The 57,671-nt window shown below is 63.4% G+C and carries 43 protein-coding genes and 1 tRNA gene (2 of these 44 cut by a window edge); 26 read left to right on the top strand and 18 right to left on the bottom strand.

Going from position 1 to position 57,671, the window contains the following annotated elements; genetic code table 11:
• Positions 1-985, bottom strand: the 5' portion of a protein-coding gene (locus JS541_RS09235; protein ID WP_214374163.1) for an ATP-binding protein. It extends 380 nt beyond the left edge of the window; only the first 985 of its 1,365 coding nucleotides appear in the window; its start codon is at positions 983-985; its stop codon lies off the left edge, out of view.
• A gap of 143 nt (positions 986-1,128) precedes the next feature.
• On the opposite strand from JS541_RS09235, the gene JS541_RS09230 reads away from it, so the two are divergent.
• Positions 1,129-1,728, top strand: coding sequence for a DUF4143 domain-containing protein (locus JS541_RS09230; RefSeq protein WP_214374162.1), 600 nt, complete (start codon positions 1,129-1,131; stop codon positions 1,726-1,728).
• A 137-nt stretch (positions 1,729-1,865) separates the two neighbouring features.
• Positions 1,866-2,207, top strand: a complete 342-nt coding sequence (locus tag JS541_RS14835) for a hypothetical protein (protein WP_236036902.1) — start codon at positions 1,866-1,868, stop codon at positions 2,205-2,207.
• Between the two features lie 435 nt (positions 2,208-2,642).
• On the opposite strand, the gene JS541_RS09220 is transcribed toward JS541_RS14835, so the two are convergent.
• Positions 2,643-3,845 carry an ATP-binding protein gene (locus JS541_RS09220; RefSeq protein WP_214374161.1) on the bottom strand — a complete coding sequence of 401 codons (1,203 nt, stop codon included), beginning with the start codon at positions 3,843-3,845 and terminating at the stop codon, positions 2,643-2,645.
• Between the two features lie 480 nt (positions 3,846-4,325).
• Positions 4,326-4,838 carry an Hsp20/alpha crystallin family protein gene (locus tag JS541_RS09215; RefSeq protein WP_214374160.1) on the bottom strand — a complete coding sequence of 171 codons (513 nt, stop codon included), beginning with the start codon at positions 4,836-4,838 and terminating at the stop codon, positions 4,326-4,328.
• Positions 4,839-5,146: 308 nt separating this feature from the next.
• On the opposite strand from JS541_RS09215, the gene JS541_RS09210 reads away from it, so the two are divergent.
• Positions 5,147-5,575, top strand: a complete 429-nt coding sequence (locus JS541_RS09210; RefSeq protein WP_214374159.1) for a hypothetical protein — start codon at positions 5,147-5,149, stop codon at positions 5,573-5,575.
• A 149-nt stretch (positions 5,576-5,724) separates the two neighbouring features.
• On the opposite strand, the gene JS541_RS09205 is transcribed toward JS541_RS09210, so the two are convergent.
• The 4 genes from JS541_RS09205 to JS541_RS09190 all read right to left on the bottom strand — a co-directional run bounded on the left by JS541_RS09205 (position 5,725) and on the right by JS541_RS09190 (position 11,413).
• Positions 5,725-6,702 carry an aldo/keto reductase gene (locus JS541_RS09205; RefSeq protein ID WP_214374158.1) on the bottom strand — a complete coding sequence of 326 codons (978 nt, stop codon included), beginning with the start codon at positions 6,700-6,702 and terminating at the stop codon, positions 5,725-5,727.
• 252 nt (positions 6,703-6,954) lie between these two features.
• Positions 6,955-7,737 carry a hypothetical protein gene (locus JS541_RS09200; protein WP_214374173.1) on the bottom strand — a complete coding sequence of 261 codons (783 nt, stop codon included), beginning with the start codon at positions 7,735-7,737 and terminating at the stop codon, positions 6,955-6,957.
• Position 7,738: 1 nt separating this feature from the next.
• A complete protein-coding gene (locus tag JS541_RS09195) occupies positions 7,739-8,965 on the bottom strand; it encodes an NUDIX hydrolase (protein WP_338023620.1) in 1,227 nt (408 codons plus the stop codon).
• 210 nt (positions 8,966-9,175) lie between these two features.
• A complete protein-coding gene (locus JS541_RS09190; protein WP_214374156.1) occupies positions 9,176-11,413 on the bottom strand; it encodes an RNA degradosome polyphosphate kinase in 2,238 nt (745 codons plus the stop codon).
• A gap of 1,289 nt (positions 11,414-12,702) precedes the next feature.
• On the opposite strand from JS541_RS09190, the gene JS541_RS09185 reads away from it, so the two are divergent.
• From JS541_RS09185 to JS541_RS09150, 8 genes are all read left to right on the top strand, one after another.
• Positions 12,703-13,647 (top strand): hypothetical protein, encoded by a 945-nt coding sequence (locus tag JS541_RS09185; RefSeq protein ID WP_214374155.1) that lies wholly within the window; start codon positions 12,703-12,705, stop codon positions 13,645-13,647.
• Complete coding sequence (locus JS541_RS09180; RefSeq protein ID WP_214374154.1) at positions 13,644-14,669, top strand: ATPase, T2SS/T4P/T4SS family; 1,026 nt, start codon at positions 13,644-13,646, stop codon at positions 14,667-14,669. The genes JS541_RS09185 and JS541_RS09180 overlap by 4 nt, the downstream gene beginning before the upstream one ends.
• A gap of 310 nt (positions 14,670-14,979) precedes the next feature.
• Positions 14,980-15,438 carry a hypothetical protein gene (locus JS541_RS09175; RefSeq protein ID WP_240539310.1) on the top strand — a complete coding sequence of 153 codons (459 nt, stop codon included), beginning with the start codon at positions 14,980-14,982 and terminating at the stop codon, positions 15,436-15,438.
• A gap of 1 nt (position 15,439) precedes the next feature.
• Entirely contained in the window at positions 15,440-16,108 is a 669-nt protein-coding gene (locus JS541_RS09170; protein WP_240539309.1) for a hypothetical protein, read from the top strand.
• 216 nt (positions 16,109-16,324) lie between these two features.
• A complete protein-coding gene (locus JS541_RS09165) occupies positions 16,325-16,612 on the top strand; it encodes a DUF4244 domain-containing protein (RefSeq protein WP_214374153.1) in 288 nt (95 codons plus the stop codon).
• Between the two features lie 104 nt (positions 16,613-16,716).
• A complete protein-coding gene (locus JS541_RS09160) occupies positions 16,717-17,148 on the top strand; it encodes a pilus assembly protein (protein ID WP_346428304.1) in 432 nt (143 codons plus the stop codon).
• Entirely contained in the window at positions 17,145-17,522 is a 378-nt protein-coding gene (locus tag JS541_RS09155; RefSeq protein WP_214374152.1) for an Rv3654c family TadE-like protein, read from the top strand. Before JS541_RS09160 ends, JS541_RS09155 begins: the two co-directional genes overlap by 4 nt.
• Positions 17,523-17,700: 178 nt before the next feature.
• On the top strand, positions 17,701-18,912 hold the full coding sequence (locus tag JS541_RS09150; protein ID WP_214374151.1) for a diacylglycerol kinase family protein: 1,212 nt from the start codon (positions 17,701-17,703) through the stop codon (positions 18,910-18,912).
• An 86-nt stretch (positions 18,913-18,998) separates the two neighbouring features.
• Here JS541_RS09150 and JS541_RS09145 read toward each other — a convergent pair whose 3' ends face one another.
• The 7 genes from JS541_RS09145 to JS541_RS09115 all read right to left on the bottom strand — a co-directional run bounded on the left by JS541_RS09145 (position 18,999) and on the right by JS541_RS09115 (position 30,642).
• Positions 18,999-20,525 carry an amino acid permease gene (locus JS541_RS09145; RefSeq protein WP_214374150.1) on the bottom strand — a complete coding sequence of 509 codons (1,527 nt, stop codon included), beginning with the start codon at positions 20,523-20,525 and terminating at the stop codon, positions 18,999-19,001.
• Between the two features lie 147 nt (positions 20,526-20,672).
• Positions 20,673-24,656, bottom strand: coding sequence for an FtsX-like permease family protein (locus tag JS541_RS14830; RefSeq protein WP_236036905.1), 3,984 nt, complete (start codon positions 24,654-24,656; stop codon positions 20,673-20,675).
• A gap of 5 nt (positions 24,657-24,661) precedes the next feature.
• Positions 24,662-25,363 carry an ABC transporter ATP-binding protein gene (locus tag JS541_RS09135; RefSeq protein WP_214374149.1) on the bottom strand — a complete coding sequence of 234 codons (702 nt, stop codon included), beginning with the start codon at positions 25,361-25,363 and terminating at the stop codon, positions 24,662-24,664.
• Positions 25,364-25,797: 434 nt separating this feature from the next.
• The gene (locus JS541_RS09130) at positions 25,798-26,058 is read right to left on the bottom strand and encodes a mycoredoxin (protein WP_214374148.1); all 261 of its coding nucleotides are present in this window, start codon (positions 26,056-26,058) and stop codon (positions 25,798-25,800) included.
• Between the two features lie 127 nt (positions 26,059-26,185).
• Positions 26,186-28,465 carry a DUF5696 domain-containing protein gene (locus JS541_RS14825; RefSeq protein ID WP_346428303.1) on the bottom strand — a complete coding sequence of 760 codons (2,280 nt, stop codon included), beginning with the start codon at positions 28,463-28,465 and terminating at the stop codon, positions 26,186-26,188.
• A 107-nt stretch (positions 28,466-28,572) separates the two neighbouring features.
• Positions 28,573-29,607, bottom strand: a complete 1,035-nt coding sequence (locus JS541_RS09120) for a glycosyltransferase family A protein (RefSeq protein ID WP_214374147.1) — start codon at positions 29,605-29,607, stop codon at positions 28,573-28,575.
• A gap of 294 nt (positions 29,608-29,901) precedes the next feature.
• A complete protein-coding gene (locus tag JS541_RS09115) occupies positions 29,902-30,642 on the bottom strand; it encodes a TetR/AcrR family transcriptional regulator (RefSeq protein WP_214374146.1) in 741 nt (246 codons plus the stop codon).
• 99 nt (positions 30,643-30,741) lie between these two features.
• On the opposite strand from JS541_RS09115, the gene ftsY reads away from it, so the two are divergent.
• From ftsY to JS541_RS09095, 4 genes are all read left to right on the top strand, one after another.
• A complete protein-coding gene (gene ftsY, locus JS541_RS09110; protein WP_214374145.1) occupies positions 30,742-32,004 on the top strand; it encodes a signal recognition particle-docking protein FtsY in 1,263 nt (420 codons plus the stop codon).
• Between the two features lie 508 nt (positions 32,005-32,512).
• On the top strand, positions 32,513-33,796 hold the full coding sequence (locus tag JS541_RS09105; protein ID WP_214374144.1) for an ammonium transporter: 1,284 nt from the start codon (positions 32,513-32,515) through the stop codon (positions 33,794-33,796).
• A 1-nt stretch (position 33,797) separates the two neighbouring features.
• On the top strand, positions 33,798-34,136 hold the full coding sequence (locus JS541_RS09100) for a P-II family nitrogen regulator (protein WP_152357965.1): 339 nt from the start codon (positions 33,798-33,800) through the stop codon (positions 34,134-34,136).
• A gap of 147 nt (positions 34,137-34,283) precedes the next feature.
• Positions 34,284-36,116 (top strand): nucleotidyltransferase domain-containing protein, encoded by a 1,833-nt coding sequence (locus JS541_RS09095; RefSeq protein WP_214374143.1) that lies wholly within the window; start codon positions 34,284-34,286, stop codon positions 36,114-36,116.
• Positions 36,117-36,147: 31 nt separating this feature from the next.
• Here JS541_RS09095 and JS541_RS09090 read toward each other — a convergent pair whose 3' ends face one another.
• Positions 36,148-37,500: an MATE family efflux transporter gene (locus tag JS541_RS09090; RefSeq protein WP_214374142.1), complete on the bottom strand. Its 1,353-nt coding sequence runs from the start codon at positions 37,498-37,500 to the stop codon at positions 36,148-36,150.
• A 501-nt stretch (positions 37,501-38,001) separates the two neighbouring features.
• Here JS541_RS09090 and pnuC point away from each other — a divergent pair.
• The 5 genes from pnuC (at position 38,002) to JS541_RS09065 (ending at position 43,976) form a co-directional block, all read left to right on the top strand.
• Positions 38,002-38,835, top strand: coding sequence for a nicotinamide riboside transporter PnuC (gene pnuC / locus JS541_RS09085; RefSeq protein WP_240539308.1), 834 nt, complete (start codon positions 38,002-38,004; stop codon positions 38,833-38,835).
• Positions 38,836-38,841: 6 nt separating this feature from the next.
• Positions 38,842-39,984, top strand: a complete 1,143-nt coding sequence (locus JS541_RS09080) for an AAA family ATPase (protein WP_214374141.1) — start codon at positions 38,842-38,844, stop codon at positions 39,982-39,984.
• Positions 39,985-40,105: 121 nt separating this feature from the next.
• Positions 40,106-41,554: a replicative DNA helicase gene (gene dnaB / locus JS541_RS09075; protein ID WP_214374140.1), complete on the top strand. Its 1,449-nt coding sequence runs from the start codon at positions 40,106-40,108 to the stop codon at positions 41,552-41,554.
• A 3-nt stretch (positions 41,555-41,557) separates the two neighbouring features.
• Positions 41,558-43,075: a Mur ligase family protein gene (locus tag JS541_RS09070; protein ID WP_214374139.1), complete on the top strand. Its 1,518-nt coding sequence runs from the start codon at positions 41,558-41,560 to the stop codon at positions 43,073-43,075.
• A 145-nt stretch (positions 43,076-43,220) separates the two neighbouring features.
• Positions 43,221-43,976, top strand: coding sequence for a glutamine amidotransferase (locus tag JS541_RS09065; protein WP_214374167.1), 756 nt, complete (start codon positions 43,221-43,223; stop codon positions 43,974-43,976).
• Between the two features lie 357 nt (positions 43,977-44,333).
• Here the strand turns inward: JS541_RS09065 and JS541_RS09060 are convergent.
• Together JS541_RS09060 and JS541_RS09055 are read right to left on the bottom strand one after the other, a co-directional pair.
• A tRNA-Ala gene (locus JS541_RS09060) sits at positions 44,334-44,406 on the bottom strand.
• Positions 44,407-44,457: 51 nt separating this feature from the next.
• Positions 44,458-45,330 carry a hypothetical protein gene (locus tag JS541_RS09055; RefSeq protein ID WP_214374138.1) on the bottom strand — a complete coding sequence of 291 codons (873 nt, stop codon included), beginning with the start codon at positions 45,328-45,330 and terminating at the stop codon, positions 44,458-44,460.
• A gap of 239 nt (positions 45,331-45,569) precedes the next feature.
• Here JS541_RS09055 and JS541_RS09050 point away from each other — a divergent pair, with 239 nt between their 5' ends.
• Positions 45,570-48,953, top strand: coding sequence for a glycoside hydrolase family 3 protein (locus JS541_RS09050; RefSeq protein ID WP_214374137.1), 3,384 nt, complete (start codon positions 45,570-45,572; stop codon positions 48,951-48,953).
• A gap of 241 nt (positions 48,954-49,194) precedes the next feature.
• Here JS541_RS09050 and JS541_RS09045 read toward each other — a convergent pair whose 3' ends face one another.
• The gene (locus JS541_RS09045) at positions 49,195-49,860 is read right to left on the bottom strand and encodes a DUF624 domain-containing protein (RefSeq protein WP_214374136.1); all 666 of its coding nucleotides are present in this window, start codon (positions 49,858-49,860) and stop codon (positions 49,195-49,197) included.
• 220 nt (positions 49,861-50,080) lie between these two features.
• On the opposite strand from JS541_RS09045, the gene JS541_RS09040 reads away from it, so the two are divergent.
• From JS541_RS09040 to JS541_RS09020, 5 genes are all read left to right on the top strand, one after another.
• Positions 50,081-51,067, top strand: a complete 987-nt coding sequence (locus JS541_RS09040; RefSeq protein WP_240539307.1) for an ABC transporter permease subunit — start codon at positions 50,081-50,083, stop codon at positions 51,065-51,067.
• 28 nt (positions 51,068-51,095) lie between these two features.
• Positions 51,096-52,028: a carbohydrate ABC transporter permease gene (locus JS541_RS09035; RefSeq protein WP_214374134.1), complete on the top strand. Its 933-nt coding sequence runs from the start codon at positions 51,096-51,098 to the stop codon at positions 52,026-52,028.
• A gap of 373 nt (positions 52,029-52,401) precedes the next feature.
• Positions 52,402-54,183 (top strand): ABC transporter substrate-binding protein, encoded by a 1,782-nt coding sequence (locus JS541_RS09030; RefSeq protein WP_214374133.1) that lies wholly within the window; start codon positions 52,402-52,404, stop codon positions 54,181-54,183.
• 316 nt (positions 54,184-54,499) lie between these two features.
• Complete coding sequence (locus JS541_RS09025; RefSeq protein ID WP_214374132.1) at positions 54,500-55,969, top strand: alpha-L-fucosidase; 1,470 nt, start codon at positions 54,500-54,502, stop codon at positions 55,967-55,969.
• Between the two features lie 164 nt (positions 55,970-56,133).
• Positions 56,134-57,671 carry the 5' portion of a glycoside hydrolase family 3 C-terminal domain-containing protein gene (locus JS541_RS09020; protein ID WP_214374131.1) on the top strand. 640 nt of this gene lie beyond the right edge of the window, so the window shows 1,538 of its 2,178 coding nt (coding positions 1-1,538); its start codon is at positions 56,134-56,136; its stop codon lies off the right edge, out of view.

Genomic DNA, 57,671 nt, shown 5'->3' with positions numbered 1-57,671 from the left:
GCGTGGTCTCGCGGTCGGCGAACATCTGCGAGACCAGTAGGCCGGTGTCGGCCATGTAGCATTTGAACGACGCGTTGTTCGCGTACAGGCCGAGCCCGACCGTCGGATCGGTCGAGTTGCGGCAGATGTTCACCAGTCGCGCGTCCTCGAGCCAGAAGAACGCGGCGTCGTATTCGCGCATGCGCGCGTCCGCGTTGACGGACGCGAGCGTGAACCGTTTCTCGTGTTTGGACAGTTGCCCGGGGATCTGCGCGAAGATGCCGCGCACGCGTCCCGCGTCGCCGCCGGCGAACTTGCCGATGTCGTCGCTGTACAGGCGCAGGATGCCGCGTTTGATGTCGTCCGCTTCGCCGAAGTCGCGGTGTTCGACGTATGCGGCGACGGCCTGCGGCATGCCGCCGACCAACAGGTATTCGCGCCATAGGCGCATCGCGCGCTTGTGCAGCGCGTCCGGCAAGGGGGAGAGCGTGTCGAACGCGATGCGGATGGCGTCGGCGAGGAGTTCCTCGTCCATGGCCCAGCAGAACTCCTCGAAGTCGAGCGGTTCCATGTTGAGCTTGCGCTCCTCGGAGGGGATGACGATGCCGGTCACGTTCTGTTTGATCGAGATCAGCGATCCGGTCTCCACGTAGTCGTACCGGCCGTCGGCCACGAGGTACTTGATGAGCTCGCGCGCCGGAGGATACTGCTGCACCTCGTCGAAGATGATGAGCGACTCCCGGGGGAACAGTCTGGTGCGGTAGTACGTGGACAGCATGAGGAAGAACGTGTCGAGATCGTCGCGTTGGTTCTCGAACAGGTCACGCACGTCGCGCGGCAGACGGGCGAAATCGACGAGGATGTGTGACCGGTACTGCGTGCGTCCGAACTCCTCGACGATGGTGCTCTTGCCCACTCGCCTCGCGCCCTCGACCAGCAGCGCCTCGCGGCCGTTCGCTTTGTGTTTCCAAGCGATGAGCTTGTCGAGCATCCTGCGCCTGAGCATCGCAACCACACTCCTTACACGAAATCGACGACATACGGATCTCTCATTTTACACGAAATCAACGGTATAGGTAGTGCCAAAAATACACGAAATCAACGGTCTGGGATGCGACATGATATGAAAGACCACGCTGATGATGGTATTTGTGGGACGCAGACAGCGACAATGATGCAAATCTGATTGTTGTATTGACTGGTTCGTTGCCGTTGCGCGATGATCGGGATCGCTGGCTTGCGTATATGAATGACGCGATTATCGGTCCGAGCATTCTCAACGATGTGATCGGACTGGAACGCATTACCAAACCTGCGCTCATGAAGGCATTGCTCTCGCTTGGTTCGGCATATTCGGCGCAGGAACTCTCCTACCGCAAAATCATGGGTCAACTCGATGATGTGGGCAATACGACGACCATCGCCCATTACCTTGACGTGCTTTCCGATGCGGGGCTGCTTACCGGAGTGCAGAAGTACAGTGACAAGACCATCAAGCGACGTGCATCCTCGCCGAGGCTGGCGGTGCATGACACTTCGCTGATGACCGTGTCCTATGGACCGACCCGGGATATGCTGCTGACTGATCACAACAAGCGGGGACATCTGGTCGAGAGTGCTGTGGACGCGTACCTGCTGCGTCGGTCTATCAGTGAGGGGTTCGGCGTCAGCCGGTCGGCTTACTGCAGCGAGACGATCGGGCCCCGTCCTGGATGGTGTAGCGGGGCGGCAGCTCGCCGTGCAGCATGAAGCGCTTCGTCTCCATCACCGGCATGCGGCGGGCCATCGGGTCGCGCAGGTACGGGATGTGGATCTGCTCGCGTTTGGGATAGTATTCGTTGACGATGCGGCTGCCGGTCGCATCAGTGACCGTGCAGTGACGACAGATGTTTATGAATTTTTATGATTTTTGTAGAACCGGTGTCGCAAGCGCGTTGGTGCGTCTGGGCGACACGGTGCACGGGCCGGAATTGGATGGCTTGTCGCCCGTCGACAAGACGTATTTGCTCGCTATGGCGCAGGACAACGGCCCCTCTTCTACGTCATCCATCGCGCAACGCATGGGCAAGGACGTTCGCTATGCCAGCCGGTACCGTGCTCGGCTGTTGGAGGCTCAGGTCATCGTGGAACGCGGATACGGCAGGGTTGATTTTGCCGTGCCGTATTTGCGCGAATACCTGCGCGAGCACGCTGCGTACGTGAGAATGACCTCGTCTGAGACTGACTGAATGGTCCTATCGCGATCCGATCGTCGTCACCTATCTGAACCTGTGCGCAAGGTTCGGTCGTTATGTTTGGCACGCCTGAAACGAAGCCGTTTTGCCGGTATGTTGGTGAATTGCCCGGTGGATTGGAGTGCTGGAGAGATGCCGTTATGGGGGTTATTGCCGAGTTTTTCGCAAAGATAACCCCCATAACTAGGTATTGATCCATTGCTGGGAAGGGGTGCTGCCATTCCTTTCCCGAGCAACCAAAACGGTCTGACTTTCAGCTCGGAAAACTAGTCCGGGCAGGACGGGCCGGCGTCCGCTTCTCACCACACGCTGAAGTGGACTAAAACCAGCCGCTTATCCGGGCGCCTTCCATACGCTCAACCCGAGGTCGAGTCCGCCGCATTTGTGAGTATGAAGAGTATGATGCGGTTGTAGACATGGTGGAAGCCGCTACTGGCGGTTTTGGAGCAGCCAGTCGATGATGTTGATCTGACGTATGCCGGCGTGGTTGCCGTTGCCGATGCGATCCATGGTCAGCAGGGTTTTCGGATGGTTATCGTTGATGGTTTGCAGGGGCCGCAGCTCTCGGGCCAGGGTACTTTCATCCATCACGGTGAGCGATACCTGATAATAGTGGTCGCCTTCCGGATCGGGCGTGTAGAAGTCGACTTCCGTGGACCCGACCTTGCCGATGTGTACGGTCTTGTACCGGCGCAACAGTTCAAGATAGATCACGTTCTCGATCCGATGTCCAAGGTCGCCGGAGGTTTTGCCGAGAAACCAGAAGCGAAATCCGGGGTCTCCCAGATAGTACTTTTCCAAGGTCTTGAGATAGGCCTTGCCTTTGATGTCGTACCGGTCGGCGCGGAACAGCAGGTAGTTCTCCCGCAGTGCGGCGATGTACTCACCGATCGTGGTGGGCGATATGCTGGGTCGTATCTGTCGCATCGCGTCGGCTATGCCTTTGATCGAGGTGATGTTGCCGGCGTTGTCGGCGAGGAACGATGCGACGTCGTTGAACGCGGCCATGTTGATCTTTGCATGGCGTCGGGCGATGTCCTTGACGAGGATCGTGTTGAACACCCCGCCCAGATAGTCGGCGATCGCCTGATCGTCGTTCAATGTCGCCGCATAGGGCAGTCCGCCGTAGAGCAGGTATCGTTCGAAGGATCGTTCTGCCGATTCGTTCTCCGGGCGTGTAGTTCGGTATTCGCGGAACGAGAGCGGCAGCATGCGCAGCTCCACGTATCGTCCGGTCAGCAGCGTCGCCAGCTCGCTGGACAGCAGATCCGCATTCGATCCGGTGATGTACAGATCAACGTCATCGCGTACGTACAGTCCGTCCACGCATTTCTCGAAATCCCGGACGTGCTGGATCTCGTCGAGGAACACGTAGTTGGTTCCGCCTTGTGCAAGCCGGGAGACGATGTAATCGTAAAGTGGCCGCGCCTGCGTCGGATACTTCTCCGCCATGCTTTCGAAATTGATCGAGATGATATGATCGGCTGGCACTCCTTCCGTGGCAAGTCGATCCCGATACAGTTTCAGCACGGTGGATTTGCCACAGCGGCGCAGTCCTGTGACGACTTTGATGACGTCTTTGCCTCGCCAGCGTTCCAGCCAGCGCATGTAATCAGGACGTTCAATGCGCATGCGCTTTCCCCTCCTTTGCCGAAAGTTCTCAGTTAAGTGGCATCTTTATGATAGATGTAAAATTCTATCAGTTGATTGGAATAAATCAATATATTTTATTAGTTTTGTAATGTAGAAAACATAGGGGGCTGTTGGCTGATGCTTAATATCTGACCGGTTTATGCCGCAAAGTGTGATTTGGGAGAGGTCATTCTTACGTATGTGGCATGCTTGCGTAGGCACGGCACGGCGAACCGCTGCCCGTCACCGCACTATGGGAGTCGGCGGCTTTTCTCGACGAACTTCACGCGTGTATTCAATAGAAAGCGGGCAAAATACGCAAGATGACCAACAAAAATAGGCGGCAGACAGTTGATGATGACCGTCTGCCGCCTATTTCTTAATAAGGCTTGGCTGTGTTTCCCGTCGTCTGATGGACTCCGCGGATGTTGGTGCGGACAATATTCGTCAGGCGGCGGAACCTAGCCTAATGAAGGGATATCAGCCTTCGATCGCGATCTGGTGCTTGGCTTCGACCTGCGGCTGGGCCTGCATCTTCGGAACCTGGATGCACAGCGTGCCGTTCTTGTACGAGGCGTGAATGTCGGACTCCTTCACGTCCTCGCCGACGTAGAAGCTACGCGAGCAGGTGCCCATGTAGCGTTCGCGACGCAGCCACTTGCCCTCATCCGAAGCGCAAGCGCACTTGCCGTCCTCGCCGTTGTTCTGCCCCGCAGCCTCCGGGCCGTGATCCTCATGCTCGCCGCTGCGAGTCGCGGACACGGTCAGGTAACCGTTGTTCAGCTCAAGCTTGATGTCGTCCTTCTTCATGCCCGGCATATCGATGTCCACGTCATACGCCTTGTCCGTCTCGCGCACATCCGTCGACATCATGTTCGCCGGCATCACGGCCGCCGCCGAACCATTGTCCGCGTTGCGCCAACCCTCGAAGAACGGATCGTCGAACAGATCGGAGAACATCGTGTCATTCATCAAAGCCGGAAACATTGCCATAATCGGTACTCCTTACAAAAGCTGCATGGAGTGGAGCGGTTTGGCTCGCCGGAGCCCCCTCGGAATCCGCCTTACGGTTCGTTCCGACTCGGCCGGCCGGCTATCGTCGCCGTTCCCGGAACCCCTTGGTGGAGCTCCTGCCTTGTCCTTTCACCTCACACAATAGGCGTTCGGCGGAGGATGTTCCCGAGTTTTACCCACAGTGAAAAACTTGAGTGTATATCACTCAAGTTTTGCGTGCCGGTGAGGGTTGCCGGTCGGGTTGCGTATGCTGGAATCGGCAGAATACCAAGGATAAGGAGACCGGAATGACGCCGATTGAATTGGCGACGAGGCGGCGGGTGACCGGACTGACATCCGGCGAGTTCGCTCGGCTGTTCGTGACGTTGGAACGCAAGGTCGACGGCGAATCCGCGCAGTGGGATGCGGCCGACGTGGAATCGTGGGAGATCGTCGGCCCGCCGGTGACCGCAGACCCGCACATCATCGAAACGCTCGGCGCGGCCAACGAGTTCGTCGCCACATTGGCTCGGCGGCTGTACCGCATGATCACGCCCGCCGAGGAAGGCGCGGTGGTCACCGTGTTTCCCGACGACGCGACGTTCTGGGCCGACCAGCCCGACCTCGGCGGCATCCCGCACGCACTATGGAACATCGCCGCGTTACAGGCGATCGAATGGGTCAAGAACGAGACGGGCGTGGTGCTGACGCTCGACTCGCGCTCGCCGCTGGTGTGAGCGGTTGACGAGAGCGACGAGAGTGGCTGCAGATCGCCGATGATGCGGCGCGCTTGTGGTTGTCGCGGCTTGACCGTGGTCGGTCAGGTAGCGGAAGACGTCTCTTGCGTTGATCCGTGATCGTGCGGCTGACGGATGCGGATCGGTGATCAGTGACCGGTTTCGAGATTGAGCCAGGCGGCCTGATCGGCGCTGAGCTTGATCTCAGTGGCTGCTGCGTTGGCGTCGATGATTGCGGGGGAGGAGCACGACGCGAGCGCGAACAGGTTCATGCCCTGATGCAGCGCCCACGCGATCGCGATCTGCGGCACGGTCGCATGCAACCGTTTTGCAAGGATCTCCGCACGATGCAAACGTTCGAGATTATCGTCGTACAGGAATCCCTCGCGGGCCGCACCGTCCAGCAGACGCTTCGCGGCGGCGCGGTCATCGGAACGAAACCGGCCGGACATCAGACCGCGGCCAAGCACCGAAAACGCGAACACTGGCATCCCGGTCTGCCTATACCACGCGCGGTCTGCCGCGTGTTCCGGCCCGGCGATCGTCTCGCCCACGCCCATCCACGGATTGCGTTCCTGTACAGCCAGACTGAAGTTCGGCGACGACACCGCGATCGGCTGCAAGTTGTGCAAACGCGCGTATTCATTCGCCTTGCGAATCCGCGCCACCGTCCAATTCGACACCCCAAACGCACGGATCTCGCCCGCCCGGCAGTGCTCGTTCAGCCACTCCACAATCTCGCCGGCCGGCACCCGCGGATCATCGCGGTGCAACAGATACACGTCGATGTACGACGTGCGCAACTGGTCCAACGATTGAGCCAAATCGGCATCCAGATCACGTTTCGTCACGCGATCGACCACACGCCCGTCGCGCATCGCCGGATGGCAGCCCTTCGTCTCGATGATGAGCCGGTCGCGGTCGCCACGTCGCTCCAGCCAACGGCCGAGCTGATCCTGCGCGCGCCCATACTCCTTCGCGCAGTCGAACACATTGATGCCGGCTTCGACCGCATGGTCAAGCAACGCGGACGGGTCGCCATTGCCGTCCAGAAACATGCCGAACGCCGTGCCGAATACGACGCGCGATGCCGGAACGGAGATTCCCGGGATGGAACCATATTGCATGCGAGCCGCCTTTCCTCACTGATCGATCGGGCTTTGCGACCACTGTAGCGCGGAGTTGCGAACGAGGGAGGCGGCGCGGGTAATCTCTCGCCGGCAACGAGAATCGAAAGTGAAGCGCCGAACCGTGAAAGCGCCTGTCGGCGCAAAGGCCGCTCGCAGCGGCAAAAAATGGAGCCCGGGGCTATGCACGGCCCGACGCGAGTATTCAGTATAGCGGGTGGGCGGCATTATCGATGTTGGTGTGTTGGGGCGCTACTCGAGCTTGCCGCGCCGCCACAGGTTCGCGCCGTGACGGAAATCGCGCGACGTGACCATCAGGTTGCTTGCGGTATGCAGCATCCGCGCGGCCCTGGTCGCCGGATGCGCGGATCGGGCCGTGGCGTCCGCCGCGTGGGCGTCCGTCGTCGGTCGATCGTCGGCGTCATGCTCTGTCGCGATCGCGCGTCCGTCGTGCATCTTGGCGGAAGCGTTCAGTCGTTTCGCCTCAACGCGCAATCCCAGCGCGACCACATCGGTGAATGCAGCCGCACGCTCCAACGCCACCGCGAAATCACCCACGAACGCGCCCGCCAGAATCGAATCCGCCGTTCGCGCGATATCGTCTTCGGTCGGCGCATCGTCCACGCCAGCGATCGCCGAAGCCGCCGTGGCCACCGGCTCGCCGAGCCGCCACAGCCGCGCGATCGCCGTATCCTGCTTGCGCATCCACGTGCGCAGCAGATACAGCCGCCACAGAATCCCGGGCAGCGAATCCGGCTCGGCATGGCTCCACAGTTCCGCGATCAGATCGATGCCCTCGTGGTCGACCAGCGTGAGCACGCGAGAAACGACCTCAGGATCGGCCGTGTGATGCACGCGATCAAGCAGTGCCGCCGCCGAGGTGTGGCTGATCTCGCTGATCACGCTCGGATCGGCGCCGCCCGCGATGCCCGCGACGATGGCCGGATCGAGCTGGCCCGGACGGTTCGGGCGCGGCGAACCGGTGGGCGTGAACGCGGTGCGGCTCGCGACGATCGAGCCGGAACCCTGATGCAAGCTAGTAGACAAGTGGCGAAACCTTCTGAATATCGATGATGCGCGGCCCCTCGGGCGAGGAGACGACAAACAACGATACCGCAGTGCCGGTCGGCATGTACGGCGTTTTCGCAATGAGCCGTTTGGCGAGCTGTTTCGACGCGCACAGTTCGCGCAGATGCTCGAACATGCCGCCGATCACCGGCCGATGCATGCACACTGCCACGGTTTCCCGGTGTTTCAGCGCGTAATCGACCTCTTCGAGGAAGCAGCGCCACGCTCGCTCGCCGTCCTCGGCATACGCGTCCTCGGTGAGTGCGTCCAGATGCACCATCGGACGGTTCGTCTGCCACGAGAACACGTGCAGCGTTTCGAGGCAGCGCATCCATGGCGACGTGGCGAGGCGCGTCGGGTTGTAGCAGGCCAGCTCGCGGTTGAGCGCGTACGCGGCGGCGGCCCCGCGTGGCGTGATCGGCCGGTTCTCGTCGGTGCCGTTCCACGTCTTGCGCGCCTCGGCCTTCGCGTGGCGCACGATGATCACGTTCTGCGCGTCCGCCGCGCCTTCCTGCACGCGGTCGACGAACAGCGCGAGCACGTCCTTGTCGGTCGAATGGGAGAGGATCTTGCGCGCCTCGGTGATCGACACCCAAAGGATGTCGTCAATTTCGCCGATGTCGGCGCGACGCACCGGGCCGAACGCGTCGATGAGCTGCTCCGCCTCGACGTCTTCCACCGGCGTGGCCATCCAGTACAGAATATGCTTCGTATCGACCGTGCGGTCCTTGGAATGACGGGTTTTGCTGCCTTCCTCGGCCAGCGGGTACTCGATCTCGCCCAAGTACGGGCCAAGCTCGATCGACATGCCGGTTTCCTCGCCGACCTCGCGCACGGCCGCGTGGCGATGCGATTCGTTGAGCTCGAGCTTGCCTTTCGGCCAGCTCCAGTCGTCGTATTTCGGCCGGTGGACGATGCAGACCTCGATGCGGTCGAGCAGATCGGCGATGCGGTCGGATTCGGGCTGGTCGGGGAGTGCGGCGGTGTCGGAACGGCCGTGCCTGGTCGTCGATGTCGCGGATGCGGCGGACGGCGATGCTGCCGTTGTGGTTGACGATGCGTCGATGTCGTGTGCGCCCTGCGCGGCGGCCTGCGTCGCGGACGGTGCGACCGGCTCCGTAGTCTGTGTGGTTTGCGTGGTTTGGGGAGCGATGCGGTAGAGGATACCTCCGGCCGCTTCCACAATGCGTCTCACTTTGCCCATCCTCCCATTGTATGGCCGTGCGTCAACGGATCGCGAGACGAGTCCGTCGCTTCGATCGCTACGTAGCGTGCTCCGAAACGACGATGGCCGACCCCGTCGTGGGATCGGCCATCGGACATCATTGAATTGTTAGCGCGAACAATCTTAGCACGCCGTGCAATGCGCGTGGTGCAACGCCGCGTACGTTTCGTGCCAAGCGCGTCAGTTGTTCGTGCGCGGACGACGCGTGTGCTTCTTGATGAGCAGTTCCTGGCTGTCGGCCAAGAGGCTGCCGTCCTCGGCGTGGGAGACGTGCAGATACGTGCCGTCCGGCTGCATGTGCCACGACGCGATCGTATCGGACATCTGCAGGTCGACGTACTTGATGAGCTCATCCACCTGCTCCGGGGCGGTGATGCGCACGAGCGCCTCGACACGGCGGTCGAGGTTGCGGTGCATCAGATCGGCCGAACCGATCCACACCTCCGGGCCGGACATCGGGCCTTCGCCGATCTGCGGGCCGTCCGAGTTGCAGAACGCGTAGATGCGGCTGTGCTCGAGGAATCGGCCGAGGATCGAACGCACGCGGATGTTGTCGCTCAGTCCCGGAACGCCGGGCTTGAGAGCGCAGATGCCGCGCTCGACGATGTCGATCTTCACGCCGGCCTGGCTGGCACGGTAGAGCGCGTCGATGGTCTTCTCGTCAACGATCGAGTTGACCTTGATCTTGATCCACGCCTCCTTGCCGGCGCGTGCGGCATCCTCCTCGCGGCGGATGCGCTGGATCAGGCCGGAGCGGATCGTACGCGGCGCGACCAGAAGACGGTGGAAGCTGGACTTCGGCGCGTAGCCGGACAGCTGGTTGAACAGACGGGTCAGATCCTGGCCGACGACCGGATCGCAGGTCAGCAGGCCCAGATCGGTGTACAGACGTGCGGTCTTCGGGTTGTAGTTGCCCGTACCGACGTGGCAGTAACGGCGCAGGCCGTCCTGCTCCTGACGCACGACGAGGCTGAGCTTGCAGTGCGTCTTGAGGCCGACGATGCCGTAGACCACGTGCACGCCCGCGCGTTCGAGCTTGCGCGCCCACATGATGTTCGCGTCCTCGTCGAAGCGGGCCTTGATCTCGACCAGCGCAAGGACCTGCTTGCCGGCGTGCGCCGCATCGACCAGCGCGTCGATGATCGGCGAGTTCGAGCTGGTGCGGTACAGCGTCTGCTTGATGGCTAGAACCTTAGGATCCGCCGCAGCCTGTGCCAGAAAGGCCTGAACCGACGTAGAAAACGAGTCGTACGGGTGATGCAGCAGGATGTCGCGCTCGCGGATGGCGGCGAAGATGTCCTGCGCGCGGCTCGACTCGACCTCGGCGATCTGTCGGTTCGTGGTCGGGATGAACGGCGAGTACTTGAGATCCGGGCGATCGAGGCTCTGCAGCTCGAACAGCAGCTTCATGTCGAGCGGCGCGGGCAGACGGTAGACCTCGTCCGCGCTCACGCCGAGCTGGTCGGCGAGCAGCTGGGAGAGGAACGGGCTGGTCGCGTCGGAGATCTCGAGACGGATCGGCGGCCCGAAACGACGGCGCAGCAGCTCCTTCTCCATCGCGTTGAGCAGGTTCTCGGCGTCGTCTTCCTCGACGTCGATGTCCTCGTTGCGGGTGACGCGGAACGAGCGCGCTTCCTTGATGATCATGCCCGGGAACAGGGATTCCAGGTGGGCGATGATGAGGTTCTCCATCGTGATGAAGCCGTAACGAACCTCGGCGGAGTCGTCCTCGGTCATGTCGTCGACCGGCACGAGACGGTTGAGGTTGCCCGGGATCTTCACGCGGGCGAAGTGCGACTTGCCGGAGGTCGGGTTCTCGACCAGCACCGCGAGGTTGATCGAGTTGCCGGAGATGTACGGGAACGGGTGGGCCGGGTCGACGGCGAGCGGCGTGAGGACCGGGAAGACCTGCTGGCGGTAGTAACGCGAGAGACGTTCCTGCTCGGCGGCGGTGAGCTTGTCCCAGCTCAGCAGCACGATGCGTTCGTTGGCGAGGGCCGGCAGGATGTGGTCGATCACGTAGTGCGCGTGCTCGTCCTGCAGACGATGGGCCTGATCGCTAATCGCGCGCAGCTGCTGACGCGGGCTCAGGCCGCTGGCGGACGGGACGGCGATGCCGGAGTTGATGCGGCGCTTCAAACCGGCGACGCGCACCATGAAGAACTCATCGAGGTTGGATGCGAAGATCGCGGCGAAGTTGGCGCGTTCGAGGATCGGCTGATCCTCGTCCTCGGCGAGCTCGAGGACGCGCTTGTTGAACTTGAGCCAGCTCAGCTCGCGGTCGAAGAAGCGGTCCGGCGGCAACGGCTGCTCGTCAGGACGCGCTTCGCGACGGTCGTTCTTGTCCGTTTCCGCGATATGTTCCGCGATCTGGCTGCGGAGTATCGCCTTTGAAGGTGCGTCAAATATCTGTGCCATACTGCCCTACTTTATGCGTTCGAATGTGCGCAACGCGAGAATATGTCTCATAATTCAACGGGCGTTCACGTTCGGCTCGCCGCGGCGGCTGCGGGACGCGGAGGTTCGCGGGTACGTGGCGGGAAACGCCCTTCGACACAGGTTGAGCGAGCGTTCCCCGCCACGCGCGGGCGGTTGTGCGACACGCCGCGCGGACATGCGAAACGAACAATATGGCACAGGTATCCGGTTCGAAGCGCGCACAGTCGCGCATTATTGCGGTCGGTGGATGTGCGATCGACCATTTCGGCAAAAAAACGAACATGATGTGCTTGCGGATTGCATGCCGAGCGGGCCGCGACTAGATTATGGAAGTACCAAAAGAACTGAACAGAGCAGAGCCCACAATGAGTGTATGGTCGCATAAGACTGTTACGTTGAACGGGCATTGGAAAGACTTACCGTTATGACGATGATGTTGTGCAGAGATTCTGCTCCAGCTGCTTTTGGAGAAAAGGCCCGCTTCGGCGGGCCTTTTCGTGTTTCGGGGCAGATGTCGCGCCGTGCGGATCAGGGCTCCCGGGCTTGCGGTCGGTTTGAGGGGTGAGAGTGGCCGTATGCCCGGGAGGTTGGTTGGCAGTTAGTTCTGTTCCCGGGCTTGCGGCCGGTTTGGGGGTTTGGGGCGGCCGTAAGCCCGGGAGCTTGCCTGGGAATCGGTTCGGTTCCCGGGCTTACGGTCGGTTTCGGGGTTCGTGGCGGCCGTATGCCCGGGTGCCCGTCTGGAAGTGGGTTCCGTTCCCGGGCTTACGCCCGGTTTCGGGCGTGGATACGGCCGTATGCCCGGGTGTTTGGTCGGAATCCGGTTCTCCTCCCCGGGCTTACGCCCGGTTTGAGGTGCGAAACCGGCCGTATGCCCGGAAGGGATGGTCTGAAAGAGGGCGGCAGAGGAGAGGATAGCAGAGGCTGGAAGGGGATGCCGGGGGCGGAAGGGGATGACGGGGATGATCCGGAAGTGGATGACGGGGTGGTTCGGGGTGTCAAGGTGTCTCGGGAGGGGATGCCCGGAGTTGCTTTGAAGGGGGCACGGCCGAGGAGGAGAATGGCCCCGGGGCGGCGGAATGCCGCGGAGGACCACTTCCTATTGACCGGATATACAGAGGCATATGGCTCTGATATGCCGAAAATGTGGATAACCGGATATTGTCCACAAAAAATGTGGATAACACGCCGGGGTGTGGATAACCCATACCTTTCGACCACATACCCCGTTCCGGCTGGACTCCCGCGTGCGGATACGGTTCAATCGGCGCATGGACACTGCAACGCAACCTCGGTACTACACGCCATCCGCCCAGCCGTCGTATCGGCATCGGCCGGAAGAGCGTCACGCGGAAACGATCGCCGCAGCACGGCCCCAGCCGGCATACGGTCGCGACGGGCCGCCCGGATTGCCATCTGGGGTCTCAGTCGCCACGACATGCCATAACATCGTCGTGTGCACCGCGGCAAGCGGAGGTATCGGTCTGAGCGCACTCGCGGCCATCGTCTCACGGCGGTTGGCCGAGCGGGAACTGCCGTGTGCGTTGGTCGACGTCGATTTCGGCGCCGGGGGAATCGACGTGCTGCTCGGTATCGAAGGCGAGTCGGGCACGCGCTTCGAATCGCTCGATGCGCCGCTCGGGCAGATCGACGGTAAGGCGCTCGGTCGCGATCTGCCGGTCTGGAACGGCGTGCATGTGCTTGCCAGCAATCCGTGGAACGGCGCCGCTCCCGACTGGTGGCAGACACAGGCGGCCATACGTGCGCTGGCTGATACGAACCGTGCGGTCGTCGTGGATGCCGGTCGCGGGGAACTGATCGATACGATGCCGGAACTGGGTGCGGCGGCGCAGCTTGTGCTGGCTGAATTGTCGGTGCTTGGTCTGGCTCGTGCGAAACGCCATATCCGCAGGCTTCAACAAGGTGCGAACATCGAAGCCGACGACGCGCGAGGCGAGCGAGACGTCGGTCGGCGGCGGATGATGGTCGTTGGTGCGCAGCCGCATGGCACTTCTCGTCTTGCCGACGCGGTCTCACTGGATGACGCTGAAGAGTATTTGGGCGTACCTGTCGCAGGATGCGTGCGCGCGAACCCAAAACTGTGTTCCGATGTGCTGTCGGGGCTGGGCATCGGCGCATTGAACCGCAGCGGTCGACGCGTGGCCGACGGCATATGCGATTGGATCGACGGCCTGCTTGCGGGGGCGTCGTCATGACGACGCTGACGTTCGGCCCATTGGCATGGATCGTGGACGATCCGGAGGTGACCGATGTCACCGTGACCTGTGAGGGGATGGTGTGGGCGGATCGAGGTGACGGTCTGCGCGAGTGCCGTCTGCCGATTCCGTTCCGGTCGCCGCAGACCGTACGCGACTATGCGGTGCAACTGTGCGCCCAGCTCGGCCGCCGGTTGGACGACGCATGCCCGATCGCGGACGCGTCGTCTGCGGGCGGGCTGCGCGTGCACGCCGTGATCGCTCCGATCGTGCCGCATGGCGCGGCCATATCGATCCGGTTGCCGCCGCGCTCGCCGCCGACATTGGAATCCTTGTGCGCCAACGGCATGATGCCGTCCATATGGCTGCCGATATTGCGGATGCTGATGGCCCGCCATGCGACGATGCTGGTGACTGGCGGCACCGGGGCCGGCAAGACCACGCTGCTGAAGGCGTTGCTCGGGCTGTGTCCGGCGGATGAGCGCATCGTCACCGTCGAGGAGGTGCGCGAATTGGGATCGATCGGTGCGGGCAACCGTGTGTCGCTGGTCGCGCGCGAGGCCAATGTGGAAGGCGCCGGCGCGATCGGTCTGCCGGAGCTGGTCAAGGCCACGCTGCGCATGCGACCCGACCGTGTGGTGCTCGGCGAATGCCGCGGCGAGGAGATCGCCGATCTGCTGCGCGCGTTCAACTCCGGGCATCGCGGTGGGTTGGCGACGCTGCATGCCGACGATGTGTCGCGTGTGCCGATGCGCTTGGCCTCACTTGGTCTTCTTGCGGGATTGCCGGTGGATGCCACGGCCCTGCTCGCGCGTGACGCGTTTGACGTGGTGTTTCACGTGAAACGTGGCAATGGCGGGCGACGGCATATCGGCCAGATCGGCCGGTTGGTCGCTGCCGCCGACGGCAGGCGGGGCGGGGAATGCCCATTGGCGGGCGAGGTGATCGCGGTCTGGGATGGTGCGGGGCAGCCGATGGCCGGTCCAGGGTGGCCGGACTTTGCGCGTCGTTGGCTGCATTGAGTCGGCCGGATTGCGTCATCCGGTTCGACACAGTGGCCGGAACCGTCGGCGACTTCGGCGCATGCCGTAAGACCTTGCGCGAAAGAAAGGTGCCGTCATGATCGGTATGTACGCCACGTTGGCCGTGTTCACCGCGGCCGCCTGTACGGCAATGGTCGCCTGTCCGCATCGTCCTGCCCGCCGTCGCCTCCGGGATCTTGATAAGCCTATGCAAGCTGGTGTCGGAACGTCTGCGGCGCGCCATAAGCCGCGCGTCGGCGTCGCCGCTGTAATCGCGGCCGCTTGTGCCTCGATGCGTAGCGGGGCGACGATGGAACAGGCCTTCGCGCGGCAGTCGGATGAGAGCATGCCGTCGACGCCGTTGACCGAATCCCGCATACGTGCCGTTCTCGCGCAACGGGCGATGCCCAAGGAGCGGGAACGGCAGATCGCGCGCGTCGCTTCGGACATCGTCGCCGCGAGCCGGGTTAGCGCCGAGCTGGGATGCCCCGCCGTGCAGTGCCTGGAAGCGGTCGGCGCCGCATACCGCAGGACGCGGCTGTTGGACGATCTGCGCGCACAGGCGTTCGCTGTGCCGCAGGCCACCGTAAAACTGCTGTCCGTGTTGCCTGCCGCCACCATCGTGTTCGGCGAACTGCTCGGCGCACGGCCTCTGGGCTTCCTCTTCGGCTCGCCGCAGGGGTTGCTGTGCCTGGGGTTGGGAATGGCCTGCTATGGGGGAGGCATGATATGGATGCGCGCAATCCTGCGTGATATGGGCGGTGATTGACATGTGGTACGCGCTGGCGGCGGCGATATGCGCATGCGCGGCTGCATGGTGGGGAGTTGGCTGGTGTGCCGGTGCTGTCGCGTCTCGGTTGAAGTCGGAGGGGCTGTCTTCGTCTTTTCGGGTTGATGGTGAGGCTCCTGAACGCGGTGCCGGTTCGGGGGGTTCACGGCGTGACGGCGGTGCCGCATCGTCCGCAGTGGTGTTGGCCCTGCTGATCGCGGCGGTGCGTCAGGGGTCGGCGATTCCCCGGGCCTTGGACGCGGTGGGCGGATCGGTCGGTGGCGTGACGGGGCATGGCATGCGCAAAGTGGCGTCGTCGTTGACGCGCGGCATCGCATGGGGTGATGCGTGGTTGGGCGCAGGATCGGAGAATGACGACGATAGGTGTCGTCCTGCCGGCAGCGTGTCCGGGACGGTGCCGCCGGAAGGTGCGACGGCTGACATGCTCGCCGTACTGGAGGATGCATTGGAACCGTCGTGGAATGACGGCGTCTCGCCGGTGAGCCGTCTGGAATCTGCGCTGGATCAACTCGATGCCGACGAACGTACCCGCATCGAGGAACTGGCCGGCAGGATGACCGTCCGTCTGCTGATACCCACTGGGCTGTGCTTCCTGCCTGCGTTCATATTCATCGGTGTGATTCCGTCCATCATGTCGTTCGTCGTGTGAATGGCTTCGTATGCCGAGTTATCCACACGAAGTTATCCACACCGGCTCGCGACGTTGGGAAGTTATCCACAAAAAATGTGGATAGACACGCCGGCTGTGGATAACCCGGTACCTTTCGACCACATGACCCGTTTTTCGTCTGATCGCATCGCGGTTTCTGGCATAGTAACTGAACCACGACCACGGTGGTCGGGAAACTCGAGTGAAAGGAACGCTATGAGTGACGTAATACCAATCAATGTCGATGGCAAGGCCGGTTTGTTCCTCCACGCTAAACAGCGTGCCGCAGAGTTCTACGAGCAGGGGCGGCGGGAACTGTGCTGTCTGGACGCGAGAATGCGCACACTGGCCGCCGAGCCGGAAGAAGGTGCGGCGACGGCCGAATACGCGGTCGTGCTGGTCGCCGCGACCGGGTTCGCGGCCGTGCTGATCGCGGTGCTGAAGTCGGATGGCATCAAGACGCTGCTGACGAATCTTGTCAGAAAAGCGCTGAATGTCGGGTGACGATCATGACGCGGCGATTGATGCGGGCGGACTTCCCGACGACATGTCGATGCGGCGGGCGCGGAACGCTGTCATGCGGCGGGTGCGGCGTCGCTGCGGAGCGCATGCCTTATGACGATCAGCCGTTGCTGTGGCGCAGACATGTGCGGCGCCCGTCGATGCGGCACGCGTCCGTATTGCTCGCCGCATTGCGTCATGCGGACAGGGGAGCGGCCACGGCCGAATTCGCCGTGGTGCTTCCCGCCGTCGTGGCGGTGGCGGTGCTGTTGCTGTGCCTATCGCGCACGGTGGTCATATCGATGGACTGCCAGGATGCCGCTGTGTCGGCCGTACGGGAACTGGTGGTGGCCGACGGCGTAGATGCCGACACCGACCTGCAATCGGTGGTGCGCGCGGTGGCGGGCGGCAATGCCTCGGCGACGGCGTCATACGGCGACGAACAGGTGACAGTCACCGTGCAATGCCCGGTGGTGCCCGATCCGTTGGGCGTGCTGCCGACCCGTGTGACCGGTCGGGCGACAGGGGTGATGCGATGAAAGGAGAACATGATGGATGCAAGGGCATGAATCGTGCCGACTGCGGTTCCGGCACGATGGCCGGCGTCGCGCTGATCATGCTGGTCGGTGTGCTGCTCGGCGTCGTCGCTTTGGCCGGCAATCTGCTGATCTGCCAGACACGTGCGAGAACTGTTGCCGATCTTGCGGCGATATCGGCCGCGCTCACGTTGTACGACGGAGGTGACGATGCGTGCGCGACGGCGCAGGCTGTTGCTGCCGCGAACGATGCCGGGCTTGACTCTTGTGCGGTCGATGGCGAGGATGTACAGATTGCGCTCGCCGTCGCCACGCAGGTGCCGTTCGCTCCATCGGTGACATACCGATCCCGGGCAGGGCCGGTCGAATGCGGGTAGACGACGGCGGATGCGTATGCGCCGTGTATCGTGCGGTCATGCGGATTCGACATCCGCAAGTCGTGCATGTTTCCGCGAGACGCGTGTCGGTGAGGGATGCCTGACCGTGGGCAACGCCACAACGTGAATTCGTCGGTGACGCTGGCGCGCGCGGCAATGCATGGTTTATCGTGGCGGTATGAGTGATGAACGAGGTCTGCGTCCGGTGGTGGCGATGATCGGCAACCCGGTGTCCGACAAAGGCAGGGGAGCCAAGATCGATGCGCAGGTGATGGAGCTGCTGACCGATGAAGGACGCCGGCATGGGTTCGACGTGATCGACCTGACCGGAACGAGCTTCGATGATTCGCTGGCCAACGCGCGTGCGCAGGCCGACACGTACACGCATCTCGTGGTGGTCGGCGGCGACGGCATGATAGCGCTCGGCGCCAATGCGGTCGGGTGCAGCGGCAAGCCGCTCGGCATCGTAGCTACCGGTTCCGGTAACGATTTCGCGCGAGGACTGGGGCTGCCGGTCAACCGCATCCCGACGGCGGTCGAGGGCATCGTCGGCGCCATTGTGCGTGGCAGTCATATCGACGTCGATATGGGACGCGTGACGTCTCTTCCTGGTGGATATGCGGTCGACGCGGCGACTGGCAACCTGCTGATGAATACGTCGGACGGAGTCGGTGCCGACGGGCAAACCGGTCACGCGCAGGAATCGGATGGTCATGCGTGGGAAGCGGATGACCGCGCGCAGGAATCGGCCGAGCTGCCGCCGATCGACCGGTACTACGGCGGCATGCTCAACTGCGGACTGGATGCGACGATCAACGACCGTGCCAATCATTCGCGCCTGCCCGGCGGGTCGCTACGCTACTTCGTCGCGGTGCTGATCGAGGTCATGCATCTCAAGCGGTATGGCTACCACATCAAGGCCACGCTGTCCGACGGCAGCATCGAGGAACGCGATATCATATCGCCGATGGTCACCGTCGCCAATTCGCGGCATATCGGAGGCGGATTGGAAGTGTCGCCGTATTCACGGTTCGCTGACGGTCTGCTCGACCTGGTGTGGATCGACCATATGCCGAACGTATTCGAGATCGCCGATGCGATTTCGAAGGGATACAACGGCCGGTTGCTGGCTTCGCATGTATTCGGCTGGAAGCGCGTGCGCGAGGTTGAGATCACCCGTGCCGTGGACGGCGCCGAGCCGCCGGTGATGATGGCAGATGGCGAGTACATCGGCCATCTGCCGGTGCGGGTCGCGGCGCAGGACCGTGCGCTACGTGTGCTGGTGCCGCCGGCGGTCGCGCACGATCATGCCGCCGATGACGGCAGCCGCACACTCGCGGCGATCGAACGCGACCATCGCGACCCGGTGACCGGCGAATTCGTTGACTGAGCGGTTCGATATCGAGTCGGAATACGACGGCGCCCCGTCCGGTCGGTTATGACCAGACGGGGCACCATACATGCGTTATCGGCAGTCTATCGTCCTAAGGACTCCTTCAGGTCGCGGTTGATGAACCGGTCATGCAGCACGCAGTATCCGCCGAACACGGCCAGCCACACCAGACCCGCGATCGCGGAGCCGCGCGTGTCGTCGGCCAGGAACAATGTCGCATACACGAACACGAAGAACGTGATCGCGAGCGTGTTCGTGAACTTCCACGCCGGCATCACAAACCCATCCGGGATGAAGTCGGCCGAGCGACGGTACTTGCGGTGCGCGATCATCGTGAGCACGTAGATGAAGATGATCACGGCGGACGATGCGGATGCGAACAGCACGAACGCGCCGGAAACGCCTGGGATCGCGTTGATAACCGGCGACAGCAGGATCAGTGCCGCGGACACGAGGATCGCGCGTGCCGGCACCTGACGGTTCGACACCTTGCCGACCTTCTGGAACGTCGGCGACTCGGACTCGATCGCCAGCTGGTACAGATGGCGTCCGGCCGAGTACAGCAGCGAGTTCAACGCTGAAGACGCGGCGGTGATCACCACGAAGAACACAAGCGCGGCCGCCCACTTGAGGCCTGCATACTGGAACACCATGATGAACGGCGAGGCGAACGAGCCGTCCGCGTTCGGCTTGAACGTGGTCCACGGCACGATCGCCATGATCGCGAGCAGTGCGCCCACGTAGAAGATGAGCACGCGCACGATGATCTCGTTGACGGCCTTCGGCAGCACCTTGCGCGGGTTCTGCGTCTCGGAGACGGTGACGCCCACGAACTCGATCATCTCGTACGCGTAGAACACCATCTGGAAGCTCATGAGGAACGCGAGCCAGCCGTTCGGCGCGATCGAGAAGTTGTTCGTGATGTTGTCGATGCCCGCATGACCGCCCGGCGAGACGGCGTCCTGTCCGGTGATCTGTACGGCATCATAGTGGTAGCCGATCACGACCATGACCACGGCGGTGGCGATCATCGCGCAGATCAGCGTGATCTTGATCATCGAAAACCAGAACTCCGCTTCGCCGAACGCCTTGACGGCGATGAGGTTGATCGTGACGAGCGCGGCGAGGAAGCACAGCTCGATCAGCCATTTCCAGTGGATCAGGTTGATGCCGAACGTGTCGAAGAATGTGATGAAGTATGTGGAGACGGCCGTGATCTCGCTCATGCCGATGAGCACGAGCACGATCCAGTACGACCAGCCGGCGAATTTGCCCCAGCCGTTGCCGAGATAGCGTTTGATGAAGTTGATGAACGTGTGCTGGCTCGGGTCGCGGTACATGAGTTCGCCGATGGCCCGCATGAGCAGGAACATGATGACGCCGACCGCGATGTATACGAAGATGATGCTCGGCCCGGTCAGCGCGATGGACTTGCCGGAACCGAGGAACAGGCCGGTGCCGATCGTGCCGCCGATGGCGATGAACTGGACGTGGCGGTTGTTCAGACCGCGCGCCATCTGATTGTCTTTGTCGAGGCTCTCGACTGATGTGAGGGTGCCCCTGCCGTCGGATGATGAACCATCTGGCCGGGCGCTCTGGGTGTTGCTCATGTTCTACCTGCGCTTTCAATAACAGGTTCAAACTGTAGCATCGTGCATGTTACGAAAACAGGGGCGGTTCAATGATCCGACGTGACAATATCGTGAGCATTTCGCCAAAAAGTTCAATTCGTTGAACTTTTTGGAGATGGTTGTCTGTCACTCTACGGATTTGAGCGAGACGGCAGGGTCGATGCGGTCAAGGACGGGATTGGTGAAGAACTGCACGAGCAGGGCGAAGACGAGCGTGACCGCGGCGGCGATCGCGTAGCTTTGCCACCGCACGCTCACCTCGAAGTAGATGCCGGGCATGGCGAGTGCCGCCGTGAGCAGTCCGCCTATCCACCGTCCGACCGGTAGTCCGATGATCACGCCGATCACGGTCAGGATCATCATCTCGCGGTTCACGTACCGGTGTACCTCGCGGTCGTAGAAGCCCAGCACCTTGAGTGTGGCCATCTCGCGCACGCGTTCCGATACGTTCGTGTTCGCGAGCGTGAACAACACCACAAGTGCCAATCCTCCGGCCAATGCCACGATGAGCGCCACCACGGCCCCCATGAGCTCGAAGCTGAAGCTGCGCCGCAGGTCGGCCGTGCTCGCGACGCTCAGCACGTCCGCATCCTTGGCGAGCTGTTCTGCATAGGCGATCTGGTCGTCGTCGGAACCGTCATACCGCGCGAACACCGTGTTCAGTTCCACGCCATCGACCACGGTCTCCTCGTCATCGGACGAGTCGGCATTGGTCATGCCGTTGGCGGATCCGCTGTTACCGTCCGTCGTGCCGGCGTGCGTCGAACCGGATGCAGTGCCGGAATCATCGGCCGTGCCGGTATTGTCTCCGGCATCGCCGCCGGTTCCGGTATTCCCGCCGAAGAACCGCTGGTAGTCGGCGGTCATCACATACACGTCCGCGCCGATCACTGATCGGCTGACGTTCACGACGCGAACCTGCTTGCGCTGCGCCTCGCCGTTCTTGAGCGTGATCAGGTCTCCGGCTTTCACGCCCAGCGCGTTCGCCGCGCTCTGCGATACGATCACGCCGTTCGCCCGCCCGTTTTCGAACGTTTCCACGCGGATCGGCGAACCGTCCGAAGCCGAGCGCAGATCGACGATACGGTCCATCGCGAATGTATTCGGCACAGTGACGATCTGCACAGTCTCCGTCTCGTCCATGCCGGTTGTGATCTCGCCGTTCTCGACTCTTGCCAACGCAACAGACGTGGACGAGTCGTCAACCACGCCGTCGCTGCGCAACCGGTCGAGCACCGTCGTCACGTCGTTGTGATCGGCCACGACCATGAGATCGTACCGGTATATGTCGCGATACTGCGTGTTCGGCAGCGCATCCACTGTGTCGCTGATCGCCAGTCCGCATACGATGAGCGCGGTGCATCCGGCAACGCCGCCGACTGTCATGACGAGCCGCGATTTGAACCGCACGAGGTTGCGCACGGTGATCTTGTTGAGGAATTTCATACGTTTCCACACCGGCGTGGCCCGTTCCAGGAGTACGCGCGAACCGGCTCGTGGCGCCTTCGGCCGCATGAGTTCGGCCGGTGTGAGTCGCAGTTCGCCCACGCATGCGACTGCCGTGGCCGCGACCACGCCTACCACGAACAGTGCGATGCCCGCCGACCCGTACAGCCAGTCGTATTCGAACCGCACGCCGGGTACGGTGTACAGTCCCTGCAACACGATCAACAAGAACGCGGGGATGCCAATGAACCCGGCGATCAGGCCCAGCCCGCCGCCGATCAGGCAGGCGAGTGCGGCGAACAGGACATACCGCATCGAGATCGCGACCGGGCCGTAGCCGAGGCCAACGTAGGTGCCGATCATCCCGCGTTCCTCTTCGACCATGCGCGTCATCGTGGTCAGACTCATGAGCACGGCGACGAGCAGGAACACGACCGGGAACGCGCGTCCGATCGATTCGATCGAGCTCAGATCGGATTTGATCGCGCTGAATCCGCCGATCGCGGATCGTGTCTGCACGTACCAACGGGCCTGTGCGATGCCATCGACGCGTTGCTGCTGTTTGGCGAACTCGGCGTCCGCATCCTTCTTGCCCTGCTCGAGCTTGCGTTGTGCTTCAGTGAGCTGTTTCTCGCCGTCAGCAAGTTTGGTTTCGGCCTCTTTGAGCTTCTTGCGGCCGTCCTCAAGCTGTTTGCGGCCGTCCTTGAGCGTTTGCTCCTGCTGGTCGAGCTTCGTGGACTGCGCGTCAAGCTTGGCGGCGTTGGCTTCGAGTTCGGCTGATTTGGCGGCGAGCTGCGTTTCGGCTTCGGCGGTTTCGCGCTCCTGCGCGCTCAGTTGGGCGCTGCGCTGGTCGAGCTGGGTTTGCGCGGGGACGATGGACGTGTTCAGTGTGGATTTGAGGGTATCTCGTTGCCGGACGAGCTGCTCGCGTTGGGCGGTCAGGGTGGTTCGCTGCGTGTTCAGCTGTGCGGTGGCGTTGGCGAGGGTTTCGGCTGTGGGCTGTTCGGACACGTTGATGCCGATCGCCGCGAGCGCGGCGCGGATACGCGACCATTGTTCGGCGGTGTTTGCGTCGGTTTGTGTGACGGTCCGGTTGCGCGTATCGGTTGTGCCGATCGCCTCGGTCGATTCGACCGACTTGGCCGTTCCGGCCGTATCAGTCGTGCCGGTCGTATCGGATGATCCGTCCGGCAGCGCGTCGATGGCTTTGGCGATGCTGGCGTTGGCGGCGAGCGTGTCGTCGATTTTCGCGATGCCCTGATTGGTTGTGACGATGCCTTGATCGATCGGTTCGCGCTGGGTGTTCAACTGTGCTTGTGCCGTGTCGAGTTGCTTGCGCGCGTCGGCCAGCTGCGTCTTGGCGTCGTCGAGTTGCGTCTGCGATGTCTTGATCTGTGCGCGGCCGTCCTCGAGCTGTGTGCGGGCATCGCTGATCTGCTGGCGCGCGTCGGCAACCTGTTGCTCGCCGTCCTTGAGCTTTGTCTCGGTCTCGTCGAGCGTGCGCCGGTTCTTTTCGTATTCAGCGCGGCCGCTCGTCAGTTCGGAACGGTTTTTGTCGATGGTCTGCTGGGCGTCGTCGAACGTGCGTTGCGCGTCGGTCTTGGCCTTGTCGAGCTTGGCCTGCGCGGCGTCGATGAGCTGCTGGCGGCGGGCCTTCTGTCGTTCGGTCTGCACGGTGTCGGTGATGCGGCTCGCCACGTCGCGCACCAGTGCGTCGTACGGTTTGCCGAACGAGTTCTGCGCGGCGGCCCCCTCCACGGTCAGGCTGATCGCGGTGTATACGTTGCCGGTCACGCCGTCGCTCGGTGCAAAGAACGTGTAGTCGGAGGCGAGCGTCTGCCGGAATGCCTTGCTGCCGATGCCGTCGGGGTTGCTGACGTCCTTCGGGTCAAGTACCTCGCCGACGATCGTCAGTTTGGTCGGGAACTGCGGTGACTGTTCGCCGGATGCATCGGATGCGCCGGATGTGTCGGATGCGCTGTCGGCATCCACGGCACCGTCATCCGTTCCCGCATCGCTCGTTGTGCTTGGCGTCACGGTCAGCGTATCGCCGATCGCCATGCCGCTGTCTATCAGGAACTTCTTCGTCACCGCGATCTCGCCGGCTTTCGCCGGCATACGCCCGTTCTGCAGGGATGGCTGGTCGATCCCGTCCGTGCCGATCTCGCTGATCGTCACGGTCTTGTCGGTGCCGTCCACGGCGACCGTGCCGGTCTGACTGCGTTCCGGCTGCACGGCGAGCACTCCGTCGATGCCGCGCAGTGCATCCACGTCGTCGTCGGTCAGTCCCAGCGTCGACATCACCTGGATGTCGTGCAGTCCCTGCGCGTCGTAGAACCGGTCGGCCGCGAGGAACATGTCGCGGCAGCCCGCATAGATGCCGGTTAGCACGGCCACGCCGAGCAGCGAGATCACCGCGATCGATACGAATCGTCGCCATCCGCGCAGCCAGCAGCGTAGCGTGTCCTTCGCGAACGCGGCCGACATTCCCCGGCCGCGTGTCCCTTTTGCACTGGTATAGCCCGCCGAACCGCCGTAATCATACGGTGAATCGGCGTCAGAGACGCCGTCAAGCTGCGCTTCCAGCTCGATCGCGCCGTCATCCGGCATCCGCCGTGCCGCGTCCCTGCCGAATCCGTCTCTGTATTGCCGTCGTCTCGTCATCGCGATCACCATTCGATCTCGCTGATCGGCGTCGGCGCGGGATTCACATCCTCGCTGGTCACGCGCCCCGAACGGAAGCGGATCACCTTGTGTGCCATCGGCGCCAGCGCGGAATTGTGCGTGATGATCATGACCGTCATGCCTTCCGCCACGCAGATGTCCTGCAGCAGTTGCAGCACTTCCTTGCCGGTCTCGTAGTCGAGCGCGCCGGTCGGCTCGTCGCACAGCAGCAGTTTCGGTTTCTTCGCGATCGCACGGGCGATCGACACGCGCTGCTGTTCGCCGCCGCTCAGTTGCGCGGGGAAGTTGTTGAGGCGATCGGCCAGCCCGACCTTGCGCAGCGTGTCGGCCGGATCGAAATGGTCGGGGCAGATCTGCGAGGCGAGCTCGACGTTTTCGAGCGCGGTCAGGTTCGGCACGAGATTGTAGAACTGGAACACGAAACCGATATCGTTGCGACGGTAAGTGATGAGGTCGCGTTTGCGCAGGCTGGTGATGTCTCGTCCGCCGACGATCACGCGGCCGTCCGTGGCCGTGTCCATGCCGCCGAGGATGTTGAGAGCCGTGGTCTTGCCTGCGCCGGACTGCCCGAGGATGACGGTCAGTTCGCCTTGGTCGGCGGTGAACGTCGCCTCGTCCAGCGCGCGGATCGACGAGGAGCCGGCAGGATACTCCTTGACCACATGGTCGAATTCGATATACGCCATCGTGCGCTCCCGTCGTGTCGTCGTTCGTCTGGTCGGCCAGGCGTCTGCGTCGGCCGTGCGTCTGGTCTTCCATTAAACCCTGCCGCGCCGAAAACGGCGGGGTATGCACACGCTGTCAGTACACGGAATCCCCGTACCTGTCGGCGTGGCGCATGACGCCGGGCAGCAGGAAAACGCATGGCGAACAGTTCCGATGTGGCTGGCAGGCGCGAGACAAAAAAAGAGAAAGCCCAGCGAAATTGCCGGGCTTGTAGAGAAGAGAAAGAAGAGAGAAGGGATTCAGTTATATCGGCCTTGCGACCTGATATATAGTTAAACCCCTTTACTTTGGGGTGTCGTGTGTATTCCCTGAGAATTTCATGAGAACGTTAACGATCCGATGGCGCCGGGATCCGCCGGGGTCTGCTCGCGCGTTGCCGACCTGGCCCGCCGTGTCACTCGGCGATCAGTCCAAGCTCCTTGAGTTTGGACTGGATGTCGGTCGCGGACGGCTCGACCTGGAACGCGCCGTCGCTGTACAGTACGACCGGAATGTGCTTCTGGCCGCTGATCTCGACCGCGCGGTCGGCCGCGCCTTCCTCGGTCTCGATGTCATGCCAGGTGAACGCCGCACCGAACCGGTTGAGCGCCTCCTTCGCGCGCTTGCAGTCGCCGCACCAGTCCGCGCCGTACACGTCGATGTTGCTGTTGGTCATGATGGCTCCTTTCGTCGGGATCGGTCATGATTCGTATGAATCCGTATGGGTACGAGCATACAAGGGACGGCCATCGGTATGCCGGTTCCCGTCCGCTGCTCGCCTGACAGCGAACTCACGCTGCCGGTCAGCGTATCGCATACGTTTGCGTGTGGAAATCGCAGGTGACAACCGTGCCGTCCGCAAACGTCGAACGCTGCACCAGCGGGTCTCCGCCGACGAAGTCATGCCGTATCAGCTCGCTCATGCCGACCTTCTCGTGCAGCGCGGCGACCGTATTGCACCGCTCGATGTCGTTCTCGGCCTGCGCCTTCTGCTCGGGGCTCATGTCGCCATCCACACCAACGTATGCAGCGTCGCGGATCAGGTACGGTGCGCCGCCGTTGATGAGCGCGTACAGCATGTAATCGTCGCCGCCGGCCACACGTTCCATCATCCACGGTTCGATCACGCAGTCGTGGTACACGAGGTTGTACAGCGGCACTGGCACGCCCTGGCGCGGCGCGGACGGGTCGCGCATCTGGAAGTCGTACGGCGCGTAATGGCAGAACACGAGACTCGGCACGGCCCAGTCCGACACCTCCTCGGAGCTGGAGAGGATGCCGTGCGAAAGCAGGTACTCGAAGCATTCCGCGCGGCGTACGTAGCAGTCGCGGCGTGTCATGCGATGCTCGGGATTCGCGCATTCGTCGCCTTCGTTGCAGGTGAACACGTCGAGGTACGCGCAATCGAGCTTCACGCCGTTCGCGGCGATCTGGGCGAAGTTCCTGCGAACGTAGTCGGGCGCGAGCTCAGCGCACAGGAAGGTCTGGTGGCCGCCCGCCCAGATCGACTGCTCGGGATTCGTGCCATCGGTCAGCTGGACCGCGTTGTTGCGGTTGAACGTGGGCGCGGAGAAGTAGTAATCGCGGTACTGGTCGTGAGTGCCGAACAGATCGCCGTGCGCGTGACAGTCGTCCACGAGCGCCTTCATGCCGGCCCAGCCACCGGCCTCCTCGCATGCGGGCAGATAGTCCGGGTGGCTGTTGTCGTAGCCCGGTTCGGCCCAGCCGTCGAGGTGCATGTAGATCCTGCCCGCGCCGAGTTCGTGCAGGGTGTCGAGCTGCTTGCGACGGGCTGCGAACGATGTCACGTGCTGGTTCAGTTCGGGATGCTCGTGATCGTAGTAGCGCGATTCCGGCTGGACGACGGTTTTGATGCCGACGTGCATCCACGAGCAGCCGATCAGATCGCGGACCGACGGATTGCGCGCGGCCTTTTCGGCCAACGTACGCAGTCGTCCGCGCTCGTTGACGTACGCGCGGTACGTTTTCGCGACGGACGTATGATCGGCGTGATCGAGGAAGCGATAGCGCACGATGCGACGGTAGCTCATGCGGCCCAAGCTCGGCTCGAACCACATGCCGATGCGTGTGCCGATGGCGGTGGACAAATGTCTCCGCTCGGCTGTCGCCTCGGTCGACATGACAGTGTTGGCTGTGCCGGTCGGAACGGAACCGCTGCTGGGCGAGACGGAAACGTTGTTGGCTGTGCCGGTCGGAACGGTGGTGCCATTGGCGGCTGCGGTATCGCTATCGTTCGCAGTGCCGTCATCAACGCCGTTCGCCGGATGTTCGATCTCGTAACCGGCGTTCCACGGGGTCTCGCAGATCGCGATATAACCAGGGCGGTTCGCATCGCTGCCGCCGCGGATCTGCGCATACCACGGCATGTATCCGCCCGCCGTTTCGAACCGTCCCTTGAATACGATGTCACCGTGCGTCGAACTGACCGCAACCGGCCACGTGTTCGGAATCAGCACGCCCTGCTGGTGCGTGATCAGCGTGACGTCGTGCTCGTCCAGCGCATCGAACGCCATCTCGCCCGGCCACGTCAGCTTCGTCACCTCGAAACCGGTCTCATCCAGCGGAATCCATTCGAACCGCACGTCGCCGGAGACCTGTTCGACCCACACATACGTCGCGAACGCGAACGTTGTCGCCTCGCTGCCGGAAGTCGTATCGCCGTCCGTGCCGGCCGCGGATGTCGTGTCAGCCGCGGATGTCGCGTCAGCCGTGAAGCCGCGATACGTGCTGAACACGCCCTCGCCGGTGCCGGTCTTGCGCAGCTCATGCGTGATCTCGGCTGCATCGGTAAACGCAAACGTATGCTCTTCGGCTGCCTTGCCAGTGTCATCGGCGGCATCGGCCGTATCGCCAGCCGCACCGACTGCGGTGGTGGTCGACGCGTCCTCGCCGGCCGCGGTACCATCGGCTGTATCGTGAACGAACCGACCAGTGATCGTCGGCATGGATCCGTCCCGCCACGACCATTGCGCGACGTCGCCGTCCGCATCCTCGCGACGGAGCGCGAACCGCAGCGTCTCCTCATCGAACAGCACCGTGGTGCCCGCGCTGGTGAATTGCATCCGTATGACTCCTCGCAGCAAACAGTAGTGGCGATTTTCTCCCGCTCACCATACCCTCAGCAAGCGCAAACCGCCACCGAACCGTCACTGCTCCGCGCAACTCCCGATCAGTTGAAGCCGACGACGCGTTCGGCGATCACGTAACCGTGACGGATCAGCCATCGGCCTACCGGACCGCGCAGGTTGATCGCCCGCGCCATCACCTTGCGTCGCACATCATGCGCGATCGCCGGCGAATGCGCCTCGATCGCCGCCCACATGCGCTTCTTCTTCTCGTAGTTCTCCGGGTCACGCGACAGGATCAGGAACACCGACGTCACGCAGCTTTCGATCGTGAGGAAGTGGATCATGTACTTGTACAGCCCGTCCGGCACGGTGCCCGGCTCCGGCGTCGCTGCGACCATGCGCTCGTTCACCAGAATCAGCTGGTCGACGCGGCGGATCATCACGTCGGTCTGCACCGACTGGCCCTCGCGGCCGATGAAGTAGTGATAGTACGGCATGTCGAGGTACATCATCGTGCGCACCTTGGTGAACGGCTGGTACGCGTAGATGAAATCGACGTAGAACGTGTGCTCGGGCAGCACCATGCCGGACTCGCGCACGACTTCGGTGCGGAACGTGAGCGCATGCATGAGGATGTACTCGGCGAGGCCGAAGTGGCCCAGGTCGTCCCATGTGAGGATTTCGCCGGCGCGCATCGCATGACGGAAGTTGACCGTGTGCAGGCGGCGCTTGCCGACCTTGTCATAGACGTAGTTCGACACGACCATGTCGACCGGGCTGTCCGATGCGCATTGCGAGCGCAGCGTGTCCATCATCGTGTCGATCGACTGCGAGTCGATCCAGTCGTCCGCGTCCACGACCTTGACGTACGTGCCGCGGGCGTTCGCAATGCCGGTGTTGACCGCGCCGCCGTGGCCCTTGTTCGGCTGGTGGATCGCACGGACGTTCGCGGGCCAGCGGCGCGCGTATGCGTCGGCCAGCGCCGGGGTCGAGTCATGCGAGCCGTCGTCGACGATGAGCACCTCGATGTCGCTCGTGTCACTTGCCTGCAGCAGCGACGTGACGCAGCGCTCGAGGTATTCCTCCATGTTGTATGCGGGCACGATGAAGGTCAGTGTGGTCGCGTTCTGGTTCATGGTCTCCTCGGGGTTGTCCCTCGCTGCCGGTTGTTGCTTACCCCAAGCTAGCACTAGCGTCTTATCTGACGCTAGACTTCAGGCCGATCTGCACATTCCGCGGCATGAACAGTCGGGTCTCGTGGCGGAAATGTCTCGCTGAGGGTTATGTCAGCGAGCGAAAACCGCCACGCAGGTATCCGCGTGGCGGAAATGTCTCGCTGAGGATGGGCCGAGTGAGCGAAAACCGCCACGCGGTGCCATGCGGATGGCGCCTGGCCTGATCGGATGGGCGATGAGAGGGATGCGTCGGGTTTATTCCGCGGTTTGGCTGATATCGGACGAGACCTGCGACTGATCGGATCGTGCGGTCGATTGCCGTTCGGCGGAACCGTCCGTGGTCTGGGCCGCGGCCGGTCTCGGTTCGTTGTCCTCACGATGATTGCGCGCGCGTTTGCCCTCGAACCGCAGCGCCGGCTTGGAGTCGAGCCGCGACAGGCCGTGCCATGCGAGATCGACGATGTATGCGGCGAGCTGCTCCTTGCTGACTTTTGGCCGGTCGGCCCAGTACTGGCCGGTGAAGACGATCATGCCGACGAGCATCTGCGCGTAGTACGGCACGCCCTTGGTCGACAGCTTCTGCCGTTTGAACGATGCGGTGAGCAGGTCCTCGACCTGCAGCGAGATGTCGCCGAGCAGCGAGCTGAACGAGCCGGCCGGATCGGTGCTCGGCGAGTCGCGCACGAGGACCTGAAAGCCGTCCGCGTTCTGTTCGATGTACGTGAGCAGCGCGAGCGCCGCACGTTCGACGATCTGCCGCGGATGCGCGTCCGGATCGGTGAGCGTGGCCGTGATCGTGCTGGTCAACGTTTGCATCTCGCGGTCGACGATCACCGCGTACAGGCCTTCCTTGCCGCCGAAATGCTCGTAGACGATCGGCTTGCTCACCTTCGCGGTCGCGGCGATCTCCTCCACGCTCACCGCTTCGAACCCCTTCGCGGCGAACAGCGCGCGCCCGACCTGGATGAGCTGTTCGCGGCGCTGGAGTGATGTCATGCGTGACGTATTTCCCATAATGCCCCAGTCTAGCCGGGCGGCGGATTGGGGCGGGAGCGTGGGATTTTGGCTGTCCGTTGCGGTTTTTAGGCTGGGGGTATGGATACGAATGTGATTATCGGCATTGTGGCCGTGGTGGCCATCGCCGTGTTGTTGATCGCGTGGGGCGTGTGGAACGACCGCTCGCGCAAGGCCGCGCTCAAGCGTGCCGAAGACGAGGCCAAGGCCCGTGCGGATGCGCGGATCGCGGCCGAGGAAGCCGAGGAGCGCAAGGCGCAGGCCGCTGCGGCGGAGAGTGCTCAAGCGGCCGCTCAGTCCTCCGACGCCTCGAGCGAAGGCGAAGCCGTAGTCGAGAAATCCGTACAGACGGAACTCGCTCAAACCTCAGAGCCGGCCGCTGCCCCCGCCGCCGCGCCGAAGCCCGTGGAAACTCCGGAAACGGCCGGCTCGCGCATCCAGCGACTCAAGGCCAAGCTCGCCAATAGCGCGAATCCGTTCGGCAAGGCGCTGTTCGCGATCCTCACCAAAGACAACCTGTCCGAATCCGACTGGGAGGACGTCGAGGATACGTTGCTGCTCGCCGATGTCGGCGCGGAGGCCAGCGAACAGCTGGTCGACGAGCTGCGCAAGGACGCCCGCATCACCGGCAAGGCCGACGCGGCGGAAGTCCGTGCCAGCCTGCGTGAGAAGCTGCTCGATCTCGTCGGCCGCGATACCGACCGTCGACTCAACGCGAACAAGGACGGCGCGAACAAGCCATCCGTCATCATCATGGTCGGCGTCAACGGCACCGGCAAGACCACGACCGCCGGCAAGCTCGCGCGACTGTTCGTCTCCGAGCACAAGCAGGTCGTGATGGGCGCCGCCGACACGTTCCGCGCGGCCGCGGCCGACCAGCTCGAAACGTGGGGCGCGAAGGTGAACGTGCCGGTCGTGCGCTCCGACAAGGACGGCGCGGATCCGGCGTCCGTCGCGTTCGAGGCGAGCGCGAAGGCCAAGGAGATGGGCGCCGATGTGCTCATCATCGACACGGCCGGGCGTTTGCAGAACAAGGCCAACCTGATGGACGAGCTGGGCAAGATCCGGCGCGTGACCGAGAAGAACCTGCCTGTGGACGAGGTGCTGCTCGTGCTCGATGCGACCACCGGCCAGAACGGCATGACGCAGGCCAAGGTGTTCGCCGAGGCGATCGGCATCACCGGCGTCGTGCTCTCCAAGCTTGATGGTTCGGCCAAGGGGGGCATCGTGATCTCCGTGCAGAAGGAGCTCGGAGTTCCGGTCAAGCTTGTGGGCTTGGGCGAAGGCCCCGACGACCTCGCGCCGTTCGACCCCGAAGGCTTCGTCGACGGCATTCTGGCGTAAGGCCGGCCTTGGCTTCCTCGGTTGAGGGAGCTGTCGCGCGTAGCGAGACTGAGGGAGCGTCACACCTTTCGCGTTCCGCAGCTACGAAGGTCGAAGTGTGTACGCTCCCTCAGTCAGCCTTCGGCTGCCAGCTCCCTCAACCGAGGGAGCCGAGAAAGGTAAACGTCCGTACAGTGAAACGTCCGCACCTTGCGAAATCGGGTGCGGACGTTTGTTCGTAACATCGTCGTCGTCCGTGCAATGTCGCACGGCAAAACCGCGCGAATCCGCCGTCCTGCATACCTTTGTCATACCGCGCGGTCTCCTCCGCGGCGTCGTCCGCGAACCACAATCCGTCCAGTCCGGCACCTCCTCGTTTTACATGCGCGTAACGTTCCGTAACCTGTTCACAACACGCGCGGCGTTCCATACCGTCATGTGAGCTCCCCACAAAGGAGCGAAAAGAGTTACCCGGCCGCTCGGTTCGTGCAACGGGCTGGCGGACAAGACGAAAGAGAGGGAGGTTGACATGGACACTGGAAATGCTGCATGGATGTTGACATCCGCGTCCTTGGTTTTCCTCATGACGCCTGGTGTGGCGTTCTTCTATGGCGGCATGGTTCGTGCCAAGGCCGTACTGAACATGCTGATGCTGGAGGCCGCCGCGCTGTCGGTCACCGCGATCATCTGGACACTGTGGGGCTGGTCGATCGCGTACGCCGGCACCTCGATCGGCGGCATCTTCGGTGACCCGGCCACCGGTTTCCTGCTCAAGGATTCGATGGTCGCGCAGGACGGCGTCTTCACCGCCGCCAACACCGACGGCAACTACCCGGGCAGCATCGACGTCGCCTTCCAGACCACGTTCGCGATGATCACCGTGGGCCTGATCTGCGGCGCGATCGCCGAGCGCGTCAAGTACAGCACGTGGATGATCTTCGTCGCCCTGTGGATCACGTTCGACTACGCGCCGATGGCGCACATGGTCTGGAACCACGGTCTGCTCTCCGGTGACGGCGCGATCTCGCAGGCCATCGGCGCAGCCGCGCACGACTTCGCAGGCGGTACCGTCGTCCACATCAACGCCGCAGTCGCCGCGCTGATCATCGTCCTCATCATCGGCAAGCGCAAGGGCTTCGGCGTCACCCCGATCCGTCCGCACAACGTCCCGTTCGTCATGCTCGGCGCGTTCCTGCTGTGGTTCGGCTGGTTCGGCTTCAACGCCGGTTCCGCGTTCGGTGCGAACGGCACCGCCGGCTACGCCTGGGTCTCCACCACCGCTGCCGCCGCGGCCGCCATGCTCTCCTGGGGCTTCACCGAGAAGATCCGCACCGGCCACTACACCGCGATGGGTGCGGCCTCCGGTATGGTCGCCGGCCTCGTCGGCATCACCCCGGCCGCCGATGTCGTCTCCCCGCTGTGGGCCATCGTGCTCGGCGCGATCGTCGGCATTCTGACCTGCCTCGCCTGCGGCCTCAAGTTCAAGTTCGGCTACGACGACTCGCTTGACGTGGTCGGCGTGCACGGCGTCGGCGGTCTGACCGGCACCGTCCTCATCGGCTTTTTCGGCGAAGGCACCGGTCTGCTGGCCGGCGGCGACTGGAAGCAGCTCGTCGTGCAGATCGTCATCGCGCTCGTCGCGATCCTCTACTCCGGCGTGATCACCGCGATCATCGCGTTCGCGCTCGAGAAGACCGTCGGCTGGCGCGTCACCGAAGCCCAGGAGGTCGGTGGAATCGATCTCGCCGATCAGGGCGAACGCGCGTACGATTTTGCTGGAACTGCCAGCTCTGTTCTCAAGGAGGTGAGGTGAGATGAAGCTCATCACCGCTATCATCCAGCCCCATAAGCTCGACGATGTCAAGGAGGCGCTCGCCGCTGCCGGCGTGCACGGCCTGACCGTCTCCGAAGCCAACGGCTACGGCCGTCAGCGCGGCCACACCGAGGTCTACCGCGGCGCCGAATACACCGTGGACCTGATTCCGAAGATCCGCATCGAAGTCCTCTCGGACGACGCCGACGCCGAGACCCTGGTTGACGTGATCGTCAAGTCCGCCGGCTCCGGCACGATCGGCGACGGCAAGGTCTGGGTTGCGCCGCTCGACTCCGTGACCCGCGTGCGTACCGGCGAGACCGGTTCCGCCGCGATCTAACAGACTCCCGAGCCGCGCGTTCGGCCTTGTGCCGGGTGGCCGGTTCGGGCATCAGTAAGACAGATCCCCGCACGCAGCGTTACGCCGTGCGGGGATTTTTCGTTTCGTACTTATCTCCCTCATCTCGGGGAGTCGAGAGGAATGTATATGACTTCGGCGGTCGACAAACTCAAAGCACGGTTCATGGATCTCAGCCAGCCCGACGGCGACGGCATCTACCGCAATGGCGCGGCCAAACGCGCGGCCCGCACCGAGCTCGCGGTCGGCGCGCTGCGGCAACTGTGGGCCGAGGCGACCGCCGGCGTCTCGTTCGACGTGCCGTCAACCGGCATCGGCCTGGCCGCGGTCGGTTCGCTCGCGCGCGGGCAGATCGGCCCGTCGTCCGACATCGATCTCGTCATCATCTACGAACCGCACGCGGTCAACGATCAACAACTCAACGAACTCGCCAACAAGATCTGGTATCCGATGTGGGATTCCGGACTCGACCTCGACCATTCCGTGCGCACGCGGCAACAGTGCGAAGCCGTCACCGACAAGGATCTGCCGGCGGCGATGGGATGGCTCGACGTGCTGCCGCTCGCCGGCGACACGGGGCTGATCGACGCCACGGCCGCGTCGATTCTCGAACGCTGGCGCAAGGCCGCGCGCAAACGTCTGCCGGAACTGCTCGAATCCGCCGAAAAACGACTGAACGAGTTCGGGCGGCTGCCGTATCTAAACCAGCCGGACATCAAGGAGACGCGCGGCGGACTGCGCGATTCGGTGCTCGTCTCCGCGCTCGCCGCGTCGTGGCTCGCGGACCGGCCGCACGGCGCGTACGACGAGGCGGTCGAGGCACTGCTCGACGTGCGCGACTGCATCCACTTGGTCGCGAACAAAGACACGAACCTGCTGTTGCCGCCATACCAGGCCAAGGTCGCGGCCATGCTCGGCTTCGCGGACCCGACCCTGCCCGAAGGCGAGCGCGAGGCGAAATCCATCGAGGACTTGCAGACGCGACTGGCGCGCATCGGGCGCACGATCGCGTTCTCGCTCGATTCGACGGCCTCGCGCGCCGAACATTCGCTGACGCACGAGAAGCCGCGGTTCTCGTTCTTCCAGATGATGAACCCGCGGGCTGGCGGCAAGCGCGAGGCGCCGACATTCGAGGTGCTGGCGCCGGGGGTGGTCTCGCACGAGCGCGAAGTGGTGCTGGCTCCCGGCGTGGATCCGTCGCGCGACGCGACGTTGGCGCTGCGGGTTGCGACCGCCGCGGCCGAGTTCGAGCTGCCGATCAATCCGGCCACGCTCACGAACCTGCGGCGTTGCCCGATCCGTGATTCGGTGTGGAGCGGGGAGGCGCGTGACCTGTTCGTGCGGCTGCTGGCATCCGGGCCGGCGCTGCTCGACGTGTGGGACGAACTCGACTTCGTGGATATTCCGGGACGTTGGATTCCGGAGTGGCTGGGCATTCGCAACCGGCCGAGCGCGTCGGCGGCGCACCGGTACACCATCGACCGGCACAGCGTCGAGGTGGTGACGCGGCTCGGGCGCGAGTCGGCGGCGGCTTCCGGGGAGCGGTACGACGACGCGCATTACACGGCGTTGCTGCTGGCCGGTCTGCTGCACGACATCGGCAAACGGCCGTTCGTGACCGATCATGCGGCGGAAGGTGCGAAGCATGTGCCGGTGATTTTGAAGCGCATGGGGTTTGACCGTGACGTGGTGCGCTGGGCCACCGTGTTGGTGCGCGAGCATCTGACGCTGTCGGAATTCGCGACCGGGCGCAACCCCTCGGACCCGTCTGTGGGGGATGAACTGGCTGGGCGGCTCGACCATGACCTGATGCTGTTGGACATGCTCTTCGATCTGACCCGTGCGGATGGGTCGTCGCTGGGCGCGACGGCGGGCGAGCAGATCACCAAGCAGTACGGGTGGTCGAAATGGCGCGAATCGCTGGTGCGGGCCATGTACAACGCCACGCGGTACCACATGTGAGAGGCGACGGCGGGCGATTCCGCCAGCGTTGTCAACGCATCCAACGGTCGGTGCGGATTCGCGCGCCGTTGAACGCGGCCCGTACGCCGACGAACAGCACGTTGATGATGACCCACAGCACGGCCATCCGTGCGGTGTCGCCAGTGATGAGCCAGCCGTCGAGCGCATTGACGGCAGCCAGAGCCGGCAGATATATCGCGGTGGTCACCGTGCAGCCGACCGCCAGATACCGGTAGTCGCCCGCGCCGATGAGGATGCCGTCGAGCGCCCACATCCAACCGCCGAGCGGCAGAAATACGGCCAGCACGATGCAGCCCACCACGATGAGGTGCCGCACATCGGGCGTGGGGGAGAACAGAGGAGCCGCGGCCGACCCGATGACTGCGAGTCCGACGCCGAGCACCGCTCCGGTCCACGCTCCGGCGCGCCCCGCCACACGGGTCATGGCCTGGGCGTTGCCGCGCCGCCCGGCACCCAGTTCCGTGGCGACGAGCGTCTGCCCTGCGATGCCGATCGCGTCCAGCATGTTGATCACGAAGTTCCAGCTCGAATTGACGGCCTGGTAGCCGGCCAGCACGGTCACGCCCATATGCGTGGCCAGCACCACCGTGCCCACCATCGAGACGCGCAATGCCAACGTACGCACGAACAGCGGCACGCCGTCGCTCGCCGTATGCATGATGCCGGCCAGCCGCGGCCGCCAACTCGCGCCGTCCGCCCGCGCCCACAGCAGCGCCGGCACGACAAGAAACAGGCCCATGAGCCATTGCGCGATCAACGTCGCCGCGCCCGACCCCGTGACGCCCCAACGGAACCCGAATACGAACAGCACGTCGAGCACGGTATTCGCCGCCGCGCCGCCCGCCGCCGCGATCAGCGTGATCCGTACCTTGCGCAACCCGCGAAAAATCCCGTTCGCCGCATACACGAGCAGCATGCCCGGCAGGCCGAAGACCACCGCCCGCAGGTAGTCGACCGCGTTTTCCAGCACCGCCCCGCGCGCACCCATCGCGGCGCACAATGGTTCGGCCGTGACGAACAGCGTGGCGGAGACGATCGTTCCGATTCCCAACGCCAGCCATAACCCGTCGATGCCGGCTTCGAGTCCCTCGCGTCGCCGTCCCGCGCCGATCAGCCGCGCCACCTGCGACGTGGTGCCGTACGCCAGAAACACGCACAGGCCGACCGTGGTGAGCACAATGGTCGAACCGACTGAAAGTCCGGCAAGCGCCGCGTCGCCGATATGCCCGACGATGGCCGTATCGATGAGCACGAACGCCGGTTCGGCGATGAGCTGGCCGAACGTGGGCACCGCCAGCGCGAGGATCTGCCGGCCTGCGGATGCGCGGGATGCCTGTCCGTCATTTCGGTTCGTGATGGTCATATGGCTTTACCGTACTCAGCGGTATGGCGCTATGGCACGCATGCGTATGAACGGCGTCGATCCGGACGGGCCCATGCAGGCGTGGTCGCGTCTGCTGACGATGGATGTGGCTTATATCACATCATACGGCGGGAGACAAATCGACTGTCCATCCACAATGGGTTATCCACGGCTTATCCCCATGTTATCCACAGAGTTATCCCCAATATGTGGATAACTCTGTGGATTATGCACACGGTTATCCTCGAAATGTGGATAACTCATTTTTCTTATCCACATTGCACAATCCGTGCGTGTCGCACCGGAAAAGCCGGCATGAACGCACGGTGACGACTACGTTGCACGCGTTGCGGCCGCAGCGTGCGTCCGCCCATCGAACCACTAATAGTCGTAGTGACTATATCTCGTTGTACCGTATCCCTGACAGATGTGATGCCGCGCGCCGATTGACCGACGATCAACGGACGGACAGCCGCGGAACATACTACGAGAGAGGTTCTCATGAACGATCTTATGAACGGCGTCAGGAACGCCGTCGACCCCCGGCGCGTCGTGCGCGAACTGCTGGACTTCAAGCCGGGCGAATTCACGCTGATCGGTGCGATGCTGCTCGCGCAGATCATCTCCTTCATCTTCGCCGGCTCGTACACCGCCGCCGACTGGATCGGCCTGATCTCCGGCATCTGCATCGTCTTCAACCTCATCCTCGTCGACCGTGGCCGCCTGACCAACTATCTGTGGGGCTTCCTCGGCTGCGCGACGTGGCTGTGGGTCGCCGTCATGAACCACCTCGTCGGCGACATCTTCTCCCAGATCTTCTACGTTGTCATGCAGTTCGTCGGCGTGTACGTCTGGCAGCGTCAGCTCGACCGCCAGCGCAACGCGGACACGCCCGCGGACGGCAAGAGCGAATCGGTCGGCTCGGCCGAGGTCAAGGCCCGCAACATCACCTGGTGGCAGGGCCTGCTTGCGATCGTGTTCACCGTCGCCGTCTACCTGATCGTCGTGTTCACGTCGCACGCGACCGGCGGCGTGCAGATCTGGCTCGACGGCACGCTGCTGCCGCTCGGCATCATCGGCCAGGTGCTGATGACCTACGGCTATCGTTCGCAGTGGATCGCGTGGCTGCTGCTCGACGTCATCAAGGTCGTCATCTGGTGGAACCAGCTCGCCGCCGGCGGCCCGGGTGCGATGTCGATGTTCGTGCTGCAGGTCGTCATGCTCGTCAACGGCTTCTACGGCACGTGGGTGTGGTTCCACAAGGACAGCGTGATCTCCGAGGCCGCCGCGAAGACCGCCGCCAACGCCGCCCAGCCGGCCGCCGTGAAGGCCTGACCCGCGATGCCCAGCTGCAACCTCACCACCGCGCCGCTGACCGGCTCGCGTTTCGCGGTCGTCGTCAGCCGGTTCAGTCCGCTGCACGCCGGCCTCGAGCAGCGCATCTACTCGCTCGCGTCGACCTACGACGGCGTGATCCTCGTACTCGCCTCGCGCCCCGATCCGGCCGACGGCATCGGCCTCGACTCGCTGACCGGCCTGAGCGCGCGCAACCGCTTGCGCTACCTGCGCGAGGCGTTCAACGACGATCCGGCCATCAGCCCGAAGAAACTCATCTGGGCCGACGCCGACACCGCCGCGGACGCGCCCGCATGGATCAAGCAGCTCAAGGACGTCGCACGCTCGGCCGTCTCCCCGGCATCACTCGCCGCGCATCCCACGTTCACGGTCATCACCGACATCACCGCCGTCGACCGCACCCTGCGCAACGCGTGGGACGGCAACGAACACTGGTCGGTCGGCGACTTCGTCCCGGCTTCCGACGAACTGCAGCGCACGATCTGCGCCGCGCCGCACGATCGCAAGTACTGGCCGGTCATCAACCACACGTTCCGCCGCGAGTTCACGACCGTCGTGCTCGTCGTCGGCAGTGCGTCGGTCGGCAAGACCACGATGGTCACGCGGCTGTCGAAACTGTTCGACGCGCCGATCGCCGTCGAATACGCGCGCGAGTTCGAAGAGGCCTGCAACGTGGACGACGACGAGCTCACCGCGTTCGACTACCAGCGGCTCATCCTGAGCAAATTCGCGCAGAACGAGCAGGCGCTCGCCTCAGATGCGAACCACGGCATCGTCTTCCTCGACACCGACGCGATGGTCACCAAAACCTATGTGGAACGCTACCTGCCGCCCGAGGAGGCCGCACGGCTCGACTCGACGTTCGACATGGTGATCCGCCAGGAACGCCCCGATCTGGTGCTCGTGATCCCGCCCGTCACCGAGTACGTGGACGACGGGTTCCGCGCGATGCAGTGGGCGTCAGACCGGTACAAGTTCCACGAGACGCTGATGAAGGTGCTCGGCGAATCGCCGTATGCGGACCGGGTCGTCATGCTGGACGACCGCACGTTCGCCGAGCGTGACGCGCGCGCGATCCGGGTGATCGCCGAACGCACCGGATTCGAGCCGCGCCCGACCGCGGCGTGACGGCACTTGGCCCGCGCTTGCGACCGTGCTACGGGGATATGCGCGGCCGCAAGCAGAACGGGCGAGACGCCGCGCGCAGGAACGGCGCAAGGATGCTGAGGGCGCTCTATACTCGGTGACTATGGCAGACGGAACTACTTGGGATGAAACGCGCGCGCAGGAACGGCGCGGCGGAGAGGGCAACGGCACCGGCGGCAGCGGCAATGCCGCACCGGTGCGCGACGCGCTGTTCGACCGCGTGCCGCCGCACGACGACGACGCGGAGATGGCCGTGCTCGGCGGCATGCTGATGAGCAAGGACGCCATCGGCGAAGTCTCGCAGATGATCGACGTGACCGACTTCTACCAGCCGAAGCACCAGACGATCTACGACGCGATCATCGGCCTGTTCTCCGCGTCGCAGCCGGTCGACGTGGTGCTCGTGGCGAACAAGCTGCTCGCGGAAGGCAACCTCGAGAAGGTCGGCGGCGCGGACTATCTGCACAGTCTCGTCGCCTCCGTGCCGACCGCCGCGAACGCCACGTACTACGCCGACATCGTGCACCAGCGCGCGGTGCTGCGCAACGTGATCGCGGCCGGCACCAAGATCGCGCAGCTCGGCTATTCGGCGGAAGGATCGCAGGCCGAGGACGTGGTGAACCTCGCACAGGCCGAAGTCTACGAGATGAGCGTGGGCAAGGTGCGGCAGGACTACTCCGCGATCGGCCCGGTCGTGCAGGAGACGCTCGAGCAGCTCGACAAACTGCAGAACGGCCAGATGGAGAAGGGCGTGCCGACCGGATTCACCGACATCGACGACGTGACGCAGGGCCTGCAGCCCGGCCAGATGATCGTCGTCGCCGGCCGACCCGCGATGGGCAAGTCCACGCTCGGCATCGATTTCGCGCGTGCCGCCGCGCTCAAGCACGGCCTGACCACCGTGGTCTTCAGCCTGGAGATGAGCAAGGTGGAACTCGCGCAGCGCATCATCTCCGCCGAAACCGGCATCCCCCTCGTCGTGCTGCGTCGCGCGGATGCCGAGAACCTGACCTCCGACCGCTGGACGCAACTCAACAATTTCTGGGCGCGCATGCAGGACGCGCCGCTGTTCATCGACGACTCGCCGAACATGTCCCTCATGGAGATCCGCGCGAAATGCCGCCGACTCAAGCAGACCAACGACCTGAAGCTTGTCGTGATCGACTACCTGCAGCTCATGACCTCCGGCAAGCATGTGGAAAGCCGACAGCAAGAGGTGTCCGAGTTCTCGCGTGCGTTGAAGCTGCTCGCCAAGGAGCTCGAGGTGCCGGTCGTGGCGCTTTCGCAGCTCAACCGTGGCCCGGAAATGCGTAACGACAAGAAGCCGCAGCTGTCCGACCTGCGTGAATCCGGCTCGATCGAACAGGACGCCGACGTGGTGTTCCTCGTGCATCGCCCGGACTTCTACGACAAGGAGGATCGGCCCGGCGAGGCGGACATCATCATGGCGAAGCACCGCAACGGTCCGACCGAAACATTCCACCTGGTGTTCCAGGGCGACCGTTCGCGCTTCAACAACATGCCGCAGGACTACAACAACCAGGGGGTGTGATCGATGGTCTGGAATTCCTTCGCGACGCCGGCGATCGGCAAGCTCGTGCGCGCTGCCGCCCGCGTGACCAGGCACGGCGGTTCCGCGTTTCCCGGCAGGATCGCCGAGCGGATCGATCCTGGATTCCTTGCGCGCACATTGGCGCAACTGCCGCTCGGCGTGGTGCTCGTTTCCGGCACGAACGGCAAGACGACGACCACGCGCATGGTCGCATCGATGCTGTCCGATCTGGGATTGCGCGTGTTCACGAACCCGACCGGATCGAACTTCACGCGCGGTGTCGTCTCCGCGCTGCTGGAACGCGTGACGCTCGGCGGCCGGCTGGACGCCGACATCGCCGTGCTCGAGCTGGACGAGGCGTACGCCGTGCATTTCGTGCGGCAGGTGCGACCGCGGTACGCGCTGCTGCTCAACGTGATGCGCGATCAGCTCGACCGGTTCGGTGAGATCGACAATACCGCGCGGCTGCTCGGTCATGTGGCCGAGGCGACGACCGGCACGGTGGTACTCAACCGCGAGGACCCGCGCATCGCACGACTGGCCGAGCTGGTGCGTGAACCGGGTGCGAACGTGCGTTATTTCGGCTTGAGCGACGACCTGCGATCGTTCTTCCCGTCCGACGACGACATGGCGACGACCGTCGCGGTGGAAGAGGATTCCCCTTCTCGGCCCTCTCGGATGAGGGAGTTGTCGGCGCAGCTGACTGGGGGAGAGACAGGCGGTTCCATCCCCGACGACAGTGCCACGGACCATTCTCCTATGCCCGACGACGATCCCCATGAGCGACCGCTCCCCGCCGACGTGACGCTCACCCGAGTGGGCGACCACGAGGCCGACTTCCTCATCGCCGGCGAAACGCAGCCCCGCACCACCTCCGTGAAGCTCGAAGGAGTCTACAACCTGTATAACGCGGCGGCCGCGCTCGCCGTCGTGCGCGCGGTCGTGGCCGATGCCGGTCGCTTCGTCCGTCCGACCGGTAAGACGGCCGCCGGGTTCGCCGACCGCCTGCACACGTTCGCGCAAACCGGTGCCGATCCCGAAGCCATGCTCGCGGCTGTCTCCCGCGTCACTCCGGCGTTCGGCCGCGGCGAGGTCATCGACGTCAACGGCCAGCCGACCGAACTGCTGCTCGTCAAGAACCCGATGGGGTTCCGCCTCTCGCTCGCCAGCTTCCCGCCGACCGCCGGCACCGACACGATGATCGTCATCAACGACGAATACGCCGACGGCCGCGACATGAGCTGGCTATGGGACGTCGACTTCACCAGCCTGCGTGAAACGGGCGTGAAACAGGTCTCCGGCGTGCGCGCGTGGGACATGGCCCTGCGACTCGAATACGATCAGGTGCCGGTCGGCGCGGTCGACACCGACATCGACGCCGCGCTCGCCACGTTCGTACGCCCCGATCCGAACCGCCCGCACGCGACCAAGCACATCTACTGCACGTACACCTCCATGCTCAAGGTGCGCGCCGCCCTCGCCCGCATCGCCGACGTCGCCGACGCCGGCGTCGGCCAGTAACGTCTCCCGTCATGTCGACCGAGGCGAAGCCGAGCGGAGACATCTTCGGACGCTTGGCAAGCAAGATTCCCCGGCTTCGCTGCGCTTCGCTCGAAATGACCATCAGTAAGAATCGGCTGTGCCTCGCGCAACAGAGAAGGAAGTCATCATGACCACCATCGACATCATGTCCCTCTACCCGAAAGACATGAACATCTACGGCGATTCCGGCAACGTGCTCACCATCACGCGTCGTCTCGCGCTCTACGGCTACGAGCCGCGCGTCACCGCATACAACCAAGGCGACGACTGGCCGGACCACGTCGACATGATCCTCGGCGGCGGCGGTCAGGACACCGGCCAGAAGAAGATCATCGACGATCTGTTTCACCGCGCCGATATGCTGCGAACGTTGGCCGCCGACGGCGTGCCGATGCTCATGATCTGCGGTCTGTACCAGTTGTTCGGCGAGTATTTCGAGACGATCGACGGCACGCGGCTCGACGGCATCGGTGTGATCGGGGCATATACGGTCGGCCAGGACGTGCGCATGATCGGCAATCTGGTCGAACATGCCGACGATTTCGGCGACGTGATCGGCTACGAGAACCATTCCGGCCAGACGTTCCTGCGCGACGGCGTGCGGGCCTTGGGGCGCGTGGACGCGGAAGGCCGCGGCAACAACGGCGAGGACCATACCGAGGGTGCGCGCGTGAACAACGTGATCGGCACGTACATGCATGGCTCGCTGCTGCCGAAGAACCCGAAGATCGCGGATTTCCTGATCCGCACGGCCGTCGAACGCCGCTATGGCGCGTTCGAACCGGAGCGACATCAGTCCGCCGAACAGCGCGAGGCTCTGGTCCACCTCAATGCGACCGCCGAGCAGGCCCGCCGCGTCGCCGCGTCCCGTCCGCGGTAGCGTCCGTCCGTTGCGCCGACCGTTTTCCGCTATTTGCAGGAGCCTGTTGGCGGGAAACGGACGCTGGGCGGGCCGGTAATGTCCGTTTCCCGTTAGGATTCGATCATGCTGGAGGGAAACGGACTCTGAACGGGCCGGAGACGTCCGTTTCCGTCTAAGATCCGAGCATATTGGCGGAAAACGGACTCAAGTAGGCGGGGAAAGCATCCATTCTGTTCCTGTAGGCCCCATACCGCCAGAAGACCGGAGTCGGAGTCCCGAGAGCGGAGACATAAGATGCGCATCGCCTGCGGATCGCCCCCATGCCGGCTGTGAAAAAGAAAAAGGCCGATCCCGGTGGAATGGAATCGGCCTTCGTGGAGCTGATGGTAATCGAAACCACGACCTCTTCGATGCGAACGAAGCGCTCTACCAACTGAGCTACAGCCCCGTGGATGTTGTCTTGCTCCGCAGGACAACTCGCAACACTATAATAGGGTTTTCACTCAGACGCAAATCGGCGTGTGAAGATTTGGTGAGAGTGCGTGCCGCCTCCGGTAACGCCTGTTTCGCCGTCGTCATTGCCGTTCGAAAGTTCCGTGATCAGCCGGATATGGCGGGGTAGTCCTTCCAACGTATCCGGGAACGCCTGGCTGAACCGCGTGGGCGTGCCGTCCATGCCATCTGAGCCGTCCGCACCCGCACCGTCCGGCGTATAGATGCCGGCGGTCATGCCGGTTACGTAATACGCCGTCGGCAGTTCGGTGACCGGTTCCTGCAGATACACCTGCGTCGGGTAGCTGGCCAGCGCCTCGTCGCTCAGCTTGAATCGCTGCAGGAACAGCAGCCGCGTGTCCCCGACGCACATGATCGTCTCGGCAGTGGAATACCGGCCGATGCTGGGTGTCGCCGCGTCGTCCGGGGAACCAGCCTGCCGCACCGTGATCACGTCGCCGATCGAGACGTCGCCCTTGATCGCGTCGTACACGGCCACGTCATGGCTGGTCGTGCCGAGCAGCATGTCGTCCGCCCGGTCGGTGCTGGATCCGAGCACGGTGCCGATGACGATCAGGTCGCTGTCGTCGGCCAGTTCGTCGATCGAGTCGTAATACCGTGCGCGTTCGTAGAATCCACCGCCGATGCCCGTACCGTCCGCCGACGCACGGATTGCGCAGGCGTCCTGCGTGCGAGGTGCGGTCATTGCGGCGATGGAATTGCCGTCGGAGTTCGCATCGTCATCGGATTGTGCGGCTGACTGGCCGCATCCTGCTAGGCCGGCGACGATCAGTGCCGCGCAGACGGTCGCTGCGAGACGGTTCATCGTGGTGCGGTCTGCCATGCGGAAGACGGAATCGTGGTGTTGCGTGCGGATCATGATCATATCTCCTTCGCCGGTGAAGTCGATGGTTTCATGATATCGGTGAATGGTGTATGCCGGGCCGTGAGAGCGCTCACAATGGCTTATTTATAATGTTATAGATAAGTCGTTGCGCATGATTATGCTGAATGACGATGTGCGATCGCATACGATGTCCGCGCGGCCGGAGATGGCCTGCGGGGATGATATGCGACGGACAGAGCCAGTACCTGCAAGACCGCAACAAGGAAGTCGCCATGTCTGATCACGAACCGCAGCAGCACGCCAACGATCGCCGATCGCGGACCGGGACTCAAGCCGAACCCCAGTCCGTATCCAAGACCGCCGGCAACGGCGCAATTGCCGGTGAATCGTCCGTCTACGATACTCCGCTGTGGGATGCGTCGCTGCCCGTCGAAGCCCGCGTGGACTGGCTGTTGGGCGCCATGACCCTCGAGGAGAAGCTCGGTTTCCTCGCCACTAGCACGCCGGATCTGCCGCGGCTGGGCATCACACGTTGCTACATCGGCAGCGAGGCCGCACACGGCATCGAGGCACGGCACGATCAGGGCGCCCATCCTACCGCGCCCGAGGTCACCACGTCACTGCCGCAGCCGATCGGCATGGCCGCCACATGGGATACGGAGCTGCTTGAGGAAGCCGGAGCCGCGGTCGGCACTGAGGCGCGTGTGCTGTGGCACCGGCATCCCGAAGGCGGCCTGTTCCGCTGGGCGCCGACCGTCGATCTCGAGCGTGATCCGCGTTGGGGACGCAACGAGGAGGGGTACGGCGAGGATCCGGTGCTCACCGGCTGCACGGCTGGTGCATACGTTCGCGGCATGCAGGGAGGCGGCCCTGAGGAGACGAGCGATCATCTGCGCATCTCCGCCGCGCTCAAGCACTTCTTCGCCAACAACGTGGAAGACGGCCGCTGCATTACGAACTCCGTCGTCGATGCCCGCAACCGGCACGAGTACTACTACGAGCCGTTCCGCCGCTGCATCGAACAAGCCGGCGCGACCTCGGTGATGACCTCCTACAACGCGGTGAACGGCACCGTGCAGATGCACGATCCGCGCGTCGAAGAGCTGCTGCACGGCGAATACGGTCTCAATGGGCACGTTGTCAGCGACGGTGGCGCGGTCTCACTCGTGCATGACGCCAGGCACGACACCGCTTCGCACGCCGAAACGGTGGCCCGGTCGATCAAGGCCGGCGTGGACTGCATGACCGATGATATGAATATGGTGCATACGGCCGTATGCAATGCGTGGGAGCGTGGCCTGCTCGACGAGGCGGACATCGACCGCGCACTGCGGCGGTCGTTCACGACCAAGATCCGGCTCGGTCTGTACGACAGGCCTGCACACGATGGCAGTGCGCCGGCCAATCCGTTCGACGCGGTGAGCGAGGCGGACATCGACTCGCCGGAGCATCGCGCGATCGCGCTGCGCGTGGCGGAGGAGTCCGTGGTGCTGCTCAAGAACGACGGACTGCTGCCGTTTGCGGATGGACGTCAGCCGGATGATGCGGGGCGAGTTGAGGAAAAGATTGCTCCGCTCACTGCGCCCGGTCGAAATGACGGTGAAGCTACGTTTGATCGGGAGGACGAGGTCAATGTCGCGGTGATCGGGCCGCTGGCTGACCAGTGGTTCCAGGACTGGTACGGCGGCGAACCGCCGTTCCGTTCGACCGTGCTCGACGGCGTGCGGTGCACGTTGCCGGCCGGAACTGCCGTCGCATCCGATGACGCGCTCGACGTGGTGGTGCTGCGGTTCGACGGCCGGTACGCGGCGCTCGATGATGACGGCGTGCTGTATGCGACCGAGAACCGCGAACAAGCGGAACGGTTCCGATTCCAGGATTGGGGCGACGGTGCGCTGACCTTCCGGGCCGAATCCAACGGACTGTACCTGACCGCGGAGGACGACGGCACGATTCGCGTCGGCAAACGTATTCCATTCGGCTGGTTCGTCAAGGAAGTGTTCCGTCTGACTGCGGACGGCCGACTGGCCACGTGGAGTGACGTGCCGCTGCAAGTGGATGACAACGGCCGTATTCATGCGGTGAAGGAAACCGATCTGAGCGCCCAACGCATCGGCGTACCGCAAACGGTTGCGATTGGCGGGCAGGAGACGGAGGATTCCGCGGCGTCGCTGCGTTCTGTTGACAATGAGCGGCGTGTGGCTGGCAGCAATGACGCGGCGGTCAATACCCGTGAGACGCCGGAAAACGGCGGTATCAAGCCGTTTGCGATGGATATCGTCGAGTGTGGCCTGGAACGGGCCGCGGCGCTCGCCGGTCGTAGCCGAGTGGTGATCGCCGCGGTCGGCTGCTGCTCGGTCATCAACGGCAAGGAGGACGCCGATCGTCCGTCCACCGCATTCCCACCGGCGCAGCGCGCGCTGATGCAAACGTTGCTGCACGCCAATCCGCGCACGGCGATGGCGCTCGTGAGCAACTACCCGTACGACATCGACTGGGAACAGGCGTATGTGCCGGCGATCGTATGGTCGGCGTCGGGCGGCCAGTCGATGGGCGAGGCGATCGCCCGCGTGCTGTTCGGTGCGGCCACGCCGGCGGGCCGTTTGCCGCAGACCTGGTATGGCGAACGCGTCGCATTGCCCGACAAGAACGACTACGACATCATCGTCACGAAACGTACGTACCAATGGCATGACGGCGACGTGCTGTACCCGTTCGGGCATGGCCTGACTTATGCGCCGTTCGAGTACTCCGATGCGCATGTGACCGCGATCGCGGATGGCGACGGCGGTGAGACTGCTGCCTTGCATGCGAGCGTATGCATCACCAACGTTGGCAATACGCCGTCCGACGAGGTCGTGCAGATCTATGTGCGTCATCCCGCACAAGAGACAGTGCCAATGCCGAACCGCAGACTGGTGGCGTTTCGTCGCGTGCGCGACGTGCAGCCGGGGGAGTGCCGTACGGTCGAGTTCGACATTCCGCGCGAGGAACTTCGCATCTTCGACGTGCGCAAGGGCGGGTTCCGCGTGCCGGACGGCGAATATGCGGTCGAGGCCGGCGCGTCGAGCGCCGATATCCGAACGATGGTGTCGGTGCAGGTCAAGGGCGAACGGCCGGTAGCCCGTCCCCGTGGCCAATGGATCCCTGTCGATCATTGGGACGAATCCGCCAATGCCGATCTGATCGCCGCCGAACCGCTGCCCGGCCAACGTAACAGTGAGGCCTGCGCGCTGGTGCCGCATGAAGCGCCGCAGGCCCGGCGCGCTCGGGGCGAGATCACGCCCGACGAATTGGCGGAGATCCTCGCGAAGGCTTCAGCCAGGACTGACGCCGTGGACTGCGCGGCACCTGCACGCGCGGACGATGCTGCTTCCGCAACGGGCGTCGTCGGGCCCACCGGCCTGACCGGGAAGAAGACCGACGCGTTGCCGTCGCAATCCGTCGCGTCGGCTCGATTCGCCGGATTCGAGCCGTTTGTGCTTGGTGCGAAGCTGCGTCTGTCCGGAACCGGCATCAACGGGATACGGGTGCAAACGGCCGAGTCGATCATCGATCCTGCCGAAGACGATTCTTTCCCATTGCCGGCAGGAGCCGACGAACTGACCCTGATCGTGCCCGTAGGATCCGCCGTCTCCGGCCTGTTGATCGAATAAACGACGAAAAGTGGGTAAATCTGGACACGAAAAACCATAAGTGGGTATTTCGGTACCATAACGGGGCCCAGAACAGGGCTACGTAGTACCGAAATACCCACTTATGAGTTTTCGAGGTTCCCAACGTCCGGATTTACCCACTTATGGCCGTCCTTAGCCGACGAGTGGCGGAAAAAATCTCTCGCTGGACGTACGCCCAGCGAGCCACGCACAGGTCGGCTCGGCCGGATCCCCGTCTGCCCTACTGAATCGAGGCGGATGGCATCGAGTAGTCGGGGGCCTCGCGCGGCTTGTTCGGATCCCCGCTGACGTTCTCGAACGCGCGCAGGAAGATCAGCGACTTCGCGTAGGCCAGCCACGAGAAGCCGAGCACGATAAACGCGATGCGGAACCATCCGGTGAACACGAACAGCGCGGCACCCGCCACGTCGATGGCGAGCAGTCCCAGCGTGTATTTGAAGGCCGCCCACGGCATCATGAACGCGTTCTTCAGAGTCGCCGTGAACGAGTTCGCGTACCGCGCCTGCAACGGCGAATAGTATTCGAACGTCAGCAGCGTCACCACCGCGACGATGATGAGCACCGGCATGGTCAGGTACGCGAGGTCGGTGTCGAGCGCGTTCCAGAAGACGAACGCGAACGTGGCGAACGCAAGCAGGATCAGGAAGATCACCGATGAGCCGAGTGCGGGCAGGAATTCGCGCTTGAGTCGCTTGAGGTATTCGCGTCCCAGATTGATGTCCTCGTTCTCGCCGTACGCGAACACCGTACTATAGAGCGCGGCTCGCGCAGGGCCGATCGTCACGATCGGAATGATGGTGACGATGAAGAGCAGATTGAGGATGACGTATCGCAGACACAGCGCGATGAACTGCCAGAATTTATTGTCCGGATTGAAGAAACTCATAGGACTCCAACTTTCGCGTTTCCTTGGAATTCCAAGTATACACGGCGGGTTTCTTCGACGATTTGACAAAGAATCGAAGACGCATATAATCTTATTTATAAGTTAATAAATAAGAGCTCTGCGGATGGGGACGACGATTGAAGTCGCGGATTCGCAGCAGAACCGATGCATCAGCGAAACCAAAGGAGGAATGATGCAATCGCAAGAGGAGAGCGGAAGCATGGCAGCGGGCAAGGGCTCGTCTGCCGCCTCCGGTGTCGCCAAGCGCGGCGCGGGGCGCAAGGCCAACAAGTCGAAGATCGAAACGAACAAGCAGCACGGCATCAAGCTGTGGCTGATGATCGTCCCGTTCCTGATCATGGCCGTCCTGTTCTGCTACCTGCCGCTGTTCGGCTGGGTGTACGCGTTCTTTGATTACCAGCCGCCGATCCCGCTCGAGGAGAGCGAGTTCGTCGGACTGCAGTGGTTCAAGATGCTCGTGCAGAACCCGGCGCAGCTGCGCACCATCGGCCAGGTGCTCATCAACACCTTCGCGATGTCCGGCCTGAACATCCTCACCTCGTTCTTCCCGCTGGTCTTCGCCATCGCCCTGAACGAGATCCGTGCGAAGTGGTTCAAGAACCTCATCCAGACGCTCACCACCCTGCCGAACTTCATTTCCTGGGTTCTGGTCTACGCCGTGGCCTTCGCGATGTTCTCCACCACCGGTATGTTCAACACCCTGCTTCAGGACCTCGGCCTGATCTCCGAGCCGCTCAAGTTCCTCGACTCCGACTCGCACACATGGCTCAAGATGCTGCTGTGGGGCATCTGGAAGGGCCTCGGCTGGGGCTCCATCATGTACCTCGCCGGCATCGCGGGCATCGATCCCGAGCTGTACGAAGCCGCTCAGGTGGACGGCGCCAACCGTCTCCAGCAGATCTGGAACGTCACCATCCCGCAGCTGCTGCCGACCTACTTCGTCCTGCTTATGCTCTCGATTTCCAACTTCCTGAACAACGGCATGGATCAGTACTACGTCTTCCAGAACGCGTTCAACATGCAGCACATCCAGGTCCTCGACCTCTACGTCTACAACGTGGGCATGGGCAACAGCTCGCTGTCGCTGGCAACCGCCATCTCCATGCTCAAGTCGTTGGTCAGCGTCGGCCTGCTGATCCTGGTCAACTGGCTGTCCAAGCGCACCCGTGGCGTGTCGATCGTCTGATTCGTGTCGAGGAATGTAAGGAAGCATCATGGCTAACAAAATCAAGCAAGGCGTGGCTCCGTCCCAGCGTCGTACCCGCGGCGAGGAAATCTACAACGTCTTCAACATCATCTTCTTCATCGTATTCGCGTTCATCTGCGTCTACCCGTTCTACTACCTGATCATCAACTCGATCTCGAACAACTCGGCCTCCGCGGCCGGCGAGGTCAACTGGATCCCGCAGGGCATCCACTGGGAGAACTACAAGGCGGTCTTCGCGCTCTCCGGCCTGAGCACCGCGGCGTTCGTCTCCGTGGCCCGTACCGTGATCGGTACCGTGCTCACCGTCATCGCCTCCGCGTTCCTGGGCTTCATGTTCACGCAGGAGAAGATGTGGGCGCGCAAGTTCTGGTACCGCTTCATCGTCATCACGATGTACTTCAACGCCGGCCTGATCCCGATGTTCATCACGATGAAGAACCTGCACCTGACCAACAACTTCTGGGTCTACGTGCTCCCGGCCATCGTCCAGCCGTTCAACATCATCCTCGTCAAGACCTTCGTCGAGTCGATCCCGCACTCGCTGCAGGAGGCCGCCGAGATGGACGGCGCCGGCACGCTGACGGTCTTCTGGAAGATCGTGCTGCCGATGATGTCCCCGATTCTCGCGACCGTCGGCATCTTCTCCGCAGTCGGCCAGTGGAACTCCTTCCAGGACACGCTGATCTACATGACCGACTCGAAACTGTGGTCGCTGCAGTACCTGCTGTACACCTACATCAACCAGGCCAACGCGCTGGCCGCCTCCGTGAAGGCGAGCGCGGGCACCGCGATGAACGTGGCGGCCCTCGCCACCCAGCAGACCCCGACCTCGATCCGCATGACCGTCTCCGTGATCGTCGTGCTCCCGATCCTGTTCGTCTACCCGTTCTTCCAGCGCTTCTTCGTCAAGGGCATGATGCTGGGCGCGGTGAAGGGCTGAGCCGTAATGAACAGTCCGGTGGACTGTTCATAGGCTCAGCCTGAGCGAGGCGGTAGCCGAGCGAAGGTCGGATTGAGTCCGAGCGTAGCGAGGTCCGCTGCTGCAGGGGCCGAAGGCGAGCCGTAATGAACAGTCCGGTGGACTGTTCATAGGCTCAGCCTGAGCGAGGCGAGAGCCGAGCGAAGGCAGCAGACAAGGCTCGCCGAAGGGCGAGTCCCTAATTGCAGCGCCGCAGGCGACGCGCACAATCCCCACAACTGAATAATGATCGGCCGGCTTCCAACGCCGGAAGCCGGCCGCCATAAAACAACCAACACAACACAGTTTTTCCCCATCCAGGAAATCAAGGAAAAGGAACAAGGAGGTTTCCGTCATGGAAATCAAGAAGAAGATCCAAGCGGTGCTGGCCACTGGCCTTGCCGCTGCGATGATGGTCTCGCTCGCGGCATGCGGCGGCGACAAGACCGCTTCCGAGGAGGACGACGGCTCGCTGATGACCGTCGACGTCTTCGACGGCCTCGCCAACTACCAGGGCGAGCAGAAGGGCTGGTTCGCCAAGATCATCAAGGACAAGTTCAACATCAAGCTGAACATCATCGCGCCGAACGTGGCCGGCGGCGGCTCCACCCTGTTCGACACCCGTTCCGCCTCGGGCAACCTGGGCGACATCATCATCTACGGCTACGACGGCGGCTACGGCTCCAAGATGGTCAAGGCCAAGCTGCTCGCCGACATGACCCCGTACCTCGACGGCATGGACTACATCAAGGGCCACCAGGCCGCGATCGACGCCATGAACAAGGTCATCGGCCAGGATTCCGGCGTTTGGGGCCTTCCGGGCTCCGTCTCCGACAAGGCTCCGACCGAGGCCTCCGAAGGCCTTGAGCCGACCTTCGGCCCGTACATCCGCTGGGATTACTACAAGGCGATCGGCTACCCGGAGATCGACACCCTCGAGGACCTGATTCCGGTGCTCAAGAAGATGCAGGACAAGGCCCGCGAGACCGAAGGCCGCAACGACATCTACGCCATGTCCCTGTTCAAGGACTGGGATGGCAACATGATGAACAACGCCAAGCAGCCGACCTGCTTCTACGGCTACGACGAGATGGGCTTCGTCCTGGCGAAGGCCGATGGTTCCGACTACCAGTCCATCACCGACAAGGACGGCATCTACGACCGCACCATCAAGTTCTTCAACGCCGCCTACCGTGCCGGCATCGTCGATCCTGAGTCCACCACCCAGAACTACGACACCATGAACTCCAAGTACAAGGACGGCAAGGTGCTCTTCTCCTTCTGGCCGTGGCTCGGTCAGGCCGCCTACAACACCAACGAGAACAAGGCCGCGGGCAAGGGCTTCATGATCGCCCCGCTCAAGGACCAGAAGATCTTCTCCTACGGCGCCACCCCGACCGGCGGCAAGACCTTCATCGGCATCGGCTCCCAGGCCAAGAACAAGCAGCGTCTGGTCAAGTTCATCAACTGGCTGTACTCTCCGGAAGGCGTGTACGACTCCGGCGCCCAGACCGGCGGCGCTGCCGGCCCGAAGGGTCTGAACTGGAACATCGAGGACGGCAAGCCGGTCCTGACCGACTTCGGCTCCAGCGTGCTCTCCGGCGCCAGCGAGAACGTTCCTGAGGAATACGGCGGCGGCTCCTACTCCGACGGCATCTCCGCCCTCAACTTCCCGACCGTGAACGTGAACGACAACGATCCGGACACCGGCTACCCGTACAACGCCTCGATGTGGCCGAGCGAGCTCGAGAAGGCCAACAACAACGCGCTGAACAAGGATTGGTCCGAGCACATGGGCGGCTACAGCACCACCATGGAGTACCTCGAGGCAAACAAGATGATCGACGTCGCCCCGGGCTCCGCATACATGACCCCGGACGAGAACTCCCAGATCACCACCCTGCGCGGCTCCGTCAAGACCGAGATCGTGAACGCCTCCTGGAAGGCCTCCTTCGCCTCCTCCGAGGCCGAGGCCGAGAAGATCATGGATCAGATGCGTGAGACCGTCAAGGGCCTCGGCATCGACCAGGTCCTCGAGGTGGATATGAAGAACGCCAAGGACCAGGACGCCGCCCGCAAGGCCGCCGTCAAGGCCTACAAGGCCGAGAACAAGGATTCCTCCTCCGACTCCAAGTGATTCGGCGATCGGGAATCCGAGTAACTCACCATCGATAACTCAATAGGTCGCAGGCGGTGCCCGTCGCCGCCCGCGACCATCAGGGCACCGGATCCGGCAACCGAATCCCGGTGCCCTTTTTGTATGTCCGACTTTGTATGTCCGGCCCGGCTTGATTCCAGTCCGACACGGTCCGACGTACGTCAGACCGTCATCATCCGGTCATATATCCGAGCGCAATCCGGCCGTATCGCAATCCGGCCGGACAGGGCCGCCGAACGCGGCAATCACATCATACGGAATCATTCAACGAGTCCATCCAACAGGAGCGTTACACATGATCGATCTGCAGACCATCGACGCCGTCGTCGCCCAAGGTCCGTACACCGACACCTGGGAGTCGCTGTCGCAGGTGCAGGTGCCGGGCTGGTTCCCCGACGCGAAGTTCGGCATCTTCACCCACTGGGGCCTGTACACCGTGCCCGAATACCGCAACGAATGGTATTCGCGCAACATGTACATCCAGGGCTATCCCGAGTATGAGCATCACCGCGAGACCTACGGCCCGCAGAACGAGTTCGGCTACAAGGACTTCATCCCGATGTTCACCGCCGAGAAGTTCGACGCGAACGAATGGCTCGACCTGTTCCAGGCGGCCGGCGCGAAGTACTACTTCCCGGTCTCCGAGCACCACGACGGCTTCCAGATGTACAAGAGCGAGATCTCACGCTGGAACACGGTCGACATGGGCCCGCACCGCGACATCATCGGCGAGCTGCGCGAGGCCACGCTGGGCCACGGCATGCACTTCGCCACGTCCAACCACCGCGCCGAGCACTGGTGGTTCATGGGCCACGGCAAGGAGTTCGACTCCGACGTCAAGGAACCGCTCAAGCGCGGCGACTTCTACTGGCCGGCCACGCCCGAACCCGACAACCAGGACCTGTTCTCCGTGCCGAAGCCGACCGAGGAGTACCTCGACGACTGGCTGCTGCGCGTGTGCGAGCTGATCGACAACTACCGTCCGGAGATGCTGTACTTCGACTGGTGGATCCAGCACAACGCGTTCAAGCCGTACGTCAAGAAGCTGGCCGCGTTCTACTACAACCGCGGCGTCGAGTGGGGCGTGCCGGTCATCATCTGCTACAAGGACGACGGCATGGCGTGGGGCGCCGGCCTGTTCGACGTGGAACGCGGCGGACTGTCGACCGCGACGCCGTACGTGTGGCAGACCGATACGGCCATCGCGCGCAACTCGTGGTGCTACACGAACTCGCTCGACTACAAGAGCCTTGCCGAACTGATCGTCACGCTCGTGGACGCGGTGAGCAAGAACGGCAACCTGCTGCTCAACGTGGGCCCGCGCGCCGACGGTTCGATCGCGCCGCACGACCGCGAGCTGCTCGAGCACATCGGCGCGTGGATGCAGGCCAACGGCGAGGGCATCTACGGCACGCGCCCGTGGCGGTTCGCCGAGGAGGGCACGACGCACGCCGCGGAAGGCTCGTTCGCCGACCAGAACGTGCTCGAATACACGGCGTCCGACTGGCGGTTCACGGCCAAGGACGGCGACGTGTACGCGTTCTGCCTCAACCCGGCCGGCCAGTCCACGCTCACGAGCACCACGTTCGCCGCGTACCACGACGGCATCCGCGCGCCGTTCCACGGCATCATCGACCACGTCGAGCAGCTCGGCGCGGGCGACGTGCCGTTCGAGCGCACGAACGACGGTCTGGTCATCACCCCGGCCGCACGCCCCGGCGTCGAGGAGAACGTGCCGGTCGGCTTCCGGATCGTCATCAAGTAGGCCGCACGGCCGGCCATCAGCCGCTATAAGCGATACCCGGCCCGCGTCCGGCAACGTCCGGCAACGTTCGGCAACGTCAGGCAACGTTCGGCAACGTCCGGCACGTCCGGCACGTCCGGCAGTGCCGGGTATCGCACGGAACCGCACAGAAGAAGGAGCTCAACATGACCACCATCACCGAAACCAACAAGGCCAAGGCCCGCGACCTGCTCGCCCGGCTCACGCTCGACGAGAAGGTCGACATCATCCACGCCGCCGGACTGTTCAAAAGCGGCGCCGCGCCGCGACTCGGCATCCCGTACTTCCACATGGACGACGGCCCGATGGGGCCGCGCGAGGAGCTGCACAACGACAACTGGGCGCCGCTGTGGAACACGCGCGACCGCGTGACCTACCTGCCGTCCGGCTCCGCCGTCGCCTCCACCTGGAACCGCGCGCTCGCCCGCACCGTCGGCGAAGTGCTCGGCGAGGAGGCCCGCGGCCGCGGCAAGGACGTGATCTTGGGACCGTCGCTCAACATCAAGCGCAGCCCGCTGTGCGGCCGCAACTTCGAATACATGAGCGAGGACCCGTACCTCGCCGGCGAGCAGGGCGAACAGTACATCCGCGGCGTGCAGGAGTCCGACGTGGCCGCCTGCGCCAAGCACTACGCGGCCAACAGCCAGGAGACCGACCGTCTCGAGGTGGACGAGACGATCAGCGAGCGCGCGCTGCGCGAGATCTACCTGCCCGCGTTCGAGAAGGCCGTCAAGAAAGCCGGCGTGCTGTCAGTCATGGGCGCGTACAACCTCGTCAACGGCACGCAGTGCTGCGAATCGGCCGAGCTACTTGACCAGATCCTGCGTGACGAGTGGGGCTTCGACGGATTCGTCGTGTCCGACTGGAGCGCGGTCAAGCGCACGGTCGAAAGCGCCCGCGTCGGACTGGATGTCGAGATGTCGGTCACGCCGAACTTCGACGAGTACTACTTCGCGAACCCGCTGCGCCGAGCGATCGCTTCCGGTGAGGTGAGTGAGGCGGACGTGGACAAGAAGGTGCTGCGCGTGCTCGCCGTGATGGACGCGCTGCACATGCTGCCCGCTGCCGACGGCACGAAGCCCGCCCGCGAGGCCGGCTCCTACGCGACGCTCGCGCACGCCGCCAAGGCGCTCGACGTGTCGCGCGAGTCGATCGTGTTGCTCAAGAACGAGGCCGGCGCCTCCGGCCGTCCGGTGCTGCCGCTGGACGAGGGTTCGCTGCGCCGCGTGCTCGTCGTCGGCGCGAACGCGGACCGCATCCACTCCAACGGCGGCGGCAGCGCGGTCATCAAGGCGCTGCACGAGATCACGCCGCTGCTCGGCCTGAACGGTCAGCTCGGCGGCAACGTCGAGATCGAATACGCGCTCGGCTACGACGCCAAGCAGGTCGTGCAGGACGATTCGTGGCAGGAGGAGAGCCTCGAGAATTCGGTCGGATCGGCCGAATCCGACGCCGAACGCGCGGCCGCGCTGCGCGACGAGGCCGTGGTGAAGGCCCGCGAGTACGCAGCGGCCGGCGATCCGGTGATCTTCATCGGCGGACTCGACCACGAGCACGATCTCGAGGGCCGCGATCGTGAGGACATCGAACTGCCGTACGGCCAGGACGAGCTGATTGAAGCGCTGCTCGACGCCGCGCCCGACACCGTGCTCGTGTTCGTCGCCGGCTCGCCGATCGCGATGCC

It is taken from the genome of Bifidobacterium sp. SO1 (genome assembly GCF_018555335.1).
GTDB lineage: Bacteria > Actinomycetota > Actinomycetes > Actinomycetales > Bifidobacteriaceae > Bifidobacterium > Bifidobacterium simiiventris.
This window is presented reverse-complemented; position numbering and strand designations above follow the sequence as displayed.

What these genes read in the sequence shown, in the direction of transcription:
- JS541_RS14835 (WP_236036902.1), top strand. Translation starts at nt 1,866, where the DNA reads ATGTTTATGAATTTTTATGATTTTTGTAGAACCGGTGTCGCAAGCGCG.
- JS541_RS09220 (WP_214374161.1), bottom strand. Translation starts at nt 3,845, where the DNA reads ATGCGCATTGAACGTCCTGATTACATGCGCTGGCTGGAACGCTGGCGA.
- JS541_RS09215 (WP_214374160.1), bottom strand. Translation starts at nt 4,838, where the DNA reads ATGGCAATGTTTCCGGCTTTGATGAATGACACGATGTTCTCCGATCTG.
- JS541_RS09210 (WP_214374159.1), top strand. Translation starts at nt 5,147, where the DNA reads ATGACGCCGATTGAATTGGCGACGAGGCGGCGGGTGACCGGACTGACA.
- JS541_RS09205 (WP_214374158.1), bottom strand. Translation starts at nt 6,702, where the DNA reads ATGCAATATGGTTCCATCCCGGGAATCTCCGTTCCGGCATCGCGCGTC.
- JS541_RS09190 (WP_214374156.1), bottom strand. Translation starts at nt 11,413, where the DNA reads ATGGCACAGATATTTGACGCACCTTCAAAGGCGATACTCCGCAGCCAG.
- JS541_RS09185 (WP_214374155.1), top strand. Translation starts at nt 12,703, where the DNA reads ATGGACACTGCAACGCAACCTCGGTACTACACGCCATCCGCCCAGCCG.
- JS541_RS09180 (WP_214374154.1), top strand. Translation starts at nt 13,644, where the DNA reads ATGACGACGCTGACGTTCGGCCCATTGGCATGGATCGTGGACGATCCG.
- JS541_RS09175 (WP_240539310.1), top strand. Translation starts at nt 14,980, where the DNA reads ATGGAACAGGCCTTCGCGCGGCAGTCGGATGAGAGCATGCCGTCGACG.
- JS541_RS09170 (WP_240539309.1), top strand. Translation starts at nt 15,440, where the DNA reads ATGTGGTACGCGCTGGCGGCGGCGATATGCGCATGCGCGGCTGCATGG.
- JS541_RS09165 (WP_214374153.1), top strand. Translation starts at nt 16,325, where the DNA reads ATGAGTGACGTAATACCAATCAATGTCGATGGCAAGGCCGGTTTGTTC.
- JS541_RS09160 (WP_346428304.1), top strand. Translation starts at nt 16,717, where the DNA reads ATGCCTTATGACGATCAGCCGTTGCTGTGGCGCAGACATGTGCGGCGC.
- JS541_RS09155 (WP_214374152.1), top strand. Translation starts at nt 17,145, where the DNA reads ATGAAAGGAGAACATGATGGATGCAAGGGCATGAATCGTGCCGACTGC.
- JS541_RS09150 (WP_214374151.1), top strand. Translation starts at nt 17,701, where the DNA reads ATGAGTGATGAACGAGGTCTGCGTCCGGTGGTGGCGATGATCGGCAAC.
- JS541_RS09145 (WP_214374150.1), bottom strand. Translation starts at nt 20,525, where the DNA reads ATGAGCAACACCCAGAGCGCCCGGCCAGATGGTTCATCATCCGACGGC.
- JS541_RS14830 (WP_236036905.1), bottom strand. Translation starts at nt 24,656, where the DNA reads ATGACGAGACGACGGCAATACAGAGACGGATTCGGCAGGGACGCGGCA.
- JS541_RS09135 (WP_214374149.1), bottom strand. Translation starts at nt 25,363, where the DNA reads ATGGCGTATATCGAATTCGACCATGTGGTCAAGGAGTATCCTGCCGGC.
- JS541_RS09130 (WP_214374148.1), bottom strand. Translation starts at nt 26,058, where the DNA reads ATGACCAACAGCAACATCGACGTGTACGGCGCGGACTGGTGCGGCGAC.
- JS541_RS14825 (WP_346428303.1), bottom strand. Translation starts at nt 28,465, where the DNA reads ATGCAATTCACCAGCGCGGGCACCACGGTGCTGTTCGATGAGGAGACG.
- JS541_RS09120 (WP_214374147.1), bottom strand. Translation starts at nt 29,607, where the DNA reads ATGAACCAGAACGCGACCACACTGACCTTCATCGTGCCCGCATACAAC.
- JS541_RS09115 (WP_214374146.1), bottom strand. Translation starts at nt 30,642, where the DNA reads ATGACATCACTCCAGCGCCGCGAACAGCTCATCCAGGTCGGGCGCGCG.
- ftsY (WP_214374145.1), top strand. Translation starts at nt 30,742, where the DNA reads ATGGATACGAATGTGATTATCGGCATTGTGGCCGTGGTGGCCATCGCC.
- JS541_RS09105 (WP_214374144.1), top strand. Translation starts at nt 32,513, where the DNA reads ATGGACACTGGAAATGCTGCATGGATGTTGACATCCGCGTCCTTGGTT.
- JS541_RS09100 (WP_152357965.1), top strand. Translation starts at nt 33,798, where the DNA reads ATGAAGCTCATCACCGCTATCATCCAGCCCCATAAGCTCGACGATGTC.
- JS541_RS09095 (WP_214374143.1), top strand. Translation starts at nt 34,284, where the DNA reads ATGACTTCGGCGGTCGACAAACTCAAAGCACGGTTCATGGATCTCAGC.
- JS541_RS09090 (WP_214374142.1), bottom strand. Translation starts at nt 37,500, where the DNA reads ATGACCATCACGAACCGAAATGACGGACAGGCATCCCGCGCATCCGCA.
- pnuC (WP_240539308.1), top strand. Translation starts at nt 38,002, where the DNA reads ATGAACGATCTTATGAACGGCGTCAGGAACGCCGTCGACCCCCGGCGC.
- JS541_RS09080 (WP_214374141.1), top strand. Translation starts at nt 38,842, where the DNA reads ATGCCCAGCTGCAACCTCACCACCGCGCCGCTGACCGGCTCGCGTTTC.
- dnaB (WP_214374140.1), top strand. Translation starts at nt 40,106, where the DNA reads ATGGCAGACGGAACTACTTGGGATGAAACGCGCGCGCAGGAACGGCGC.
- JS541_RS09070 (WP_214374139.1), top strand. Translation starts at nt 41,558, where the DNA reads ATGGTCTGGAATTCCTTCGCGACGCCGGCGATCGGCAAGCTCGTGCGC.
- JS541_RS09055 (WP_214374138.1), bottom strand. Translation starts at nt 45,330, where the DNA reads ATGATCCGCACGCAACACCACGATTCCGTCTTCCGCATGGCAGACCGC.
- JS541_RS09050 (WP_214374137.1), top strand. Translation starts at nt 45,570, where the DNA reads ATGTCTGATCACGAACCGCAGCAGCACGCCAACGATCGCCGATCGCGG.
- JS541_RS09045 (WP_214374136.1), bottom strand. Translation starts at nt 49,860, where the DNA reads ATGAGTTTCTTCAATCCGGACAATAAATTCTGGCAGTTCATCGCGCTG.
- JS541_RS09040 (WP_240539307.1), top strand. Translation starts at nt 50,081, where the DNA reads ATGGCAGCGGGCAAGGGCTCGTCTGCCGCCTCCGGTGTCGCCAAGCGC.
- JS541_RS09035 (WP_214374134.1), top strand. Translation starts at nt 51,096, where the DNA reads ATGGCTAACAAAATCAAGCAAGGCGTGGCTCCGTCCCAGCGTCGTACC.
- JS541_RS09030 (WP_214374133.1), top strand. Translation starts at nt 52,402, where the DNA reads ATGGAAATCAAGAAGAAGATCCAAGCGGTGCTGGCCACTGGCCTTGCC.
- JS541_RS09025 (WP_214374132.1), top strand. Translation starts at nt 54,500, where the DNA reads ATGATCGATCTGCAGACCATCGACGCCGTCGTCGCCCAAGGTCCGTAC.